The sequence below is a fragment of the Rudanella lutea DSM 19387 genome, assembly GCF_000383955.1.
In the GTDB taxonomy this organism is placed as follows: domain Bacteria; phylum Bacteroidota; class Bacteroidia; order Cytophagales; family Spirosomataceae; genus Rudanella; species Rudanella lutea.
This window is the reverse complement of the sequence record NZ_KB913013.1, coordinates 2,057,007-2,114,411: the sequence shown is the minus strand read 5'-3', so window position 1 is coordinate 2,114,411 and position 57,405 is coordinate 2,057,007. Positions and strand designations below refer to the sequence as shown.

Here is a 57,405-nt window from a genome sequence, read left to right as displayed (position 1 = left end):
CCTGACGAATTACTGGAACAAAGCCAATGTAGAACGACGGTTGGCCTACGTCCGGCAGACGGCTTACCCGGCGCCTAAAAACCCGGACCAGTTTATCCGCGAAACCCGCCGGTTACTGCGTAAGCAACCCCAACTTCATCAGGAGCGTATGAAACTGGCGCGGGTGCTGTACCTCAATCGGGATATGGCCAACGCCCGCTACCACCTGTACCGGCTCGATAAGGCCCGCCCACAGTTCGGGCCCGACGAGGTAGCCGCCTACCGCGCTATTTTGGGCGAGCCCGATTCGCTATACACTAATCGCTCCAGCGAATACCATAATGTGGTGTTTCCGCTGATGGATGCACTTGGTATTGATGAACTGGGGGCGATGGACAGCCAACGACACGACCTTGCCTGGCAGGCCGCCTGGGACCGCGTCGACACGCTTTACCGGGCCTGGACCGACCACCTGACCGACAGTACCTCGACGGAGGCCCGCCGGTTTACCGCGCTGATGAATCGCGTTCGTACCTTATTGCAGGCTGAGAGCCAGGCCGAAAAGGCGGGTCAGTCAACCTGGTTTTTCAACTCACCTGCGGGCGATGAAATGCTCAATATCGTGAATTTCTACGGGGCACACCGCCTGTTTGGCGCTACGGGCTTTCCGCAAAAAGAGGTCGAGGCCATGCTGGCCCAGTGGCAAAATCGAAACGACGATATGGTGCGCAATACCGTAGAACGGGCCCGGCAGAGGGGTGCCAAACGCGTAGTTGTTTTCGTCGGGGCCAATCACCGCAAAATCATGGTCGATGGGTTCCGGGCCACCCCCGGCGTCACCGTGGTCGAATTAAATTCTTTGTGAAGCGTGCAACCCGCCCGCATCCCTTTTGCATCTGGAACGTAAAACGGGTTCGGAGCTTTTCCTGAACCCCTAAACAATCGCCTGAAAAACCATGAAACCATTCCTTCTCTTCTGCGCTGCCGCCCTTACTTCGCTCACGACTGCGACCGCCCAAACCGCCCATACGTCGCCTAGCGAAGCGCCCTACAAACCCCGCATCATCAAAGATTTTGGTTTTTATATCGGTATCAACGGCGTGAGTGGTGCCGGAGCCGATGCCTTTCAGCTACGTCCGCTCGGGTCGCGGTTTGTGGCCCTGTCGTGGCGTCGGCAACTGCCCCTGAGCAACCGGCCCGATGGCCCCCGCATTGGTGTCGGGCCCGAAATTGCCTGGAACAACTTCATGTTCGAGCGGGATCAGCGGCTGGTATCAACCGTAAACCCGGCAACGGGTCGGCAGGAGTCGGTGCTGGTGGGCGATAACCGCGATCTGAAACGGACTAAACTGACCACGTTTCAGGGTAATATTCCGGTACTGCTCATGTTTGGCCCGTCTGATCGAGTAACCTTTGGGGTAGGAGCGTACGCCGGTATCCGGCTCGACAGCTATACGAAAGTAAAACCCGACGGTGGTGAGACTACCCGTAATCACGGCGGATACAACACCACCTCGCTACGGTGGGGACTCACGGCCGAAGCCGCCTGGGGCGAAGACACCGGCCTGTTTGTCCGCTACGAACCATCTACCATGCTTTTCCGCGATGGCCAGGGACCCAAAGTAAACGTTTGGTCGGTTGGTATCCGGTTGTAAGCGGGTGCAGCCTCCCCAATTGAAGCGCAATCAGCTTCAATTGGGGAGGAAAACGTAACAACTCAACGACCATTACCCAGTAATCAGAGTAGTTCTATAGATATTTCGAAGTCGTATTCTACCGTTCAGCACGAATTTTTATCAGTTCGTGCAACTTTCTGTTTCGGGCGCGCATCTCTGTAGTGACCTTTACGTCCATCAGCCGCACTTCTGACGTAATCCGAGCCCCCAAAAATCCCCAAATCCGCTTATCCACCCGATCCGACCGCTTGTGTAAGAAAAGGTACTTTGTAATGCCAGCTACCTACCTTTGCATTGTACTTCTTGCTTGAACAGGACAACAACAGCAATAATCGTCATGAAATCCGTTACACTTTCCCTTCTGCTTTTGCTCCTCAGCGCCTGTATAGTCGCTTTCGGACAATCGCCAACCAAACACACCATCAACGGTCAGGTAAAAACTGCCGCTGGCCAGCCGCTTGAGTTCGTAACCATGCTGCTGGTACAAGCATCTGACTCGACCAAACTCGTAAAGGGAGCTATCAGTGATGCCAAGGGCGCGTACACCTTCGAAAACGTAACGCCGGGTCAGTACCGGATCGGGGCGCAGCAGGTGGGTTTTGCCAAAACGTATAGTAAACCGTTCGCTGTCGACGCCACGCAGTCGTCGGTGGCTGGCCCTGAGCTGACCCTCGCCGAGGAGTCGAAAAACCTGAGCGAAGTAAAGGTGGTTGCCAAGAAGCCGTTCATCGAGCAGCAGGTCGACCGGACGGTGGTTAACGTGGAAAACAGCATCGTATCGAGCGGCAACACGGCCCTAGAGGTGCTCGAAAAGGCGCCCGGTGTCACCATTGACCGCCAGAATGATCAGATTCAGCTGAAAGGAAAGGCGGGCGTTATTGTGATGATCGACGGTAAGCAGACCTACCTCTCGGTACAGGAAGTATCAAACCTGCTGAAAAACACGCCGAGCGATAACATCGAGAAAATCGAGATTATCACGAACCCCGGTTCTAAATACGATGCGTCGGGCAATTCGGGTATTATCAACATCAAGATGAAGCGCGACAAGAATTTCGGAACAAACGGCACGGCGATTCTGGGCGCGGGTGTAGGTCGGTTCGAGAAAACCAACGCCAGCATCAACCTCAACCACCGTCAGGGCAAAATGACCTCGTTTGGTAGCGTGAACGCCCGGTACGGCCGCTCGTTTCAGATGAACGACATCAGCCGCGTGATTCCGTTGCAGGGGCAAACGTCGTACTTCGACCAAAATTCGTACCGGGTCAACTTCTCACGCAACGTCAATTTCCGGGCGGGCTTTGATTACAACCTGACGCGCAAAAGCACCGTTGGCGCTGTTCTGACGGGTTTCTCGAACCTTTGGGCGCAACCCAACGGCATCAATACGAGCTATATCAGCAACGCCAACCGTGAGGTAACCCTGGTGCCGACTACCAACATCCGGTCGGAAAATCGCTGGAACAACATCACCGGTAACGTCAACTACAAGTATGATTTCAACGGGAAAGGGCGTGAACTGACCGCCGACGCCGACTACTCACGCTTCAACGCTGACAACCTCAACGATATGACCACCCGGTTTTACAATGCCGCCGGGGCGGAGGTGCAGGGAGCGCAGCGGTTTCGTAACCCGATGATGGCCGAAATCAATATCTGGGCCGCTAAAGCCGATTACGTACACCCGACGAAGAAAGGCAAAATCGAAGCCGGGGTGAAAAGCAGCCTTGTTAGTACCGACAACGATATGCGCTACTTCGACATTATCGACAACCGCGAGGTGGTGAATACCAACCAGACCAACCGGTTCCAGTACAACGAAAACATCAACGCGGCTTACACCAACTTTGCGACCAGGCTGAACAAGAAAACGAACCTGCAGGCAGGCCTTCGGATGGAGCATACGCACTCAGAAGGTAAGTCGGTGACGCTGAACCAAACGGTTACCCGCGATTATGTCAACCTGTTCCCAACGGTACACGTATCGCGGCAGCTCGACACCAACCACGTCCTGAACGTATCGTACAGCCGCCGAATTGACCGGCCGAGCTACCAGGACCTGAACCCGTTTAAGTTCTACCTCGACAAGTACACGTATCAGGAGGGTAACCCCTACCTGCGCCCGCAGCTGACGCACTCGGTTGAGATGACCCACGTGTACAAGAGCGCGTTCTCGACTACGCTTGGCTACAGCCGCACCAACGACGTGATTTTCCGCGAGGTGCCCGGCCAAAACCCCGCCGACTCGACCACGTTTGTGATGACCCAGAACATGCGCTTGCAGCAGAACGTAAACCTGACCCTGAGCTTCCCGGTTCAGGTGCGGAAGTGGTGGATGATGCAGAACAACATCACGGCGCTGTACAACAACATCGACGCCGAGTACCGGGGCGCGAACCTGAACGTGAAAGTGTTGACGTACAACCTCTACACCTCGAACAACTTCACCCTCGGTAAAGGCTTCAGTGCCGAACTGGCAGGCTGGTTCAATTCAGCAGGGGTGTACGGTATCATCAAAACCCAGCCGATGGGCGCATTCAGCCTTGGGGTGCAGAAGCGGGTACTCGACGGAAAAGGTACGCTCCGGGTCAACGTAAACGACCCCTTCTGGATTAACAAATTCCGGGGCTCGGCGCAGTATCAGGACATCAACCTCAAAATGCAGTCGCGGTGGGAGAGCCGTCAGGTACGGGCTACGTTTACCTACCGATTTGGCAACCAGAACGTAAAAGCGGCTCGTCAGCGGCAGTCGGCCACCTCGGCAGAACAAAACCGCGTACAGAGCAACAACTAAAATATCAGGCGTGCGTGAGTCGGTTACCCGACCGGCTCACCACCCAACCGATTCATTGAACAGGATTGACTTTAGGTTAAGAATACAAGTAGAAAGCCGCCCTCGATTTGAAGAGCGGCTTTTTTGTGTACTGGCGTTAGATAAGTTCATGATGACAGGTTGGCTAAAAAAAGTTTTTGACAGGATTACAGGATAATCAGGATTTATTCAAGCCCAAAAAATCTTGTCTATCCTGTAATCCTCCGGGCCGCCGGGCGGTCAGAAAAAGAAACCTGTTCTACACCCTTCTCGATCAAATGGTGCCCGGAACGGCTTTTTCGTAGTATCTTGTGTTTTGATTTGTATGAAACGCCTGCTAACACTCCTTTTCATCGGCTTGCCGTACTGGGTCAGCGCCCAGTCAGACGAGTATGACCCGTATCGTCTGTACACGCCGACTCAGTTGCAGGAAGACCTCGCCGTGTTGCAGCGGGCCTTTGTGCAGCTGCATCCGGGTCTGTACCGGTACACCTCGCCCGATAGTCTTAATCTGGCGTATCGGCAGGCCGTAGCCCAGATCGACCGGTCGATGCACGACGTTGAGTTTGGGTTGTTGCTGCGTCCGTACATCGGGCGGGTGCGGTGCGCCCACACAGGGCTGTCTATCTCTAAAGAGCGCCAGCGGTACCTGCGCCAACTCCGGCAGCCTCCGCTACCGCTGTCGCTGCTGGTGCGGGGCGACAAGCTGTTTGTGGCCACGCAACCCATGCAGGCCACGGGTGTGTCGGCTTTTGAAGAAATTGCCGCCCTCGACGGCCGCCCGGCTACCGAACTGATCCGTCAGTTTCGGCCTATGGTTTGGGGCGACGGCTACACCCAAACTGCCAGCGACGGCATGTTGTCGATGCTGATGCCGGCCTTGTACCGGGCGGCTTACGGGTATCAGGATACCCTCACCGTTCAACTCACCGACTCGACCGGCCGTTTGCGCAAAGTGGCCCTGCCCACGCGGGGTGTCTCGGCCCGTCGGTTGGCCCGCTATGCCAAAGCCGATACCGTTCGGCGGCAACGGTCGGCCCTGCCTACCCGCACGGTTCTTAACCGACGCGGCATTCGCCTGTCGGTGGTGCGCGAAGATTCGGCCATTGCCGTGCTCAAAATTGACCGGTTTGCCGATGGTCCCATGCGCCGAGCGTTTGCGGCCGCTTTCAAGGAAATAAAACGCCGGGAAATTCGGCAACTGATTGTCGATGTCCGCGGCAATCTCGGGGGCAGTGCCCAAACCTGCCGCGATCTGGTGCGGTACGTAGCTACGCAGCCGTTTGTGTTCTGGGATTCAACAGTGGCCAACGCCCGTACGGCCCGTATTCCGGGGGTTAAAACCTGGCTCAGCAGCCCGTTTGCGTACATCGATCTGCGGTTTCGGCTCCGGCGCGACGACCACGGCAATCTCCAGTTACCCACGTACCGCAAAACCGTTCGACCCTACGAAAATCGGCGGTTTACGGGGCCGGTTTATATCCTGACGGACGGACTCTCGTTTTCGGCAGGATCTATTTTCCCGGCTTTGGCCCGGCAATACAACCCCAACGTCCGGATTGTCGGGCGCGAAACGGGGGGCGGGGCCTACGGGTGCAATGCCGGTCAAAGCATTTTTGTGCAGTTGCCCAATACCCGAATGGTGGTCAAAATACCGGCATACAGGATTCGGCTTCCCTTGCCCGGCCGCGATCAGGGCCGGGGCGTTATGCCCGACTATCCCGTTGCTTACTCGCTCGACGATCTGCGGCAGGGCCGCGACCGCGATCTCGAAACGGCCCGGCAACTCATGTCGCGCGACCGGGCAACGTCCAATGCCTTGTCTAACTCCCGGTAAGAATGGGCTGTAATGCAGTAATACATTGTTTACTTTGCTCCAATCAAGGACCAAGTATTCTGTGGGTTGTGTCTCCAACTAATACATGTAGGCTGTTACTCATTATTTGGCTAAGTGTGTATGCAAGCGCACGTTCCATTAAATTTTTGTGAATGAACTCTAAGCACTTTAGTAGTTGCTTTTGGGTTACCGTTTACTAACTCATAAGTAATCGATTTTTGAATTTCTTGTACATTTGTAGCGGACTAAACAACCCCGCTGGCGGACTAAACAACCACAAATTATGTTTGCCAAGCGTTCATTTACCCATTTGATGGGGAACTTACTGATGCTGACCCTTATTGGGATCACTATCCTCTCTTGCGAACTGCATCTCGAAACGGTCGATAGTAGGGGAAATATCAACCCCGAAGACCGTTATGTTACGATGAGCGGCCTCCGCGTTAGAATTCCAGCCAATGTTTCACAGGATATTTTTGGTCAAAAGTTTGATAAATACATGGCTTATTTTGACCAACACGTTTTGAGCAAAACGGATCCGGGAGGGCGGGTAGCTGCTCAGGATAAAGCCGACTGGGGTCTACTTACCTTAGATGAAATCCTTCAGGAAATTCGAAGAATAGCTGCAAAGTACCCCGATTTGCGCCAACGGCCCCTGAAATCGAGCGACCTTGCCCGTATCCGTAAGGATTTTCCGGATTTAAAGAACGAAGAAGATATAGATAAGTATGGTCAAGTCGTTTACGATTACTATTCAGACCTAATTAAGATCGAAATTGCTCCTGAACTGGCCAAAAAGATGAAGGCGAGAAAGGGGGCACGAATGGCACTGGAATTTGGAGAACCTAATGACTTTGAAAACGCTTTAACGGCCTGGAACCCAACATCAGGCTGGAGCGTATCAGTGGCTCGGACCGATGCAACTAATATGGTCGATGCTCTTTTTGGGCCTAATGGTAACGGAGATAGGCATAATGCAAATGCCTTTAAACATGCAGTCTGGAATGCTATGGGGGTGCAGGAGATCATTACCCGGCGAGGAAATAAATGGGTAGCTTTGGATAAAATGCGGCAGTTTGCTACTGCTCACGAACTGAAAAACATCAACTGCCAAAGTTGTCCAACGCAAACTTTTAACGGCAGTTTCTTCAATGATTTAGGTACCTACTTTGCATGGAATTTTGATAGTTGGTTTGTTAGTGGCAGTTTGCCAACATCAGGATCAGAGGGAGACGATGCTGCTATGGATTTGCATAATAATTTAGTTGGACGAACTTATATGTATCAGATGGTACGAACAGGTTTGTTCGGAATAGTTACGTATAACCCCAGCGATGACGCTATTCGTGACTATTTTAAATCCTACGTTTGTTTTCATCTGCGCCAACAGTACGCAAGTGGTACTTTAAGTTATTACAATGGTAATTTGGGCAGTCTTGGAGGGATGAACTACCACAATGACACAAGTAGCTTTTTAATCGCATTACCAACTTCCAATCCTGATGGGAGTGCTTATATAGGTCGAACGGCTGATGTTTCAATCAACTGTAATTAGGTATAGCGCATGAAGAAATTTCTCGCACTCGCTTTGTATTGGGCAATAATTATTGCCTGTGCAGGATGTAAGAACCCAGGTGTGGCCACTCAGGTTTCTTATGCAGAAGTTATACTCTCCGATTTCTCTAAAGTTGAAACGTACGAACTTACTGCACCAAAGAAGGAAGGCCCTTCAACGGCTGTACTCTTGAAAATAACAGGGAATATTACGCAGGAAGTAACGTTTAAGTTTTACGAAAAGGCCCCATCAGGTTCAAACGTACTGATCTTTACCAGAGTGTTTCCAAAAGGGAGCTATGATGGTAATACCGACTATCGGTCGGATTATTACAACAATAAAAATGTCATCATGGAAATTAGGCCCACTATACCCATGACAGGTAGTCTCAAAATCAAATGGGGTATTGTTTGAGTTTTGTAAAAACGCACTACCTTTTTGCACGCATTCTTCGTAAAGCCCCTACCTCTGGAGTAGGGGCTTTTGTTTTAATTAATACACCACTCAGGGCTGCGTGATACGTAAATTGCATCCGGTTTTTGGTTTTGTGGACATACTGTTGACCGTCGCGCACAGAACCGAACCCCGAATCTATACACCCTATATGTGGTATCACCTCACTAATCCCGACCTGATTGATTCGCCTGCCCTGCTCGTACATGCCGGGACCGTGGCCGACAATATTCAGAAGACGATTCACATAGCCGCTGCGGGTGGGTCCGAAGGGGGAGCGGCCCGGCTGCGCCCACACGTGAAAACGCACAAAATGCGCGCCGTAACCGATCAGTTACTGGCCGCTGGCATCCGGCAGTTTAAATGTGCGACGCTCAAAGAAGCCCGGATGCTGGCCGAAGCGGGTGCTCTCGATATTTTGCTGGCCTATCCCGTGGTTGGGCCCAAAGCCGAAGGACTCCGTCAACTGGCCGACGCGTTTCCGACGGTTCGGTGGGCCTGCCTGACCGATTCAGAAGCGGGGGCGCGGCACCTCTCGGCGGTGTTTGCCGATGCCCCGCGCCCGGTTGATGTCTGGATTGATCTGAACGTAGGCATGGGCCGTACCGGTATCGACCCGGTGGTCGCACCCGTTTTGGCCAACCTCATAGGTCAGTTGCCGGGCGTACAGGTAGCGGGTCTGCACGCGTACGATGGCCACATCCGCGATACGGACTTTGCCGTACGCTGTACCCGCGCCGATGCGTCGTTTGCACTGGCGAAAGCGGTGCAGCAACAGATTGTAGAAGCACAGGGCGTTGAATTACCCATTGTGGTGGGCGGTACACCCAGTTTTCCGGCCCACGCCCGGCGCACCGACCCCACCATGCAGCTGAGCCCCGGCACGTTTGTATTCTGGGATGCCGGGTACGGACAGGCTTTGCCCGATTTGCCCTACGAGGTAGCGGCCGTGCTGCTCACGCGTGTGATTTCGGTTATCGACGACCAAACCCTGTGCATCGACCTCGGTCATAAATCGGTAGCGGCCGAAAACCCGTTTCCGAGGGTGCTCTTCCCCGACCACCCCGATGCCGAGCCGATTGGCCAAAGCGAAGAGCATCTGGTGGTGCGGGTATCCAATGCCCGCGCGCACCAACCCGGCGACGTATGGTACGGGATTCCGATCCATATTTGCCCGACCGTGAATCTGTACGATGCCGTGCAGGTAGTTGAGCACGGGCAGGTGGTTGATGAATGGCCCGTAACAGCCCGCGGCCACTAAATAGTGGGCAGTAGGCAGCGAAAAAGTAGGCAGTGAACAGTAGGGAAAGCTGACGTAAGAATTTATTAACTGCCAACTGCCAACTGCCAACTATGTTTACAATAGACGCCCACCTCGACATCTCGCTCAATGCTATTGAATGGAATCGTGATTATCGGTATCCGGTAGCCGCCATTCGGGCGTCGGAGCAGGGGATGGACGACAAAATTGATCGGGGCCGCGGGGTGGTGTCACTGCCCGAATTGCGCCGGGGTGGCATTGGGCTTGTCGTAGCTACGCAGATTGCCCGGTTCAACGGAACAGACTACACCGCAGCCTCATCGACACTCACGGGTGCCATGCGACCCGGAGCAGGCTGGAGCTCACCCGAGCAGGCCTGGGCCATGACACAGGCGCAACGGGCCTGGTACGAAGCGATGGAAGACGACGATTCGGCCGGGTTTCCGCAAATGCGCCAAATTCGCGACCGGGCCGGGCTGGAGGCCCATCTGGCACTCTGGCAGGATACGTCGATCCCGAATGAACAAAAGCCGGTGGGCTATATTCTGAGTCTTGAAGGGGCCGATTCGCTGGTGCGGTTGTCGTATCTGGAACGGGCCTATGGGTACGGATTGCGGGCATTGGGCCCGGCGCATTACGGACCCGGCCGCTACGCACCGGGTACGGGTATGAGTGGCCCGCTGACGGCCCTTGGCCGAGACTTGCTCCGCGAAATGGACAACCTGAATATGGTACTCGACGTAACCCACCTGACCGACGAGGGCTTCGACGAGGCTCTGGCGTTGTACAAGGGCCGGGTGTGGGCGAGCCACCATAACTGCCGGGCGTTGGTGCCGCATCAGCGTCAGCTTACCGATGAGCAGATTCGGCGGCTGGTTGAGCGCGACGCCGTGATTGGCGGGTGTCTGGATGCCTGGATGATGAAACCCGGCCTTACGCAGCGGCAAAGCAACCCCGCCGATTTTGGGGTGTACCTCGACACGCTGATCGACCATTACGATCACATTTGCCAGTTGGCTGGTAACGCCCGGCATATTGCCATCGGCTCCGACCTCGACGGTACGTTTGGCACCGAGCAATCGCCTGTTGATCTGGATACCATTGCCGACCTGGCCCGGCTGCCGGAGCTATTAGCCCGGCGTGGTTTTTCGCCCGCCGACATCGACGGGGTCATGTACGGCAACTGGCTGCGGTTTCTGCGCGAAGCGTGGGCGTAAATCAGAAGGTAACTTTGTGGTAGATGTCCTTCATTGACAGTTCTACATCACCCAGTTTGATAATGTCCTCCAGCGAATCGTAATCATCGTTGAGCCAATGATGCACGTCGCCGTTTTTGGTGTAAACCGAAACGTACGGCAAATATTGCTCTACGTAAATGATGTACTGAACCGATGGGAGTTGCTTGTAGCAACGGAGTTTCAGGTTACGGTCCTGTTTCTGGGTCGAGTCGGAAAAGACCTCTACCAGAATATACGGGTTTTTTATGCCCGCTTCCTGCCCTTTTCGGGGATACAGGTCGCTGGGGGCGTTCATAACTACCAAATCGGGCTTGACGGCCATTTGACAGGGCTCCACATACACCGTTCGGTTGCTACCCATAACCCGGATATCCGGGTAGTCGTAATAAATTGATCGTAGTGTGCCTGCCAGATTGGCGACGATGAGTTCGTGAAAGTCGGTTGCCATTTTTATTCGAGCGCGGAGGTGGCCGTCCAGATATTCAATATCGTATTCCATTGGCGAATGCTCTTCGCCAATTTCGGACGCCACCTCCCAATACTCGTCCAGTGAGACAGGTAGCAAAACCTCGGCTTCGGTTTGAAGCCGTTCCACGATTTGTCCAGACAGACTGAGCGTTGCATTAACCATACTGACGCTATTTTTTTATCAAGTTAGGACAAAAGGCGTGAAAAGGCAACCTCAGTTGAACCCCATAGCCTGCCGCACGCGCTCGATGGTTTGGCGGGCTACCGCACGGGCTTTTTCTTCGCCAGCCCGCAGTTCCTTCTCCAGTTCATCGGGGTTTTCCATGTAAAAACTGAACCGCTCGCGCTCGGTGGCGTAGGTGCTCAGGATTAGCTCGTACAGCTCCTTTTTGGCGTGCCCGTATCCATAGCCACCCTTTTCATAGTTCTGGCGCATTTGGGCCGTTTGCTCCTCAGACGCAATGAGGCTGTATAGCTGAAACGTGATGTCGGTATCGGGGTTTTTGGGTTCTTCCAGCGGGGTCGAGTCCGACTTGATCTTCTTGATAACCTTGTACAGATCGTTTGCTGGCTGGAAAATGTCGATGTAGTTACCGTACGACTTGCTCATCTTGGCCCCGTCGATGCCCGGAATCGTCATGATTCGCTCGTCGATACGGGCTTCGGGCAAGACAAACACATCCTGTGTTGGGTCGCCGTTGTTGTAAGCCCGATTCACGGCCGAAGCAATATCGCGGGTCATTTCGAGGTGTTGCCGCTGATCTTTCCCGACGGGCACCAGATTGGCGTCGTAGAGCAAAATGTCGGCGGCCTGCAATACCGGATACGTAAACAGACCCGCGTTCACGACGGAGGTGCCCAGCTTATCGGCCTTGTCTTTGTACGAGGTCGCATTCTGGAGCATCGGCATGGGCGTGAAGCAGTTCAGATACCACGCCAGTTCGGTATGCTCGGGCACCCTTGACTGCCGCCAGAGAGTGTTATGTTGGGTGTCGTACCCGAAGGCGAGCCACGTAGCCGCAATAGCCCGCACGTATTCCCGGCGGGTTTCGCCTTCTTTGAGGGTGGTGAGCGAGTGCAGGTCGGCAATGAACAGAAACGACTCGTTGCCCGGTTCCTGCGATAGTTTGATGGCGGGGACAATGGCCCCCAGAATGTTACCCAGATGCGGCCGGCCGCTGGATTGGATACCTGTTAGGATTCTCATTTTTTAAGGAGATAGGAGTGAGGAGTGAGGAGTGAGGAGTTACTGACGCATCTGAAATGCTTGCGTCAGCAACTCCTCACTCCTCACTCCTCACTCCTCACAACTATTTTCCTTGTGCCCCCACAACGGCGATAGCCACCATGTTGACGATTTCGCGCTCCGACGAGCCCAGCTGCAATACGTGTACCGGTTTGCGGATACCCAGCAGAATGGGGCCAATGGCGTCGGCACCACCTACTTCCGACATCAGGTTGTAGGCAATATTGCTGGCCGACAGGTTGGGGAAAATGAGCGTGTTGGCCCCTTCCTCAATCAGCTTGCTGAACGGATGGTTCTGCTTCAGCAACTCCGTGTTGAAGGCCAGGTGGGCCTGAATTTCTCCGTCCACAATCATGTCGGGGTTGCGCTGATGCAGCATCTCGACGGCCCGGTTCATTTTTTCGGCGTCTTCGCCTTTGGCACTGCCAAAGTTAGAGTACGTAACCAGCGCAATGCGGGGCTTAATGTTAAACTGCTCCACGGCTTTGGCGGTCAGCTCCGTGATTTCGACAATCTCCTCAGCCGTTGGGTTGAAGTTCACCGTCGTGTCGGAGAAGAACAGCGGCCCCCGTTTGGTGAGCAGAATGTACATACCGGCTACCTTTTTTACGCCCGGCTCGCGCCCAATCACCTGAAGGGCCGGCCGGATCGTGTCGGGGTAGTTGCGGGTCAGACCCGAAATAAGGGCATCGGCTTCGCCCGACTCCACCATCATGGCCCCGAAGTAATTCCGGTAATACATCAGCTTGCGGGCTTCACGGGCGTTGACTCCCTTGCGCTGACGACGCTCGAAATACAAATCGGCAAACTTCTGGATCAGGGCATCCTGCTCGGGGGCGCGTGGGTCCAGAATCGGCGTATCTCCGAGGTCGATGTTGTTTTGCTCAATCATCTGCCGAATCATGGCCGTTTCACCCAACAGAATGGGGTAGGCAATGCCCTCGTCGCGTACTTGCTGAGCCGCCTTGAGCACTTTCAGGTTTTCGGCATCGGCAAATACCACCCGCTTGGGGTTCGACTTGGCCTTGTTGATGATCACCCGCGAGATCCGGTTGTCCTGTCCCAGTCGGCGGGCCAGTTGGCTTTCGTAGGCTTCCCAGTCGGTAATTGGCTCTTTGGCCACACCCGATTCCATAGCCGCGCGGGCTACCGCCGGAGCTACCGTACTGAGCAGGCGTGGGTCTACGGGTTTCGGGATGATGTACGTCCGGCCAAACATCAGATTGTCGGTGCTGTAGGCCATGTTGACCAGATCGGGCACCGGCTTTTTCGCCAGATCGGCCAGGGCCAGCGTGGCCGCCAGTTTCATGGCTTCGTTGATCTCGGTAGCCCGCACGTCGAGGGCACCCCGGAAAATGTACGGGAAACCGAGTACGTTGTTTACCTGGTTGGGGTAGTCCGAGCGGCCGGTCGCCATGATGATGTCGGGCCGGGCGGCCAGCGCTTCTTCGTAGCTGATTTCGGGCGTGGGGTTGGCCATGGCAAACACAATCGGGTTCGCGGCCATGCTCTGCACCATCGCCTGACTCACTACGTTGCCTTTCGACAGACCAATGAATACGTCGGCACCCACGAAGGCTTCTTCCAGCGAGTGCAAATCGCGTGAGGTGGCAAACAGAGCCTTGCGCTCGTCGAGGTCGGTGCGGTCGGCGCGGATCGGGCCTTTTGAGTCGCACATCACAATGTTCTGCACATTCGCCCCGAGGGCCACGTACAGTTTGGTACACGAGATGGCCGACGCCCCCGCGCCATTGACCACGATTTTGACTTCGTCGATCTTTTTACCCACAATTTCGAGGGCGTTCAACAGGGCGGCTCCTGAGATAATAGCCGTACCGTGCTGATCGTCGTGCATGACCGGAATGTTCAGCTCTTTCTTCAGCCGTTCTTCAATTTCGAAGCATTCCGGGGCCTTGATATCTTCGAGGTTAACACCGCCGAAAGTGGGCTCCAGAATCTTGACGGTCCGCACAAATTCGTCGACGTCTTTGGTGTTCAACTCAATATCGAACACGTCAATATCCGCGTAGATTTTAAACAGCAGGCCCTTTCCTTCCATAACCGGCTTGCCGGCTTCGGGGCCAATATCACCCAGGCCGAGTACCGCGGTTCCGTTTGAAATCACGGCTACCAGGTTGCCTTTGGTGGTGTATTTGTACACATCTTCGGGGTTGGCGGCAATAGCCAGGCAGGGTTCAGCCACACCGGGCGAGTATGCGAGGGTCAGGTCGCGCTGGGTGCTGTATTCTTTTGATGGAATGACCTCCAGCTTGCCGGGCCGGCCTTTTGCGTGGTATTCGAGGGCGTCTTCGCGCCGTATCTTTTGTTGCATATGATCGGTTTCTGAGGGGTCTTGTTAAGAGTGCGAAGGTACGGAAGTACGGCGAAATGGTCGTGAAAGTCTTTATTTTTGTCCCATGCGATTGTCTATTTTGTGTCTGTTAACAGGCGTTCTGGCTGCTTGTGAATCGGCTCCGTCTACGCACTCCTACGCGCCTGGTATCGAGACGGCCGCTACCCCCGACGCCTTTGCCGCGCCCCCGTCGTCGGTGTCTGTAGCGGCTCCGGCGGGCATGGTACTGGTGCCCGGTGGCGTTACCCAGATCGGGTCGGCCGAAGGTTTAGACGCCGAAAAACCGGTTATCTGGGCCCGAATCGCTCCGTTTTTTATCGACGCATCGCCCGTAACGGTGGCTCAGTTTCGTGCTTTTGTGCAGGCAACGGGTTATAAGACCCAGGCTGAGACCTTTGGCGATGGTGGCGTATTCAGCGAAGAAAACCGGGGCTGGACACTCGTGAAAGGCGCGTGCTGGCACCACCCGCAGGGCCCCGACGCCCCCCCGGCCCCCGACAACCACCCGGTAACGCAGGTATCGTGGAATGATGCCAATGCCTACGCAATCTGGGCCAAAAAGCGGCTCCCCTCCGAGCTGGAGTGGGAACACGCAGCCCGCAACGGCCGCAACGATCAAACGCTGTACCCGTTTGGCAACGACCTCGTGGAAAACGGAAAGCCCCGTGCCAACACCTGGAATGGCATTTTCCCCGAGAAAAACGCTAATACCGATGGGTTCAGGACGACGTCGCCCGTGGGCTATTTCGGCAAAACGCCCCTGGGCCTTACCGATATGACCGGCAACGTGTGGGAGTGGTGCGCCGACTGGCGGATGAATTACGGGGATCTGGTGGCCGGAAAACCCGCCCCCACTACCGGCGACGAAAAAGCCATGCGGGGCGGTTCGTTTCTGTGCGAGCCAAGCTGGTGCCACGGCTACCGGGTATCGGGCCGGTCGTTTAGCACGCCCGAAACGGGTCTGATGCACGTTGGCTTTCGGTGCGTACGCTCAGTGCAGTAGGTTGACTTTTGTTTGATAACTTCCCAAACACGAAAAGCGGGCAATTGCCCGCTTTTCGTGTTTGGAGAATGTCTTATTTCGATAGATCCTCGACCGAGAACCGCTCAATGAATGGCTCCAGAAAGTCAGTGTTCGACGGCATGTCCAGATAGTGCTTAATGCTATTCACCTGCCAGGTAGTAAACCAGCCTTTGAGGGTAGGTACGCAGGTAATATCGACAAAGTGCGAGTCCAGATAATACAGGCTCCGCATCTCGGTGTTGCTGGTAACAGTTGTCAGAAGCGTCCCTTCTTTGTACGTGAGGCTCAGTTGCTCCTGTATATCCATCGATTGAAAGTCGGTCGTCAGCATTGTAGTAAGCGGATTCTATGATGAAGTTTCTTTTGTGTCTGTTTCGAGACTGCCTACAAAAGCTGTCTCCCTGTGGTTTTGTTAACGCATATTTACAGAAAAAAGATTGAAGTATTTGCAAGTTTTTACAGAGAAATATTCAAAATAACTTATAACTATTTATTTAGTTGTGATAATTGACCTTCAAAAGGCCGGTTTTTGCAGAAATAGGCTATAAAAATAAGAAAACGACAAGGAGTTAAATTTTTCTAATCTTAGCCAGTGGAACGGCTAAACGCAGGGACAGAAAGCCTGATGAACCGACCTCGTTAGGGTCTGAATAATCCGGCCACATTGTCCGAAAAAAGAAGGGACGACCGCCCGGCGATCGTCCCTTGTGATTCTGTTACGGAGAAGTAAAATTCTTATCGGTTAATCAGTAGCCGGTTAGTTAGCTTCCGGCGGCCCGTTTCCACCGCAACAATGTAGGTACCGGCTGGTAGCTCGCGTACGCTTATGCGGTAGGTGTTGGTCTGTAATCGCTCGACGGGTACGAAAAGCGGCCGGCCTGTCATGTCCACTACCTGAACTGACTGTACACCGCCCGGCCCAAACAGCTCCGACTCGATCAGCACATCGTCGACGGCTGGGTTGGGGTACAAACCGAACGTGACGAGTGGCTCTTCGTTGGCGGCCACAATCTGACGGAACATCGGAGCGGGCTCAAAATTCCGGAGCAGTACACTGTTGGCCGTAGCCGTGGTTTCGCCGAGCCAATCGGTGAGGAGGGCCGAATACACCTGCCGGAAATCCATCTGCATCTTAATCGAGTTACCTTCCAGATCGGTTAGCGACGGGTTCTTACCTACAAACTGGGTTTTGATGCCTTCGCCCGCAAAAACAAAAACGGGTGCAGCTATACCGTGGTCGGTGCCCCGCGCACTATTCGACCCGGCCCGGCGGCCAAACTCCGAAAAAGTCATACCGGCCACCCGTTTGTCGATGCCCATCATCTTGAGGTCGGTCATAAACGCCCGGATACCATCGGATACCATCTTGAGCAGGTTGGCGTGTGCCCCGATGCTCGTGTCGGTGGCATCGGTCTGGGTCGCGTGCGTGTCGAACCCACCGATGGAAACATAATACACCTTGGTCCGTAAACCGCCGTGGATCAGCCGGGCCACAATCTTGAGCTGATCGGCCAGCGAGTTGCTCGTGGGGTAAGTGGCCATGTTTTTGCCCTTGCCAGCAGCCGCTTTGATTTGCCCGGCATACTGTACCGACGATACCTGTTGCTGCCGGATAAAGGCAATGCTTCGTCCGGCGGGGGTATTGGCCGTTGCGCCGGGGTCAATGGCGGCTTTATCGCCCACGAGTGTGGCAAACGTATCGGGGTTCTGAATGGCAATCGCCATCGACTGCGAGGGTCCCAGCAACGAGGTCGACGTGATGTAGCTGATCTGTACGGCGAGCGGATCGGGCATGGCCGTGCTGGGGTATTTGTCGGGATAACCCGGAAACTCGGTGTCGAGGTACCGCCCAAGCCAGCCTGTGGTGAGGGTTTGGTTACTGTTGGCCGCCGTAAACCAGATGTCGCTGGCCCGGAAGTGCGACTGCGAGGGTGAGGGGTACGAAACCGAGTGCACAATCGACATTTTTCCCTCGTTAAACAGGTCGCGCATACCGGTCATGGCCGGGTGCAGGCCCGTTGTAAGGGTATTGGTGAGCCGCAGTACTTTATCTTCTTTGATGGCAATATTGCTCCGAAGGTTATTGTAGGCGCTCATCTGGTCGAGCGGAATCACGGTATTGAGGCCGTCGTTGCCGCCGTTGAGCTGTACCAACACCAGCACCCGGTCGTTGGCGTCGGCCACCGAAGCGAGCGCATCGAGGAACGCCGTTTGACCGTAAGCGCGGGCGCTGTACCCACCGAGTACAACCGGAGTCATGGCTCCGGCAGCAGCGTATTGTATAAAATCGCGACGTTTCATGTTTTCAGGGAACAACGAACAGTGAGCAACGAACAGTGAACAGCGAACAGTGAGCAGTGAACAATGAACAACGAACAGATGGTTGTCAGTGTAAGCTATTGTAGATCGTTACCTGCTCGTTGTTGGTTGTTCATTGTTGGTTGTCAGTTGTCACCTGCTCGTTGTTGGTTGTTAGTTGATAGTTGTTCATTGTTTAGGACATTTGGAACTCGGCCATGCGGTACATGAACAGAAAGAGGTTGTCGAGTTTGATCTTGACACTCATGCGCTTGGCGTTGGTAGGGCTCTGCGCATAATCATTCCATTCGGCAGGCCATTCGTAGCGCGGCAAGCCCGGCACCAGCACCTGATCAATCAGGAAATCTTTCTGCGATTGGGCCAGGGGGACGGCAAAGACCAGATCGGTCAGCTCGTCCATCATCTGCACGGGGTCGCCGGGGTTGCTCAGGGCTCTGACTACTTCAACCGAGTCGAGGCCATACGTAACGTTGTTGTAGCGAATTTGCCCCCGTATGAACTGATCGGTAAACAGCGAGCGCAACGCCAGCGTGTTGGCACTGATCCAGATGCGGTCGAGGCCGGTATCGTAGTAAGGCGGGTAGCCGAATACGGTCGGTTGTTCGTACACGTCCATCTGTTGCTCGCGGGCGCGGGTCCGCAGGTAGTCGCCCAACTGATTGAACGCGGTAGTGCCGTGTTCGGGCGTTTTGAGGCCCGCAAACCGAAACTGCCCCACCAGCAATTCGAGTGGCGACCGGATGATGGCTCCCCGAACGCTTTCGTCGTAGAAATGGTCGCTCGTAAACAGGGTTGTGAGTACGGGTTTGAGTTCGTATTTGTTGTCTCGGTAAATTTTGGCCAGGGGCTCAATAACGTTTGTTTCGACGGCTGGGGTAATCTCGGTGCAGACAAAAAAGCGGTACAGTTTACGAACCAGAAACCGGGCCGTTTCGGGTTGCCGCAGAATCATGTCGACCATGTCGGCCAGTTCTTCGTCGCCTGCGGTGTTCCCGGTACGACCTTTGACCACGTAGTTGCCGTACGCGGCCGAAAACTGTTTGTTGCCCGTATCGTGCTGATTGGACCGAAACGCAACCGTGATGTCGGCACTGGTTGTACTGCGGAAACCCGTATCGGCCCAGCCGGTGAGCACGCGGGTGGCCGCTTTCACGTCGTCTTCGGTGTATTGCCCCCCAAGTCCGATTGTAAACAGCTCCTGTAATTCACGCCCGTAATTTTCGTTGGGCTTGTTGGCTACGTTGACATTGCCGTTGAGGTACCGCAACATGGCCGGGTCTTTGGTCATGTCGATCACAAACTGCCGGAAATTGCCCATCGCATACTGCCGAATGAGCACCAGCTGCCGGTACAGGTAGCGGGCATCCGACACGGTGGCGTAGGTCGACACGAAATGGTTCTGCCAGAACAGGGTCAGCTTTTCGCGGGCCGAGGCTCCTTCGTTGATCATCAGGCCCAGCCACCAATTTTTAAGGGCTGTTTGGTGGGCCGTTTGCAGGTCGTTGTTAAACGGCAGATCGACAAAGGTTTTCCCCGTCGTGGTGTCGATGGGGGGCGTGGGCGTAGGCTGATCGGCCAGCAGCAGGGCGACGGCTGCTGCGGGTTTAAGACCCGTAAACTGCCGGAGTTGAGCCGCCGTTGGGCCAAAGGTAGCCCGTCGGAGCAGATGGGCTGCCTGTGTCCTCGTCAGCGATTGAGTGTAAGTAGATAACCAGGGCATAGAATTGCACTAAAACGCGATCAATTTAGATTGACAGCAAGATAGGCAAAACCGTTGCGTCTAAATGACTATAAATCAGTAAGTTAACATTTACAAATAGGCATGCATTGATATGTGTGCCCTGTAAGTGAATGGTTGTTTGGTAAGCGCCGACAAAGTGCGTAAATCTGACGTGCGGGTAGGGAAGGGAGTCGGTTATTCCCAGATCACGACTTCGTCGCGTTCGTACCAATGCTCCGGGTGCGGGCCGTAATGAGCCTCTACCACGTTGCGTTTGGTTTTCATGGTGGGGGTGAGCATGTTGTTGTCGACCGTCCAGGTATCACGGACCACCACCACTTTTTTGACCCGCTCGTACGCGTGCAGTCGGGGGTTCAGGGTATTCATAGTGGCCGACAAACTCTCGGTTACCTGCTCACGGTTGACCGAGCGACCCAGCTCCGACAAGACCACCAGCGCAACCGGCTGGGGGAGGTGCTGCCCGGCCACGCAGATTTGCTCAATGAGGTTGTTGTCCGAAAAGCCAAACTCAATTTGGGCGGGGGCCACGTACTCGCCCTTGGTGGTTTTGTACATCTCTTTCACCCGGCCCGTAATTTTCAGGAAGCCTTCGGCGTCTACTTCGCCCACATCGCCGGTGTAGAGCCAGCCATCGCGCAGGGTTTGGGCGGTCAGTTCAGGTTCGCGGTAGTAGCCGAGCATGTTCCAGGGCGAGCGCATGGCGATTTCGCCCGTTACGGGGTCGATTTTAACCTCGACGCCGGGATAAAGTTTGCCCACGGTGCCGTCTTTTACCTGATTGGGTGGCATCATAGACACGGCCCCCAGATTTTCGGTCATGCCGTAGGCTTCCTGAATCACGATCCCCAGCGCGCGGAACCACCGGATAAGCGACGTAGGCATGGGGGCGGCCCCGGTCAGAATCAGTTTGGCCTCGTTGAGGCCCAGCCCCTCCCGAATTTTTTTCCTGACCAGACCCGATACAATCGGGATGCGGAGCAGAAGGTCAAGTTTCTTTTGTGGCATTTTAGCCAGAATCCCGAGCTGAAACTTTGTCCAGATGCGCGGCACGGCCAGAAAGTGCGTGGGCCGGGCGGCCGCCAGATTCCGGGCAAACGAGTCGAGGGTCTCGGCAAAATAGATGGTGCCCCCGGTCATGAGGCAGGTGGCCTCCACCAGATTCCGCTCAGCAATGTGGCATAGGGGCAGGTACGAAAAAAACCGGGTTTCGGGGAGGTCGTGCCGCAGCATGGGCTTGGTTTTCTCGATGGCCTCGGCCATAGCCCGGTACTGCATCATTACGCCCTTGGGGTTGCCCGTGGTGCCGGAGGTATAGATAATGGTAAACAGGTCGTCGGGGGCGGGCCGGAATGTACCGCTCATGGGCTGATACCGGTCCAGGATGTCATTCCACTGCACCAGATCGGGGTCGGTGGGGCCGTAATCGGGAAACTGAATGCCGATCACATCGGCGGAGACGCCTGCTTTGGTTGCGGGCCAGTCGTCGAGTTTACCGACAAACAGGACCGGGCAACCGCTGTGTTGCATTACCTGCCGGAGCTGATCGGCGGTGAGGGTGGCATAAAACGGCACTGAAACGTGGCCGCTGATCATGATGGCCAGATCAGTGATAATCCAGTGCGCGCAGTTTTTGGAGATCAAACCAATGGGGCTCCCCGGCGGCAACCCCAGCGACTGTAGGTAGGTCGCCAGAATCCGGGCCTGCCGACCGGCTTCGGCCCAGCTAAAATCGGTAAACGTATCGCCTACCGGTTGCCGCAGAAAGATAGCGTCGGGGCGGGTTTGCTCGTACTGATAAAATGCATCAACAAGCGTGATAGTAGCCGGGGCGGTGATTGATTCGGTTTTCATACAAGAAGGCTGTTGTAATTTTATACGATAAAACTATATTTTTCTTATAAAAGCAAGCGCTTTGTTTCCTTTACTACTTCACAATCAGGGCTTTTGTGGGGTTTAGTTGTCGGGGCTCTGGATACTGGACAAAATGTACAATCAATCGATTGACTTAGCCAATTGAACGCGGATGACACGGATTAAGCAGATGTACACTGATGAATATATCCGTGAAAATCTGTCCAATCCGTGTCATCCGCGTGCCAATTCTTTCGCACTGAACAAATGCCCAGGACTGAGCTTGGGGGGTGAGGACCAGTCCAGCGGCCTATAAAACCGAAAGGGTGGCCGGTTCGAATCCAGCCACCCTTGTATGAGGTTCAATCGTTGTATGTGCCCTGACTTATTTACCGAACAGCTTATTCCAGAAGCCTTTCGCCTTTTCTTTCACTTCTTCAACCTGCTCAGCGGCTTCGGCCTTTATTTCGTCAAGCTTCTGGCTGGCGGCTTCGAGTTGCTCGGCGGCTTCGGCTTTAATTTCGCTCAGTTTCTCACCGGCTTCTTCTTTCAGCTCGGTCAGTTTTTCAGAGGCCTCGGCTTGCAGTTCGGCGGCTTCGGCCTTTAGCTCGTCGAACTTCTCCGACGCTTCGGCGCCAACTTCGGCCAATTTCTCCGATGCCTGAGCGGCCACACCCGATGCCGCCGTTTGCAGATCGGCCAGCTTTTCGGATGCCTGCGTTTTGATACCTTCCACGTCGACGCTACCCGCTAATTCGGAAATCTTTGCGGTGGCTTCGTCTTTCAACTCGGTCAGTTTGGCCGTTGCTGCCTCGATTTGCTCCCCGGCGGCCGCTTTGAGTTCGTCAACTTTTTCGCTTGCCTGATCGCCTAAACTTTTGGTTTGCTCGCTCATTGGTTTGTACGGATTACGTAGTGATTTGTGAATGAGCGGGTAATTAGAGAAAAAACTGAGCCCTTTGCAAATGAAGTAACCCCTAATTGTGTTGTTACAGTACTATGAGACATCTGGCACTTACCCTGCTGAGCCTGGCCTTGCTGACCGGCTGCGGGCAGAAATCAAACACCACCACCCAGTCTGACGTAAAAGATACTACCCCGGCCCCCCTGCCCGAACTCAAGCCGGGCGAGGCCGTTGCTACCTTTGCCGGGGGCTGCTTTTGGTGTATCGAAGAAGAGTTTGAGCAGCTGAAAGGCGTTCGGGAGGTGATCTCAGGCTATGCGGGGGGCGACCTGGAAAACCCGACCTACGAACAGGTAGGCACCGACCAAACGGGCCATGCTGAAGCCGTGCAGATTTACTACGATCCAAAGGTGATTCCGTACGATACCCTGCTGACGGCCTTTTTTGCCGGACACGACCCCACCACCCCCGACCGGCAGGGGCCTGATATTGGCAAGCAGTACCGGTCTATGGCGTTTTATCGCACACCCGACGAGAAAGCCCGGATCGAGGCCACAATTGGGCGGGTAAACGCATCGGGCCATTTCGACAATCCGGTGGTAACGCAGGTGGTTCCGTTCAAGGCGTTTTATGCGGCCGAGGTCTACCATCAGGGCTACTACCGCGCTCACCCCGAAAACCCGTACGTCGAAAACGTATCCAAACCCAAAGTAGAGAAGTTTCAGAAAGCCATGAAAGCGTGGCTCAAGGAAGGTTTATAGCGGTCGGCGCTCCGGTTTATAGTTTATAGTTTGTGGTTTGCCAACGCTCCATAAACCACAAACCATAAACCAGCTCACCCACCTAACCGGCGCATAATCAGGCTGTCGACCAGGGTGTAGAGGCCAACGGGCTTCAGGGTGCGCCAGTTTTCGATGGCCAGCGTACCGCCAAAATTAATGTAGTAATCGAGGTGGTATTTTTTCCACTCGCGCTCCACAAACTCCGGGAAGTTGAGGCCTACAATCCAGCCATCTTCCACGTCTTCAAACCACTCCTCGTAGTACGAATCGTCGGAGCCGTGGAAGTTCAGCACGTTTTCGCCGATCAGAACAAAGTGGTTGATCCCCTCTTTCACGAGGGGGTCAACCACTTGCCGTTTCAGAAACATGATGTCGTTGTGGAGCGTGTCGTTCCACTCGCCAAACAGTTCGATAATGACGTAACGCCGGTCGTAGTCGGCAAACAAAATCTTGCAATAGAGCGTTTCGGAGCCGATTTCGTCCCAAAGCGGATGAATGTAGTACCCGTATATGTTATTCTCGTACTGGGTCATGTTGTACTCCCGCTCATGAAACGGCGACCGCTCGTCGTCGGCCGATACGTAGTACTTCTCCCAGCCGTAGTAGGGTTCAATGTCCTGCATACAAAGCTTCGTAAAACCGTCTAACGAATTGCGTAGCCTCTCTGTTACCAAATCGGCCCCGAAAAATAGCCTGCCGACTTAGGCCTCGGCCCGGAGCACTTCGAGCGGGGGGCGCACCAGCACGGCCCGGCTGTTGAAAAGCCCAATAAGCACCGTCAGCACCGTCACCACGGCCAATACCGCCAACAACGGTAGCAGGTCGGGGCGGAACGGGGTTTCGAACACGAAGTACGCCAGCCCCCAGGTGGCCCCGAGTGCCAGAATCACACCCGACAAAGCCGCCAGCAAGCCCAGCATGAGGTATTCAATGGCCTGAATACGGAGAATCTGGCGTCGGCTGGCTCCGAGTGTGCGTAGCAGTACGCTCTCCTGCATACGCTGGTAACGGCTGATAATGACCGAACTGGCCAGGACCAGCAGGCCCGTCAGGATACTGAACAGGGCCATGAACTGAATCACAAACGAAACCTTTTGCAGGATCTCATCGACCGTGCGTAGAATCAGGCCAAGGTCGATGGCCGACACGTTGGGAAACCCACTCACCAGCTCGCGCTGAAACGCGGCCGACTGTTCGGTATTGCTCACACGGGTCATGAGTACCTGAAACTGCGGGGCCTGTTCGAGCACACCGCCGGGAAACACAATCAGAAAGTTGGTTTGTACCCGGTTCCAGTCGACCTCGCGGGTGCCGCTCACAACCGTAGCCATGGGTGCTCCCTGCACGTTAAACGTAAGCGTGTCGCCGAGCTTCAGTTTCATGCGGCTCAGGTAGTCTTTCTCAACGGTGATGCGCGGCATATCGCCCGTGTTAGCCTGCACGGTGCCTGCCGTCAGTTTTTCGGAGTCGATGAGCGAGTCGCGGTACGTAACACGGTACTCGCGGGTGAGCGCCCACTCTGGGATTTTGGCGGAGGTGTCGGCCTGAATAGCCTCGACCGAACGCCCGTTGATACTCGCCAGGCGCATCGTCACTACCGGAACCGCCTGCACCACCGGCAGCTTATACCGATCCACCAAAGCCCGTACTCCGGCTTTTTGCTCGTTCTGAATATCAAACAAAACCATGTTGGGCCGCCCGGAGCCGCCTTCGCCCCCCGAAAAAGCCACCCGGTCGAGCAGCAGGTTTTGGGTGAGTGTGAGGGTAGCAATCAAAAATGCACCCAGCCCGATGGACGTAATCAGAATCACCGTTTGGTTGTTGGGGCGGTACAGACTGGCGAGGCTTTGCCGCCACACAAAGCTCCAGTGCCGGGGGAAAAACCGCCGAACCGCGTTGATGAGTAACAGGCCCAGCCCGGTCAGAATCCCGAAGGCCGCCAACAGCCCGCCCGTGAAGCCAACGGCTATTTTCCAGTCGCGGGTTTGCCAGTACGAGAACGCTATCACAAACAGCACAATCAGGCCGTAGACCGCCCAGCGGAACGGGTCACGCCCGGCGGTATCGTCTTCGTATGAGGCCCGTAGCGTGCGTAGGGGCGACACGTTGCGGATGGTCAGCAGAGGCAATAGGGCAAACAAAACCGCCACCAGCAAGCCTACGCCCACGCCCTGCGCCACCGCCGACCACGATATGGCCGTTTCGACCGTGACGGGCAGAAAACCGGCAAACACACGCGGCAACAAAAGCTGCACCAGCGAGCCGGCCAACGCGCCCACAATGGCTCCTACAAGACCCATAAGGGCCGTTTGGATCAGGAAAATGAGAAAGGCCTGCCGCCCGCTGGCCCCGAGGGTGCGGAGTACAGCTACCGATGCTACTTTTTCCTTCACGTACAGATGCACGGCACTCGCCACGCCCACGCAACCGAGCAGCAGGGCGACAAAGGCCACCAGATTCAGAAACCGGGTGAGGTCGGCAAAGGAACGGCCGGTTTGCTGTTTGCGGCTCTCGACGGTGTCCTGATTGATGCCCACTTTGTCGAACCGGGCTTCGTTGGCTTTGACGAAAGCGGCCACGTCCTGCCCCTTCGCAAACTGGTAATAGTAGCGGTGCTGAATGCGGCTGCCCCGTTGCATGAGGCCCGTTGTAGCCAGCGATTGGGCCGACACAAAAACCGTGGGTGCTACCGACGTGGTTACGGCCGACTGACCGGGCGTTTTGAGCACCCGACCCGCAATAAAGTACAACTGCGTGCCGAGCCTCACCGAATCGCCGGGTTTGGCCCCGAACTGAATCAAGAGGGCATCGTCGACAAGGGCCACGCGTTCGTTGCGGGCCGCAGCCTGCCGAAACTGCTCCACCGCCGACCGGGGCTGCACCTCCCACTCGCCATAGTACGGAAACGGTCCGTCGAGACCTTTAACCTGCGCCAGCCGTACCCCACCCGTGCGCGGGAAAAGCGTCATCGACGCAAACGACACCTCGTAGGTTCGGTTTTTGCCGATTTTTTTGAGATAGTTTTCGGTTGGTTTCGGAATTGCCTTGGCGTACGACAGCACGAGGTCGGCCCCGAGGAGCTCGCGGGCTTGCGCGTCGATGCTGCGGGCGAGGTTATCGCCAAACGAATTGAGGCCCACCAGAGCCGATATGCCCAGCACAATGGCCGACATAAATAGCAGTAACCGTTGGCGGCTCCGGCGGCTATCGCGCCAGGCCATTCGGAAGAGAAAGTTCATAAATAAAGAGCGAAAGAGTGAATGGGTGAAAGCGCGGTCTGGTCATTTGCCGTCCTGCGGACCGGTCATTCACTCAATACTTTTTCGTCGGCTACCACCGTGCCGCCCCGCATTTTCAGGATACGGCCCGTGCGTTGAGCGAGTTCAAGATCGTGGGTGACGAGTACGAGCGTGGTGCCGGCCTCGCGGTTGAGGTCGAACAGCAGGGCTTCGACAGTATCGCCTGTGTCGGTGTCGAGATTGCCGGTAGGCTCGTCGGCAAACAGGATTTTGGGTCGGTTAGCAAAGGCCCGCGCGAGCGACACCCGCTGCTGCTCTCCGCCCGACAGTTGGGTAGGGTAGTGGTGGCTCCGTTTGGCAAGGCCCACCCGGTCGAGCAGATCAAGGGCTGTTTTTTCGACGTTACGCGCGCCCTGTAACTCCATCGGGACCATCACGTTTTCGAGGGCGGTGAGAGTAGGCAGCAGCTGAAAGTTCTGGAAAATAAACCCCACGTGCCTATTACGAACGGCCGCCCGTTGATCTTCGCCTAGGTTGTCGAGCCGGATTTCGTTCAGGTACACACTGCCCGATGTGGCCCGGTCGAGGCCGGCACAAAGGCCGAGCAGGGTGGTTTTGCCGCTGCCCGAAGGCCCAACAATCGAAAACGTGTCGCCCGCCTGAATCTCGAACGAAACGTTGTGCAATACGGTCAGCGGACCGCTGCCGCTGGAGTAAGTCTTGGTGAGATTTTCGACGCGCAGAATGCTCATAAGAATCGATAGGGAGCCCGGTCGGTTGCCGGGAATAAAAACCGAACATTGTTTTAAACTAATTCTCTCCCTGAGTGGGTTATAAAATGACAAACGGCTCGATTCTTATTTGTATGCGTACACCCATCCGAACGCTCCTGACCACACTCACTGCCAGTACCCTGCTCATGTTAACTATGGGATGCTCGGGCAACGGCGACCAAAAAAAAGAAACTAACCCGCCAACGTCGGCGTCGGCCACGGCTGCCCAAAGCACCACAACGGCCGGGGCGGCTGCGTCGAAAAAAACGATTCTGTTCTACGGTAACAGCCTCACGGCGGGCTACGGCCTCGACCCCGCGCAGGCGTTTCCGGCCCTGATCGGCAAACGCATCGACTCGCTGGGGCTGGGCTACAAAGTGGTGAACGCCGGGCTGAGTGGCGAAACCACAGCGGGCGGCAAAAGTCGGATTGGCTGGGTGTTGCGGCAGCCGGTGGATGTATTTGTGCTCGAACTGGGGGGCAATGACGGCCTGCGCGGCATTGACCTGGGCTCGACCCGGCAAAACCTGCAAGCCATTATCGACACCGTCCGGACCAAATACCCCGATTGCAAAATTGTGCTCGCCGGTATGCAGGTGCCGCCCAACCTTGGGGCGCAGTACACCCGCGATTTTCGGGCGATTTATGGTCAATTGGCCGACAAAAACAAGCTGCCTATTATTCCGTTTCTGCTCGAAGGCGTGGGCGGAGTGCCCCGTCTGAACCTGCCCGACGGGATTCACCCCACGGCCGAAGGGCACCGCATTGTGGCCGAAACCGTGTGGAAAACCCTCAAAGACGTTTTGTGAGGCAGCCTTGCCGAGTGGCAGTTAAACTACCGGGCGGGGCTCACTCGTACGTAAACGGGTTGCCAGAGGGAATGTAACGCACCGAAACACCCGGCACCTGCGGTTTCAGCCAGTTGACAAACCAGACCATTCCGGCGGCTTCGCTCATGATGTGTCCCAGCACCACCAGCGACACCCGTTGCCCCTGTCGGCGGGCGTCGCGGGTGTATTCGGGTGTTTCCCATTCGTTGGCTTCTCCGCACAGAATCACGTCGGGCCGGTATTTTTCGACCGCCAAGATGTGACTGCGCCCGCCCGATGCTCCCGGCATCAGCAACACCCGCTGGCATACCTGATTGCGGTCGCCAACAAGCCGAACCGTTTTGATGTCGAGCTTTTGTTTCACATGGCCAATCAGGGTGTGAAGCGGAGTTGGTGGCATCACGAGTAGCGGCTCGGCGTCGGCCTGGCTATACTGATTCCAGCCGAGCACATCGAGCATCCCCTTGCGGATACCGTCGGGGCGGTGTGCATGCCAGTAATCGTGAAAGCGCCATACCGCGATCTTGTGTTTGTCCAGCAATGCCTGCTTATGCCGAAGCACGGGGCTGTCGCTGAGCCAATCGGTCTCGTCGGCGTGGTTGTAAAACGTCGGCTCGTGGGCAATGATGAAATTGGCCCCGGCGGCAATGGCTTGCTCAATCACTTCGATGGTGGTAAACATGGTCGAAATGATGCCCGTAACCGGTTGGTCGGGACTGCCCGACTTGAGTGTATCAACGGTTTTGGGGAAGGGTGCTCCCGGAATGGTTTTCAGAATTAACGCCATCACCTGACCCACCGTAAGCGGGGCCAATGCCGGTGGGGTGGCCCCGACCCGGAAAGGGATTTGGAGGAGGCTGGCGGCTCCCATTGTTTGGGCGAGGCTCGCGATAAATTGGCGACGGTTGGCCATGTTCAAATAGAAAAAGGTTTAGGTAACGTCGGTTGCGTAGTGAAGCAGAACTAGAGTGTGTGGACAATTAGGATAAACTTACCCAATCCTACGATCTTTGTGGCATGAGACGCTATGAGATCACCGAGCAGGAATGGACTAAAATCACCCCTCTTCTACCAGGACAGGCAGGCTCAGCAGGCCGAAAAGCACTCGATAACCGCTTGTTTATCAACGCCGTGCTCTGGATTGCCCGCTCGGGTGCGCCTTGGCGCGACTTGCCTGAACGCTTCGGCAATTGGAACAGCAACTACCGACGATTTCGGCGCTGGGCTCAGGCTGGGGTGTGGAAACAGGTCTTTGATGCCCTGCAAGAGCCCGACCTGGATTGGGTAATGATTGACTCGACAACGGTGCGAGCTCATCAACAGGCTGCTGGGCAAAAAAAAGTAGTCTCCAGCAACAAGCATTAGGCCGCTCACGGGGCGGCTTGACCACAAAAATTCATGCTCTGGTGGATGCCTTAGGCAATCCTATCCGCATTGAGTTAAGTCCTGGCCATGCGGGTGATGCGCCTTGCGCAGCCACCTTACTGGCTGACTGTGAGGCTTTTGCTGTGATTGCCGATAAGGCTTATGATGCCGATTGGTTGCTGGAAGGGTTGGCCCACAACGGTTGTGACGCGATCATTCCCTCCAAAGTGAATCGGGTGGAGCAGCGGGTAATCGATGAGAATTTGTACGCTGATCGCAACAAGATTGAACGCTATTTTAACCGCTTGAAACAGTATCGCCGGGTAGCAACTCGCTACGAAAAAACAGCCAGCAGCTTCTTGGCGATGGTTCATCTGGCTTCAAGTATGATTTTGTTGCTCTGATTGTCCACACACTCTAGTTTGAACGTTAGGCTTTCATCCCGACGACAGGGCCAACGTCTTTTGCCCCATCGGGGCTACCTGCCAATAGTTCAGATCATATGCCGAACCGGTTTTAACCTGTCAGGGGTTTTTCGATGACAAAATTTAACTGAATGAACAATGTAAAATGTATAATGGGCTTGTCTGTTGATAGTCAGCTCTCTCATGGTACATTCTACACTGTTCATTCTACATTCAATTAACGACCAAATGCCCGGCTATACTCGTCGGGTTTGAAACCTAAGGCCACAATCTGGCCGTCGGCTTCGATCAGTGGTCGACGAATAACCGAAGGCTTCTCCATCATCAGGGCAATAGCGGCTTCAGTATCGGTCGGTTTATCGGTGTCGGGCAGTTTTTTCCAGGTCGTACCCGCCCGGTTTACGAGTTCTTCCCAGCTTTTCTGGCTCAGCCACCGCTCCAGCGTTGCCCGGTCGATACCCGCTTTTTTATAGTCGTGAAATGTGTACGCAACACCTTGTTCGGCCAGCCAGGTGCGGGCTTTTTTTACGGTGTCGCAATTCGGAATAGCGTATAGTGTGTACATGGTTGTACGTGAATGGATCATAAAACTACAGCGACAAAAGTCGGTATCGGGGAGTAAAAGAAAAAACTGTTGATCCTTACGCTTAAAACCCCTTCGCCCGACTATGAGATTGACTGTGTGGATGCTTGCCCTCGGCCTGGCGCTCGGCGGGTGGCCCAGAGCCCTTGCCCAACGGGCGGGGCAGTTGCGGGTGGTGGTGCGCGATGCCGCTACGGGCAAGCCTACGCCGGTGCGCGTGCGGCTCACGCGGGCGGGTGGTGGCCCGGTGCCGGTGGTGCCGCCTGAAGTGGTGGCGGTGCAATACGGCCTGTGGGACCATGCCGATGGGTATGCCTTTCAGCCCGACAGCTCGTTTTATGTTTCGGGGGCTTTTAGTCTTACGCTCGCGCCCGGCACCTACGACCTGAGCCTCTCAAAAGGCAACGAATACGTACACCAAACCCACCGGCTGCATATCCGGTCGGGGCAGGTGCTGCGCCAAACCTACGCCCTCAAACGCTGGATTCACATGGCCGCCCGTAACTGGTACTCGGCCGACGACCATATCCATATCCGGCGGTCGCCCCGCGAAAACCCGCTGTTGCTCGACTGGATTCGGGCCGAAGATGTGAATGTGGGCGTGTTGCTCAAAATGGGCGATTTCTGGGAGACCTACTATCCGCAGTACGCTTTTGGCGAGAAAGGTATGTACCAGCAGGGGCCGTTTTTACTGATGTCCGGTCAGGAAGACCCCCGTACGCCCGAACTCGGCCACGCCCTGGGTTTTGGGGCATCGGGGTCGGTGCGCTACCGGCAGGATTACTACCTCTACGATCGGGTGTTCGATGAGCTGCACCGGCGCGGTGGTCTTACGGGCTATGCGCATCAGGCCGAGTCGTTTCATGGTTACCGGGGGCTCACCCTCGACGGGCTGCGGGGTAAAGTCGATTTGCTCGAAATTCTTCAGTATTGCGTGTCGGCCGATCCGCTCCGTACCGAACATTATTACCACCTGCTCGACCTCGGCATTCCGCTCACGGCTACGGCGGGCTCCGATTTTCCGTGGTGTGGCCACGACCATGACCACGGCCCGCCCGAACACTCGGCCCGGATTGGCAATGCCCGTTTTTACACCTACATCAACGGCCCGCTCACTCCGGCGGCCTGGCAGGCGGGTGTAGCGGCTGGTCATACGTTTGTCACGAGTGGCCCTATTCTGGATTTGCAGGTTAATAGCGTAGCTAAGCAGGGCACGTCCCGACCCGGCGATCGGGTGGCGGTGAAAAAGGGGAGTACGCTTACCATTCGGGCTGAGGCTCTGGGCGAGGCTACACAGGAGCCGCTAACGGCCCTCGAACTGGTGGCCCATGGCCGGGTACTGGCGCGCGTGACCCCGCAACAATCGGGGCAGTCGACGGCCCGGTTGGTGGTGCAGCTCGAGCTGCCCGATGTGCAGCAGGGGCTATGGATTGCGGCCCGTTGCTACGGCGGGCCACGATCGGCTGCTCACACTACACCCGTGTACGTGAGCGTGGATGGGGGCGGGTTTCACAACCCCGAAACGGCACAGGCGTACCTGACCAAAAGTGAGGCTTACCTCCGTGAGTTGGAGGCCGAGCTCGACACCCATCGCGATAACCCCGAGTTTCGGGCCTGGTACTACAAACAACCCCTCAAAACCCGAATTGAAGAAACCCGGCAGGTTATTGCTGACTTACGGAAACGGTTGGTGAAGCCTTGATAAACCGTTTGGGAAGGGTGTAGGACAAGTTCTTTGTGATAAGCTCGACGAAGATTTCTTCGACCGCCCGGCGGCCCGGAGGATTACAGGATGTACAGGATTTTCTTCCCAAAAAATAATCCTGTACATCCTGTAATCCTGTCCAAAAAAACTTGTCCTACACCGTTTGGGAAGAACTTCATGGAAAAGAAATATTTTTTGCCTGTTTTTATAATTATTCAAATAAATATACGGGTCGTAATTAATAGATTTGGGTCATACAGGGGTTTCCGGTTCAAAGGATTAAACTTTTGCAAAACCCCTCCCGTTTCTTTACAGAGTGCCGGACCGCCTGTGGTGCCGGCCTAAGCGATTGATCAGAAGCCAAATAGATATGGCGGGTCAACCGTTCATCCAAACGATATAAGAACTAATGGAACTGACTCAACGATATAATCATACCCGCCTGACCCCGAACACGGTTGGGCACCGTCTGTCGACATTTGTAGCCAAAAATAAAGCGGTTTTCGAAGCGTTCAGCCGCATGGGGTCACCTTTTGGCGGCAGTGTGGCACCCGCTCAGGTAAGTGGCTCCGCGATGGCATCCGAATCGGTAACCACCCCGGCCGGGCGCGTCACCGGCGAGCCGCTGGTGCATCTGCAACGTCAGCTCGATCAGTTGAGCCGCACAGTTGCCCAATTGAATAGACAGCTTGAGCATCTTCAACGCATCACCGCGCACCAACCGGGCGAGACTGGCCGGCCGGCTAAACTAATCGGTATAAACCGGTTCCGGGCCCTGCGCGCTCAGTCGTAACGTTGTTTGCGAATTAGGTTATTGCGGAAGTGTGGACTGGGGCGGTTAATTTGCGCGCCAAACTGTCTGCGCGTTCCCGCTATGCCTACGCTTTTACACACCGGTACCTCCCAAACTCACCCGATTCGCCGGGTACAGGCTGGCCCTTTCACGGCTCTGTACGAAAACGGCTTTTTACGGTACGTGAAACTCGGCGACGATGAGGTGGTCAGGATGCTGTATTTCGCCCTGCGCGATGCCCGCTGGAATACCCTCGACTGGCAATTGACCGACGAACAGGTAGAAATCGGGGCGCAATCGTTTCGAATTTCGTACACGGGAGGGAGCTTCGAGGGAGCCACCGAAATCATCCGTTGGCAGGCGCAGCTTACCGGCGATGCGAGCGGCCGTATTCAGTTTGAGCTTGCTGGCGAGGTGCTGGTGCCGTTCTGGCGTAACCGGGCTGGTTTGTGTGTGCTGCACCCCCTGGCCGAAACCGTGGGCCGTCCGGCGGTTATCCAAACCCCCGATGGCCGTAGCGTAGAGGGTGTTTTTCCCGAAACCATCACTTTACAACAGCCCTTTCAGGACATTGCCGCCCTGCGCTGGACGTTGCCGCACCAGGATGTGGTTCAGCTATCTTTTGCGGGCGATGTGTTCGAAACGGAAGACCAACGTAACTGGGGCGATGCCTCATTCAAAACGTACTGTACGCCCGTGCATTTGCCCATGCCGGTACAGATTATGCCCGGCGACCGGATTAGCCAACGCGTAACGCTCGAACTGGTAAACAACCCCGTCGAAGGGGCAGTAGCCCCGCCGAAATCACTTCGGCTCGTGCGGCCCGACGGCCCTGAGAATCCATTGCCGGCTATTGGCCTGTGTCAGGCACTTGATACGCCTAAGCTCAAAACCGACGAGGTAACCCAACTTCGGCGCATGGCTCCCGACCATCTGCGAATCGAACTGAATTTTGGTCGGCCCGACTGGTCGGAGTGGTTTACGGTGGGGCTGAGTGAAGCGAAAAAGTTACAAGCCAGGGTGTTGCTGGCTATTTCGTTTACGGATAACTACCCCGCCGAGCTCGATTACCTGCAACAGGCTGTATCGTGGCTGGGTGTGCAGGCCTGGGCGATCGAGGTATTTAGCCTGACCCACCCGGCTACCCCCGACGGGTTGCTAACGGCCGTTGCCGAACCTCTGCGGGCCCTGTTTCCGGGTGCATTGTTGGGAGCGGGTACTACCGGCCCCTTCGTCGACCTGCAAGGCGCTACGTTTACAGCCGGGCAGATCGATTATCTGGTGTGTTCGCTCAACCCGCAAATGCACCTGACCGGCGACTGGACCGTTATTGAAAACAAAGATGCCCATGCCGATACCGTACAGTCGATGCGGGCCCTGCTACCGTCGACCCCGATTCATGTAGGGCCGGTTTCGTTGCGCCAACGGTTGTCGGGTGTACCCACCGACTTCGATACCGATTGGCCCGCCGATATTGACCATCGGCAACCGTCGTTGCTGGCGGCTGGCTGGCTGGTAGGTAGTCTGGCGTCGCTGACGAGTGCCGGGGTCGCTCGCGTCACGTATTTCGATACCAAAGGCGGGCGGGGGGTAATTCAGGGCCTCGATGCACCCTTGTTCCCCGACCGGTTCAATGCCGAGCCGGGCGATGTATTTCCGGTGGGGCTGGTGTTACAGCTACTCGCCGACTGGCAGGGGGCCGTAGCCAAACCCATTGCGTTTCGGGACCCGGTGCAGGGCAGTGCTCTCTGGCTCACCAAGCACGACCGGCACCTGCTGGTGCTGGCCAATCACAGTGCAGAGCCGCAAACCGTTGACCTGAGTGCGTGGCCTGTAACACCCGCCGAGGTGTGCGTGCTCGACGAAATCACGGCTCCGGCCGCCATCAAATCCGGGGCCTTACCAGCGGTTGTTCCGTTTGGTCAGACCGCCATCACACTGAATCCGTTTGCCGTCATAGCCCTGACGAGTGCCTGAGTTGGGCTCGTTTGCTTTATAACTATCTCATCAACAATGCACTACGAAAATACCCTCTCATTTGCTCAGTCGCTTGATGCGCAAGACCCGCTCCGCTCGTACCGCGACCGGTTTCATATCCCGCAACGTAACGGGCAAGACCTCATTTACCTCTGCGGCAACTCACTTGGGTTGCAACCCAAAGCCGCCCGGCTGGCCTTGGATGGAGAATTAAACACCTGGCAGCACCTCGGTGTAGAGGGTTGGTTCGATAGCCTTGAGGAAGGCGTGCCATCGTGGCTGAGTTACCACCAACGTTGTCAGGAGCCACTGGCCCAGATTGTGGGGGCTCAACCATTGGAAGTTTGCCCCATGAACGCCCTGACGGTGAACCTGCACCTGCTGATGGCGTCATTTTACCGGCCGCAGGGCGCCAAAACGCAGATTTTGACCATTGCCGGTGACTTTCCGTCGGATCAGTACGCGCTCGAAACGCACATCCGCTCGCGGGGGCTCAATCCCGACTCTGTCTTAATCGAAGTAAAACCCGGCGAGGATGGTCTGATTGAAACGCAAACCATCTGCGAGGCTATAGCAACCCATGTCGACTCGCTCGCACTGGTGCTGATGAGTGGCCTTAACTACTATACCGGGCAGGTGTACGATATGGCGGCAATTACGCAGGTGGCCCACGCGCACAATCTGCTGGTGGGCTTCGATTTGGCCCACGCCATCGGTAATGTACCGGTGCAGTTGCACGATTGGGGCGTCGATTTTGCTACCTGGTGTTCGTACAAATACCTCAATGGAGGCCCCGGCGCGGTTTCGGGTGTGTTTGTGCACGAGCGTCATCATACGGCCGATGTGCCCCGGCTGGCTGGCTGGTGGGGCTACGACGAAGCGAACCGGTTCAAAATGACCAAGGGGTTTGTGCCGATGCCCGGCGCGGCTGGCTGGCAACTTAGTACGCCCAACATTATGGGGTTAGCCCTGCACAAGGCGGCTATCGACATTACGGCCGAAGCGGGTATGGCAGCACTGCGGCAGAAGAGCGAGCAGCTAACGGGTTATCTGGCCTACGTGCTCCAACCGTTTGGGGAGGCTATTCAGGTGCTCACGCCCGCCGACCCTGCCGGGCGAGGGTGTCAGCTATCACTCCTCGTGAAGCAGGAGGGTAAAGCTCTGTTCAATTACCTGACCGAGTCGGGGATTATCGGAGATTGGCGCGAACCCGATTGTATTCGGCTGGCACCTACACCGCTGTACAACTCATTTAGTGATGTGTGGCAGGTGGGCGAGGCCCTACGCAGCTTCTTCGCCGGGCGACGCATCGCCGAGCGACGTATCGCCGGAAGCTGATTGGTTAAGGTTGGCGAGTCGCTCCTTGTGAAACAGATACGCTCCGTGGAAAATATTAGCCAGGGCGGTTTCGATGCGCGCCCAACCTTCTTCGGTATCAACATTAATGCCCATTACCTCTTTATGCTGGTGGGCATACAAGGTTAGCAGAGTCAGGCCGCTGACAATGACCGCCGGAAAGCCGCGTCCGTCTTTGTTGCCGATCATCGAAGCCAGTTCGTCGATAATTTTTTTTAGCCGCTCTTCGCGTTCGAGTACCACCGGGTTACGTTCGTCATGGGTGTTGTACAGGTCGGCTTTCAGGAATTCTTGGGCTACTACATTGGTTCGGAGTTCCCGAAACTCATTCAGGATGTATTCCAGGCACACTTGAAAAACACCTTCAAGTGGAAGGGTTTTTAGGTGCTCAACGTCGAGGGTAGGGGCGGCAATTTGGGGTTGTTCCTGTTTATAATAGGCTGCCAAGAGCCCTTCGAGCCCGCCGAAATAGCGATATATAAGTACTTTATTTACCTCTGCCTGTTGCGCTATTTTGTTTATTTTAAGCTGATCGAAGCCCTGCTCGCGAAGTATTTCACCGACAGCCTTAATCAACTTTTGTTCCTGGTTTATCCTATCCCTCGGCATTTTTCCCTGTGGCGTGTTGTCTACTTTTAACTACAAAGTAACCATAATTAGAAAAAATAGTCAATGGGCTGGTCACCAATTGTCGCTAAATGGTTAATCGTTCATAAATAAAATATTTCGCTTAAGTCCCTCAAGCTTAGTACGTTTAACCGCCGATCGGCGGAATAACTCCTGGAATACTTCCTCAGTAATTTCTACCCAATCCTGGCGGCTCATCTCCAGAAGAGATTGTTTGGGTGACAATGCGGGTGTTTGGTGTGGGCGGGCAAACCGGTTCCAGGGGCACACATCCTGACACACATCGCAGCCAAAGATCCAGTTGTCGAATTTCCCTTGCATGTCGGTGGGCAAGGCATCTTTCAGTTCAATGGTAAAATACGAAATACACTTGCTGCCATCCACTACGTACGGTTCGGTGATGGCCTCGGTGGGGCAGGCATCCATACAGCGTGTACAGGTCCCGCAATAATCGGCAATAGGGCCGTCGGGGATCAGGTCGAGGTCCAGAATCAGCTCGCCGATGAAAAAGAAACTGCCCATCTGCCGGTTGATCAGGTTCGAATGTTTGCCTACCCAACCCACACCCGATTGCCGTGCCCAGGCTTTGTCCATAACCGGGGCCGAATCGACAAATACGCGCCCCCCTACCTCGCCGATCTCCTCCTGAATAAACGACAGGAAATCTTTTAGCTTATCTTTTATGACGAAGTGGTAGTCTTCTCCGTAAGCATATTTCGAGATTTTCAGGTCGTCGTCGCCTTCGGGTAGCCGCTGCTCGGGGTAATAGTTGAGCAAAACAGTTACCACCGAGCGGGCGCCTTCGACAAGTTTGCGGGGGTCGAGCCGCTTGTCGAAATGGTTGGCCATGTAGGCCATCTGTCCGTGGTAATTCCGATTAAGCCAGGTTTCGAGCCGGGGGGCTTCGGCTTCCAGAAACCCCGCCTTCGACACTCCGCAGAAGTCGAACCCCAGCCGGGCGGCCTCGGCTTTGATCAGGTTGGTATGGTGTTCAATGACAGACATGAAGAGGCCCTTGTGCAAAAACGAAAAAACAGTTGGTACGTACCAAGCTAAACACCAACCGCCCGGCAAAAAATCCGATTGACACAGGTACCGCGACAAACTCGGACAACTTGGCAGATTTGTGGGGTTTGGCAACGCTTTTGCGCCTACTTTTACACCTGAATTATGACATACTAAGTGCGTTACAGCATGGAAAATAAAGACATTTTGGACGACGAACAACAGCAGACCAACCCACAAACTGACAGTACCGATCAAGAAACCCTCACCACCGACGAGGCCGTGATCGTAAACGGTGGAACAGCGGAAGGAGAGGAGCAGGCCGCTACCGAATCGGCCGAAGACAAGACGTACAAGGAGTTGGTCGAACTGAAAGATAAATACCTACGTCTGTATGCCGACTTTGAGAACTTCCGTCGGCGCACGGCTAAGGAGAAAATGGAACTGATTGCCAACGCCAACGAAGGCATGCTGGTGGCATTACTGCCGGTTGTCGACGATTTTGAGCGGGCTATGCAGGCCATCGACAAGGCCGATGATGTGGCTGCTGTGAAAGAAGGTGTCAGCCTGATTTACCATAAATTAAGCCGCACACTCGAAAGCAAAGGCCTGAAACCGATGGTGGCCAAGGGCGAAGTGTTCAACGCAGACCTGCACGAGTCGATCACCCAGTTTCCGGCTCCGAGCGACGATCTGAAAGGCAAAGTGATCGACGAAACCGAGCGGGGCTATTATCTCAACGACAAAGTAATCCGGTTTGCAAAGGTGATCGTAGGAAGTTAATAGCGAAAGAGTGAAAGAGCGAATGAGTGGAGAGGTAATGAGAAATCACTACCAGACAAAGCCCACCCATTCACTCTTTCGCTCTTTCACTCTTTAAAATTATGGCGACGAAACGAGATTATTACGAAATATTAGGCGTTGAAAAAGGCGCATCGGCGGAAGATATCAAGAAGGCCTATCGGAAGATGGCCATCAAATATCACCCGGACAAAAACCCGGACGACCCCTCGGCCGAAGAGAAATTCAAGGAGGCCGCCGAAGCCTACGATGTACTGAGCGATGCCAACAAGCGGGCGCGCTACGATCAGTTTGGCCATGCCGGACTCGGTGGTGCTGCCAGTGGTGGTGGTTACGGACCGGGCGGGCCGTCGATGGAAGATATTTTCAGCCAGTTTGGCGACATCTTTGGTGAGGAGTCTCCGTTTGGTAGCTTCTTCAACCGGGGTGGTGGCGGTTCGCGGCAGCGCGTTCGGCGCGGGTCCGACCTGCGTATTAAGCTGAAGCTGAACCTACAGGAAGTAGCCAACGGGGTCGAGAAAAAGATCAAGGTAAAGCGCCACGTTTCGTGTACCACCTGCGGAGGCAATGGTTCGAAAAACGGGACAGCCGTTCAGACCTGTTCGTCGTGTAACGGTACGGGTCAGGTTCGGAAGGTGGTGAATACCATGCTCGGACAGATGGTATCGACCAGCACATGCCCTACCTGTAATGGTGAGGGCAAAATTGTAACCGACCGCTGCGACGCCTGCTTTGGCGAAGGCCGGGTGCTCGAAGAAGACGTAATCCCGATCAAGATTCCGGCGGGTGTAGCCGAGGGGATTCAGCTCTCGGTAGGCGGTAAGGGCAACGTACCTCCGCGCGGGGGTGTAGCCGGCGACCTGCTCATTGTGGTTGAAGAAGAGGAAGACGTTGACCTCAAGCGCGACGGCAGCAACGTGGTGTACGATCTGTACGTTACGTTCCCTGATGCGGCTTTGGGTACGAGTGTGGAGGTGCCAACCATCGACGGGCGCGCCCGGATTACGCTCGAACCGGGTACGCAAAGCGGCAAAATTCTCCGCCTGAAAGGAAAAGGTATTAAAGAGTTAAACGGCTACGGCCGGGGCGACCAACTGATTCACGTAAACGTTTGGACTCCCCGCACCATTTCGTCGGAAGAGCGGGCTGTGCTCGAAAAACTGCGCGCATCGCCCAATTTCCAGCCCAAGCCGAACAAAAACGAGAAAGGCTTCTTCGAGAAAATGAAGGACTTCTTTCACGGGTGAAAATCGTTTTTAGCCCAATGGATATACAAGAAAGCCGTCAGGTCCCAGACCTGACGGCTTTTTTAATGAAAATACGAAGGGAAATGGAGATTCGTGAGGGAGATGGATAGACATGACATCTCGTTTAGAGAGATGTCATGTCTATCCATCTCCCTACCCCACGCTTTTCTGCTACAGCCCTTTGCGGGTTAATTCCTTGCGGACCTTTTCGGCCGCGGCCAGGTCGGTGAGGGTTACGCCCAGGCGTTTGCGTAGGGTGGGCGAGGTGGTCAGCATCTCGCTCGCGATCTGAATGAGCAGGGCAGCCGTAGCCGTACCGTTGGCCTTATGACGGCGGGCCGGAACTGCCGAAGGCGCATTGTACGTAGTGGTAGTCAGCAGTTCTAGCGATTTCATTGAGCGTTGTATGGGTTGTTTCTGTTCTGCTAATAGAACAAAAAAACGGCCATTTTAGCTCATTTAAGCCTACTTTTGATGGCAAAAAGTAAACAATTCACCCCTCCCTTTCAAGGGCTGATTTAAGGTATGCCCGTCATCAAAACACCCCTGCCGACGCGGTGCCGACAGGGGTGTTTTGGTGCGTTTAAGGGGTGATCTCGTTAGCCGCCGTAAGCCGAGTAGTGCTTCTCGAGCAGCGCTTCGTACTTCTGGGCGAGGGCGTCCTGCTTGGCTTCTTTGCAGGCTTCTACAATCGAGTTAAGGCTGTACAGATCCGACCGAACATCACCAAACTGCCGTCCCGACGTTTTGTTGTAGGTAAGGTTCTGATCAATGCGGGTCACCATCGTATCGGCAATTTCGAGGGCCTTCTTGGTGTCGCCTACGTTGAAGTACAGCTGCACGAAGTTCGACGAAATCTGGTCGAAGGGAATGGTGCTGTCGGGGATGACGCTGAGCGAGTAGTCGAGTACCTTTTTGGCTTCGGCTTTCTTACCTTCCCGAATCAACTGATCGGCCAACCGGAAAAACGCGATCCGGGCTGTCAGTACCGGCGACCCCTTGTAGGTTTCGTCGTAGTAAGTGTTCGGGTTGTTCATCTCGCGCCAAAACGACCGCTTCATCAGGTTATTGGCCGCAATATCGGTGTTCACAAAGCCATCCGAAGCCCCATCGACCCGCACCGGCATCAGGCGGTACGCGTAGCCCTCTACCTGCATGTGATCTTTCAGGTTGAGGTAGTTGTCAGAGGCCAGTGTAGATGAGAAATAGATAGGCCGCTGCCAGTTGTTCGTCGCAATGATGTCGAGCATAATCAGGTCAGGCTTGTACAGGTCGCGCTTGCCAATGGTCCATTGGAGCGTATCGCCTACGAGCGGGCGCAGCAGCGAAGGAACAAAGTTGGCTTTGTCGACAGCCGCCTTGTCGATGGGCAGGAACAGCACCGACGAGGGCAGAATACTCGTCATTTCGCCGGTGGTGAGCGGCACCCGAACAGCCTGGCTACCCTGCTTCACGAGGTTGATGTACTGTTTCAGGTCGATACCGTCTTTTACGGCGCTCATCTCGTAGAACGGAATCACGTCGTTTTCGCCTTTGTTGAACTGATCGAACTCAAGCGAAATCGGGAGGGCCTCCGACTCGTAGGTTTTGCGTTTCATCTGCTGAATGTACCACTCGGTACCCAGCAGGCTCAGGTTACACACCCGCACATCGCGCCGGAAACCTTCAACTTCCTGTGCGTACCAGAGCGGGAAGGTGTCGTTGTCGCCCCCGGTGAACAGAATGGCGTTGGGTGCGCATGAGTTGAGCAGGTTTTTTGCAAAATCAACCGAGTGGTACCGGTTCGAGCGGTCGTGGTTGTCCCAGCTTTTGGCACCCATCATCACCGGCACGAGCAGGCTCAGGCCCACAATCGCCCCGTTGCGGGTCATGTCCGACTTGAGGTATTGCCGCAGCCCCTCGGCCAGAGCCATCACGCCCAAACCAATCCAGATGGCGAAGAAATAGTACGAAGCCACGTAGATGTAGTCGCGCTCGCGGGGCTCAGAGGGCGGTGAGTTGAGGAACACCTGCAACGCAATACCCGTGAACAGGAACAGCAGCCCAACAATCAGAAAATCGCGCCGGTTGCGGTAGTATTGGAATACAATGCCAAACAGACCCAACAAAAACGGCAGCATGTAGAAATTGTCGCGGGCTTTGTTGGTCTTGAGTAGTTCGGGGGCTCCTTCGTCCGTCGACCAGGGCAGCAGATAACCGGCCCCTTCCTGATCCGACTCGCGACCCGAGAAGTTCCACATCAGGTACCGCCAGTACATGTGCCCCAGCTGGTAGTTGAAGAAAAACTCCAGGTTATCGCCAAAAGTCGGTTTCTGCCCTTCGGCCAGGCCGAGCATTTGCCGATACAGCTGTGGGTGGTTTTGCTGTGAGCTGTACACCCGTGGAAACAGCATCTCGTCGCCGGGCTCATACACGTACTTGGGTGAGTTGCCGTATTCTACGTACTTGTTGCCTTCTTTTTTGTAGAGCGGGTCGCCGGGTTTCTGGTCCACCGGTCGCGAGGTAAACACCGGCCCGTAGGTGAGCGAACGGCTACCGTATTGTTCGCGCTTGAGGTACGAGATAAAGTTGAGGGCGTCGCTCGGGTCGTTTTCGTTGATGGGCGGGTTAAAATCCGACCGCACCAGTACCTGAATGTACGAGATGTAGCCCACCAGCACAAACGCCAGACCCAGCAGGGCCGTGTTGAGGTACACCCGTTTGTTCTTGTTCGACCAGAAGAGGGCGTAAATCAGGGCCGCAAAGAACAGCACCGCAAACACCGTCATACCCGTGCTGAACGGCATGCCCAGCGTATTGACAAAGAATTTTTCGAGGACGAATGCCGCGCTCGGCAGACCCGGAATAATGCCCGCGTTGATGATGCCCAGCACCGCAAACCCGATGATGAAGGCAATGGCACCTCCTTTGAACGTGGGTCGGGCGGTTTTCTTAAAGTAATAAATGAGGGCTAGGGCGGGCAGGGTTACGAGGTTGAGCAAGTGAACCCCGATAGACAGGCCAATCAGGTAGGCAATGAAGATAAGCCAGCGGTTAGCCGCGGCTTCGTCCTGAATACGCTCCCAGCGGAAGGCAGCCCACACCACAATAGCCGTGAAAAACGACGACATCCCGTACACCTCGGCCTCAACGGCGGAGAACCAGAACGTGTCGGAGAACGTGTACACCAGCGCACCCACTACGGCCGAACCCACCACGAGCAATGAGTCGGCGGTGTTGTATTCCGATTCGGGCTTGCCAATCAGTTTCTGGGCGAGCATCGAGATGGTCCAGCACAGAAACAGAATGGTGAAGGCCGAAGCCAGTACCGAAACCATGTTGACCCAGAAGGCCACCTGCGTGACATCGCCCCCGGCCAGTAAGGAAAAAATACGGCCGATGAGCAGGAAGAACGGCGCGCCCGGTGGGTGCGGAACCTGAAGTTTGTAGGCACAGGCAATAAATTCACCACAATCCCAGAAGCTGGCGGTGCGTTCGACCGTGAGGCTGTAGGTTAGCAACGCAACCGCGAAGGTGGCCCAGCCCGCAATGGTGTTCAAGCGTCGGAATGACTGCATGATTCGTGTAAGGCGTTAAACTTGAGATGGTTAAAGACTGGTTGAACTTGCCCAATGACTCCGTATCCGCCGAAACGAAACGGGACAATGGCAGAAGAAAGCCAGTCTGACACCGGTATTGATTGGTCAAAATTACTAAAATTGACTCCGACAACCGGAAAGGGGCTGTTAAAAATCGTTAAGGTAGGTGGAGAGGGTGCGCGTGAATGCCCTCGCGATTCGGATGGGTTTGGTGGTATCGCCAAAAAAAGGGAAATTTGACTAAAAGCAAATGAAGATGAGCGTACAGGTTATTCACGACAGCAAAGGGAATCCGGCGGGTGTTTTTATACCTATGCGCGACTGGAATCAACTCAAAAAGAAATATACCGATTTATCTTCTTACGAAATAGAAGAGCTGAGTCGCGAACAGCTAATTTCGGAATTGAAAGAAGCTATTCTTGAACTTAAGGCGGTTGAGCAGGGAGCAAAGCAAGCGAGGCCTTTAGCCAATCTGCTTAATGAGTTATGAGATTCTTACCTTGTCCGTTTTTGATAAACAGATCAAGCGGCTGGCCAAAAAGTATCCATCTATCAAATCGGACCTTATTCGCTTGGGGGAGGAACTCAAGGAAAACCCTACGCTTGGTCAAGCTTTAGGGAGTAATCTCTATAAAGTCCGGCTCAAAATCACGTCAAAGAAAACGGGTAAAGCAGGAGGAGCTCGTGTAATTACATACGTGAAGGTGGTAAACGAGACCGTGATCCTGTCATACATTTATGATAAATCGGAGCGAAGCACGGTTTCTGGTGACGAATTGGATGATTTGCTGGCATTGTTGGAAAGTTAAACAGGCATGTCTCCCGACTCTATAATCGCTCACCTGGCTGCCCTGCAATCGCATACCGATTCGCGATTCTCGCCCGGTCTGTTTCCTGCATACCGGGTGCAACCGCAATGGTTAGGCTACCGCCGGGCCGATAACAATGTGTTTCTGACGGCCTGTACCCTATTTACGTTGCAGGGGATTCGAGACCGGGTTTCGGCTGAAAGCGGACAGTTGATCGATCAGATAGTGGTTCGGGCTACGAATGCGTATCCCGCCTTTCAAAACAAAGACGGGCTGGATACGTACAACTTCTGGCCCACGCGCCCGTCTCGGCATTTCCCCAACGGGCGGCTGCTCCACCGGTTCGACCATTTTCGTATTCCCGACGATATCGACGATACAGCGATGGTGTTTCTGACCCATTCACCCTCGCCCGATACCTTACTTTGGCTAAAAGACAAACTGACCCAACACGCCAACGGCACCCGGCTCCATATTCAGAATACGTTTGCCGAGTACCGGCACCTGCGCGCTTACTCGACCTGGTTCGGCAAAAACATGCCCATCGACTTCGATGCCTGCGCGCTGAGCAACCTGTTGTATTTGATTTTCCGGTACGATTTACCCCGTAATGAGCACGACACCGACAGCCTGACCCTACTGGCCAATATGGTACGTTTGGGCCAGTACGTAACCCAGCCGTTTCGCTGTGCCCCGCACTACGCCCGAACGCCCTTGATTTTGTATCATCTGGTCCGGCTACTCGTTGCCTTTCGCCCGGCCGAACTGGAAGCCGTGCAGCCTCAGCTCCTGGCCGATGCCCGTGCTCAACTCGTTCGGGCTACCCACCCGATGGACAGGGTCATTCTGTCGACCACCCTGCGTCGGCTTGGCGATAACCCGCCCCCGCTCGACCTGACCCAGATCGAACAGTCGTTCGAAACGTTTCATTTCTTCATTGCCGGGATGCTTACCGCCTACGAGCACCCACTCCTGAACCGATGGGCAGGCAGTCCGTTTGTGCAGATGCGCTGGGTTTGCGAAGCGCATTGCTGGGCACTGGTGGCGGAGTATTGGATAGAAGGGGAGGAAATGGAGTAAAGGAGAAGGGAAAAGGGAAAAGGGAGAAAGGAGAATTCGCTTGGATCTGTTTTATCCGGTTCGATCTGTGTACCAATCAATTCTGTTTGGAAACGGATAGCCGGAGCCGATTCACGCTGTAAATGATAGACTCTGAATCTCGAACTCCTCATTTCCGCGTGGGCTGCGGAGGGTAATGGTGTCGCCAACGCGTTTGCCTTGCATACTGCGAGCCAAAGGAGCCGTGAAGGCAATGCGCCCCTGCGTAGCGTCGGCCTCATCGACCCCCACAATGGTCAACTGGCGCGTCGTAGCCGATCCCGTCCGGCTTGTCAGCGTTACGGTTGCGCCAAACCGAACTACCGGATCGTCGACGTGGTCGTGCGGATGAACCACGGTGGCACTCGCTATGCGGCTGTTGAGTGCCGCTATTTTGCCGTTGGTGAGCGCCAATTGGCGGGTTCGCTCGGTTTCGTCGGGCTCGTCCGTTTGCAGCCGCAACCGCTCGGCTTCCAGATCGGCCAACTCGGTGCGGAGTAGTGATAGCCCCCGGGGTGTCACGTAATTGGTAACGCCGGGTGGCAACGGAGCCCGGGCCGGAATCACAACGGGGTCGTCGGCGGTTTCGTTTTTGAGGAAGGCGCGGCTCATCGGAAAGACAAAGGAAAAAAGGGGTGATGTCTGCTTTTATCCCTAAAAACCCCGTACCCGACCGGTTGTTGCAGAAATCGATGGTACGCCCGCAACCCGTCGGGGAACGTTACCGGACCTCAGTTGGTCCTGTTTTAGTCCAGTTCCCTATCTTTGTCACATGACCTCTCAACCCTCTCCAATCCGTGTCCTCGTGGTGGGCTGCGGCAATATGGGCGCGTCGCACGCGCAGGCTTACCAGCTTCTCGACGGCTTCGAAATTTGCGGTATCGTTTCGACCGGTAAGAGCAAGCATGTTCTGAACGAAAAACTCGGCGGTGGCTACCCGCTCTTCGACGATTACGCCACGGCCCTCGCCGAAACCCGCCCCGATGCGGTTTGTATCTCCACCTACCCCGATACCCACGAGCAGTTTGCCATTATGGCGCTCGAAGCCGGTTGTCACGTCTTTATCGAAAAACCCCTGGCCGACACCGTCGAAGGAGCTGAGCGCGTGGTCGAAGCGGCCTTGAAAGCCGACCGGAAGGTGGTTGTCGGGTATATTCTGCGGGTGCATCCCTCGTGGGAGCGGTTCGTGCAGGAAGCCCAGCAGTTGGGCAAGCCGCTCGTGATGCGCATGAACCTGAATCAGCAGAGCCACGGCTACATGTGGACCGTGCACCGCAACCTGATGAAATCGCTCAGCCCAATTGTGGATTGTGGCGTTCACTACATTGATGTGATGTGCCAGATGACCCGCTCGAAACCCGTTTGGGTGAGTGCCATCGGCGCCCGGCTGACTAACGATATTCCGGCCGACAACTACAATTACGGCCAACTGCAAATCCGGTTTGACGATGGATCGGTGGGCTGGTACGAAGCCGGTTGGGGCCCCATGATGAGCGAAACGGCTTTTTTTGTGAAAGATGTGATCGGGCCGAACGGCTGCGTGTCTATCGTGGCTAAAAACGCGGGCGCTGTTGGTAACTCCGACAATGTGGACGCCCACACCAAAACCGAATCACTGCGGGTACACCGCGCGGAGATCGACGCCAACGACGAGTTTACCCAACCCGACGAGTGGATCGACCTGACCGACGAACCCGACCATCAGGAGCTTTGCAACCGCGAGCAGCGGTATTTCCTCAAGTCGATTCGGGAGAACCTCGACCTGACCGATCACCTGGCCGATGCCGTTAACTCACTGCGCATTGCCTTCGCCTGCGACGAGAGCGTACGCACGGGCGAGGTAGTGCGGTTGTAAGATGCGTTGCCCGGTAAACCCGTTCAGTTGCACGCTTTTCGGGTAAACACCTTCCTGTTATGAACGAGCGTCGACCCGACCGGCGGGCTTTTGTCAAATCCGTTGCCCTGGGAATGCCACTTTTGGGCGGCTCGCCCGCTGCAGATACCCAGCGGGCGAGCCGTATTGACCCTGCCCGGCGCGGGCCGTTGAAGATCAGTTGTAATCTGTATTCGTTCAACGAGCCGCTGACCCGAAAATCGATGACGCTCGACGATGTGCTGGCTTTTTGCTCCGACGTGGGGTTTGATGCCGTCGACCCGACGGGCTATTATTTTCCGGGGTATCCGGCTGCCCCGCCCGATAGCTATATCTACGCGCTCAAACGAAAGGCGTTTCGGCTGGGCCTGGACATCAGCGGCACGGGTGTTCGCAATGATTTCTCGCTGGCTGACCCCATTCATCGAAAAGAGGAGATTGACCTGGTGAAAACCTGGATCGACGTAGCCGCTAAACTGGATGCACCTATTCTGCGTATCTTTTCGGGGCTACGGGTTCAGCCGGAACTGATGCGCGAGGAGGTGACCGAGTACATGCTGGAAGCTATTGACGAGTGCGTAGCGTACGGGGCCAAACGGGGGGTGATGCTTGGCCTGCAAAATCATGCCGACTTCATCGAAACAGCCGATCACATGCTGGAGCTTCTGAATCGCATCAACTCCGACTGGTTTGCGGCTAACCTGGACATTGGCAGCTTCCGTACGGGTGACCCATACGCTCAGATTGCGCAGGTGGCTCCCCAGGCGGCTACCTGGCAAATCAAGGAGAAGTTGTTTGTGAATGGGAAAGAGACTGAAACCGACCTGGGCAAGATTATGCAAATTGTGCGGCAGTCGGGGTATCGGGGGTATCTGCCCATTGAAACGCTCGGCAAAGGCGACCCGCGCCAGAAAGTACCCGTATTTTACGAAAAGGTCCGTACGGCCCTGCTGGCTTCGTAGAGCCGGGGGTGAGACAAGTTCATTACGGCAGGCTTGCCAAAAAAGAAACTTGTCTTACACTAATCCCAAACAACCATGACCTCAACGCCCAACATTTCGGTATTTATCGCTACCAGCCTCGACGGATTCATTGCCCGGACCGATGGAGCTATCGACTGGCTGACTCATCCTGATTATCAGATCGATGGTGAAGACTTCGGCTATCAGTCGTTTATGGATTCGGTGGATATGATCGTCATGGGCCGGAATACCTACGAAACGGTGCTCGGTTTTGGGGGCGAGTGGCCGTACCGGGGCAAACGCATGGTGATTCTGAGCAGCAAACAACCCGCCATCCCGCCCGCACTGGCGCACGAGGTGGAGGTAACGCACCTGCCCCCGGCCGAGCTGGTGGCGCAATTAAGCGAGCGCGGTGTTCGGCAGGTGTACCTCGACGGTGGCCTCACCATTCAGGGGTTTCTGGCGGCCGGGCTGGTGCATGAGCTGACCATTACCCGCATCCCGGTGCTGCTGGGCGAGGGTATTCCGCTCTTCGGGGCCACCGGGCACGACATAGCCCTGCACCATACCGAAACCCGCACCTTCCCGAACGGCTTTGTACAGAGCCGGTACACGGTCCGAACCGCCTAGAGTAGCGGTTATTTTCCCATCCAGACTTTAAAATCGCTTACTTTTTCGCGGCTCACAATGGCCTCCTTGTCAAACGCGGGTCTGAGCGTGAGGGCCAGCCGGTTGCCGAAGTAGGGCTGAATTTGCTCCACGGCATTGTGCGTTACGATTAATCCCCGGTTGACCCGGAAAAACTGACCCGGATCGAGCGAATCGGCCAGCTCGTCGAGCGTGTAATCGACCAGAAACTTCTGGTTCGAGCGGGTTTTGAAAAAGCTGAACCGCTCGTCGGTGTAGAAGTACAGAATATCACCGACCTCCACCGACAGGAGTTTCTGCCCCTGCTTTACCAGAAATCGCTTGCGGTACTCCCGGCCCGCCGGATTGCCCTGACCCTGTAGCTCGCGCAGGAGTTTTTCGATGTTGAACGCAGGCGTGTCGGTGGGGGCATCGGGGCGGCCATTGAGGGGCATTAGGTCGCGGAGTTTTTTCAGGCTTCGCTGGAGATCTTCGCGCTGAATCGGCTTGAGCAGGTAATCAATGCTGTTGACCTTGAAGGCTTGCAGGGCGTATTCATCGTACGAAGTCGTGAAAATGACCCGGCTGCGAATATCGACCTGCTCAAAAATCTCGAAACTCTGCCCGTCGGCCAGTTCAATATCCATGAAAATCAGGTCGGGGGCGGGGTGGTTCTGCAACCAGTTGACTGAGTCTTCGATGCTCGACGTAACGCCCTGAATGGCCAGCGTAGGGTCGACCTCCTGCACCAGCTTGCGGAGTTTGCGAACGGCTAAATCTTCGTCTTCAACAATCAGTACGTTCATGATAATGTTGGGGTTAAAAGCGGTAGATGGACAGAAAAGAATCCGTCGGTTTCGTCGACAACAACGCCCGGTGCCGTAGTACCGGGAGCGCCCTGACGTTGAGCCAGCAGGCGGTATTTAGCGGTTATGTTGCTCAGCCCGACCTGATTGCTCAGGACACGGGTGGTTTTGGGTTGCCGGTTGTTACGCACCAGCAAGCGGCCTTCGCCCTCCGACCGAATCTCGATTACCAGCGGTTTATTGGGGTGAATGACGTTGTGTTTCACGGCGTTTTCAACCAGCATCTGCAACGTCAGTGGAGGAAGCAGGCAGGCCAGGTCGGCCTCAGGGAGCGTTACGTCGAGCCGAATACCAGCCCCGTAGCGGGTTTTGAGCAGGTGAAAATACGACTGGATAAACGCCATTTCGGCCGCCAGTGTAGTCAGGTCGCCGTCGGTTTCGTCGTCGGTGCGCCGGTTGGTTTGGAGCAGGTAGCGGTACACCTTGGCCATCTCATCCACAAATTGCTCGGCGCGTTCGGGTTCGTCGGCAATGAGCGACGAGAGCGAGTTCAGGGTATTGAACAAAAAGTGGGGGTTCACCTGATTCTTGAGGCTTTCGTACTGGCTCTGCAAGGTCACTTTTTTGAGCTGCTCTTTCTGGAGCATGTTTTCCCGCCATTTGTTGAGCGAATACATGCTCTCAAACGTCCCGACCGAAATTACGTTGATCATTACGTTGAAAAGCAAAATTCGGGCGGTGGTCCCCGGCTGGGTTGAGTACCCAAACAGATGCCAGTGGTCGTAGGCCCACAAGGCCAGCAGAATCACGGCCGGTGTAATGGTCATAAATGCCAGCAGGAGTAGGCCCAGCCGTTGGCCGGTTTGGCCGAGTTCGGCGTAGCGCCGGGCAATGCGTTGGGTAATCAGGTCCAAAATCATCTGGCACCCGAGCCCAATCAGGGCGTTGAGCAGTGTAGCCCCCAGAAAGGTAGGCAGGTGATGCAGGTAGCGCGGCCCCAGGAGCAGGTACGTAATCAGCGGAATGAACCACGGGAACACCAGCAGCAACTGCCACTTGAGCTGCTTGGTGGGTCGGTACCGCCAGGTACGGGTCAACGAGGTTACAAACGACGACATACGCGCTAATTTCAGGGGCGGAGTTTACTGGGCTCTGATCAATGGCAAATTACGAAGGCCAGTTGGGCCTCACACGGAATGCATGACTCAACTGCCTGTTTTGGTGACTGGGTTGGGATAAAAGCCCGCAGAAATGGGCAGGAGCGGTAGGTAAATTCGGCACTCTGCCGGGCCGAGTTCGCGCTGGGGGGCGGCCCCACCCACCGATTCATACTGCTTCAGCACATCGGCAAAGCCCGGCAGCTGCGTATCCACCCGGACACTACGGGGCTGGCAGTTGTGCCGGAGACCGATTCTGTCGGCATCCACAAACTCGATTTGAATCTGCAACGGCCGCGACGCCATGAGCGTGTTGTGCTGAATAATATCGTCGATCAGGAGTTGCAGGGTTAGCGGGGGGAGGCCACGCTCGGCCGGGCCGGTTTGCGGGGGCAAATCGACCCGAAGGGCTTTGCCGTAGCGCACATGGAGCAGCTGCACATACGACCGGATAAACCGGAGTTCTGCCTCAACAGCCACCAGGGGCGTTTTGTTGGCCTGCAACATATACCGGTAAACTTTGGAAAGTTCGTCGACAAACTCTTCGGCCTGCTGGGGTTCATCGGTAATCAGGGCCGACACCGAGTTGAGGCTGTTAAACAGAAAGTGGGGGTTAATGCGCGATTTGAGCGTGCTCAGGGCTAGTTTTAGGTGTTCCTGTTCCAGATTCTGCCGGTCGAGCTGATTAGTTTGCCACTGCATAAATGCGTACGCACTTTCAATGAGCCCCGAGGCCACAATGCTCGACACAAACACAAAGCTGTACACCCAGATGTTGGTTTCGGGATCGTAGCGAAAGGCCAGAAACCGCGTTGCGTCGAGTCCACGCAGGGTCAGTTCGGCCAGGCTGATATTGACGAGGCTGAAGGCCAGCGTCATCCAGACCACCCGTTGTACACTCTGATCGGCCTCTGGGTAGGCCCGAATGACCCGTTTGAGCAGGTATGTATCGGCCGTGTTGGCCAGCACCGACAAAACCAGAATCAGGGCGTTGCTGCTCACAAACGCTTCCCAGCCCGACAAAATAATCTCCCCGAAAATGAGGTAGGTCACAATAGGAACGAACCACGGCAGCATAAACAGATAGATGTAGCGCCGTAGATTGTCCTGCCGGAGTTGGGTGTACAGTTGAACCAGACGGGTGAGCAAACGGGGCATGGCGTTCCGGTGGGGTCAAACAGCCCCTTATTCAAAGGTACCCGGCCTGAAGTAGGTACCCGTGCCAACCCGCTCCGAATTGTGAAACAGAATGCATGAATTGCCTGAAAAAGCGGATGAACTGTAAAATCGTCCTCAGGGCCAGCTCAACGTGTGAACACCTGCCCCCCGAAAAATGTCTATTAACTGGCGGGTATTGCTTCAACCCGTTTGCATGTATGACTCTTTCCAATTCCTGCCGCTACGCCCTGCTGCTGGCTCTCGGCCTGCTGGCTGGTCAATCCGGCTACGGGCAGCGCCTGCTCGACCATCAGTCTATTGGCTGGTATGTGTACAATGGTGCCTATAAACTCAACCCGAAATGGAGCCTGCGGACCGAGTACCAATGGCGCCGGATCGACCTGATTCGGACCTGGCAGCAGTCGCTCGCCCGGTTGGGGGCATCGTACAAGGCCTCTGACCGGATTACGTTTGGCGGGGGATACACCTACTTTGTCACGTTTCCGTTTGGGCAGTATCCGCAGGCCGACCGGGGCGTGCCGTACCCCGAACACCGGCTTCACGCCGATGTGTCGCTCGATGAAACCTACGGACGGCTGAACCTGACGCACCGGTTTCGGCTGGAGCAACGCTGGCTGGCTGGCCAAACTGATCCCAACCCGCGCCGGATTACGGGCTGGGAGTTTCAGAACCGGATACGCTACCAGATAGCTGCCGACCTGCCGCTGCACGGCACCACAGTCGATAATCGGGAGTTTTATCTCAACTTTTTCGATGAGGTGTTTATTGGTTTTGGCCGAAACGTGGGACAAAACATATTCAACCAGAACCGGCTGTCGGCCGGGTTGGGCTATCAGGTCTCTGATGCCCTGCAAATCGAACTAAATTTCCTCAATCAGGTACTCCAACATGCCGACCTCGACCCCGTTTCGGGTCGACCCGTGTTCGAAATCAACAACGGCTTTCGGCTCAATCTCAACCATACACTTGATTTTGGTCAGTAGCGGCCAGATTGACGTTTCGGACCGAAAAAACGGGGTTGCCCCTACCGTTCCGACAGCAAAGGCAACCCCGTTTGATTGTATAGCCCGGCCTGCCGCCGGGCCGATCCCTTAAAACTGGGCCACGTTGCCCTGCGCGTTGCCGCTGAAGGTGTTGAGCGTACCGGCATCGCTGTTGAGTTCGGCGTTGGGCGTGTGGGCAATACCATAGCCACCGCTGTTGGTAATGCGGCAGTTCTTGATGGTTAGTTTGGCCCCGGCTCCGAACACCCCCACGGCCGCCCGCTTGCCCGAGGCCATTACCGAGCTGCCAGCCCCGCTGATGTCGACCTGTTCGAGGGTATTCAGGTTGCTCACCGAGTAAATCATGATGCCTTTCCAGTGCCCTGATCCGGTGGCCGAACCCGTAAACGTTATGCGCTGGTCGGGGGTACCTTTGGCCGAAATGTAGCCGTCGCGGTTTACGTTGATGATGGCATCGCGGGCCGGTTCGACCGTAACACCCGGTTTCAGTATCCAGCCGGCCTCAACCGCCAGATTCCCCAGTAGTCGGTACGGTGTTTTGTCGGCCAAAGCGACCCAGGTCAGGTCGGCAGTGCCCCGGATAGCCGACGCCAGCACCTCCACCACGTTGCGGGTGTTGCCGCCGGTAAAGGTTGAGGCTGCGTCGAGCAGGGCCGCGTTGTAGGCATCAATAATAACGCCCGCTTCGGTGTTGTTGCGGAAGCTATTGCGGGCAAAACTGCGCAGCACCGACCCTTCCTGCACATACAGGCCGTAGCCGTCGGTATCGTTTAGTTGGCAGTTGGCCAGGGCCATCAGGGCCTTGTTAGGGCCGAATAGCGAAAGCCCCGCTTTAGTTGAACTAAGGAGCCCCCGGCTGCCGGCATACTGAATCTGAACAAACGCCAGTTTATTGGCCGTACTGGGCGAATAATTGGCAATGCCCGCCCAGAAGCCCCTCTCTGGTTTCACACCCGTAAACCGAATCGGACTATCGGCGGTGCCCTCGGCAATCAGCGTTCCCTCGTACTTAAGATTTATCGCCGTGTTGCGTTCAAAAGCGACCGTTACGCCGGGGTCGATACTCAGCTCGGCCGAAATAGCCAGATCCCGCGACACAATGTAGTCGGGTTGGGACGGGTCAATCAAACGATCTTTCAGACGGGTTTGGGTCTTTACCTCACTGCTGAGTGTAAGCGGCCCGGTTTGTTCGGCCCGGACCACCACACGGTCCTGGCTTTTAGTTGCCCCGCTCGACACGGTTAGTTCGAGTTCGTATTCGCCCACAATATCGGGGGTGAAGGTGGCTTTGGGCGTGGAGGCTCCTCCGAGCGTGAGGGTGCTGCGCTGTGGCTTACGAACCACCGCCCATTGGTAAGCGAGTGTGCCTGAGCCGGTAGAGGCTGAGCCGTCGAGGGCGACGGCCTGTTCGGGCAATACGGCCTGATCGGCCCCGGCGCGGGCCGTGAGCGACGTTGGGGTAGGAGCGACTTCGGGCTCTTTTTTACAGCTACTCAGCGTAGCGACCGAAAGGGCCAACAAGGTGGCAAAAAGGGAAGGGCGTTGCATGGTTGTTGTTTACTGTTTGTTTGAACGAGGTACTCACCGGCGGTTGTGCCGACACCCCAAAATTGGGCGCCCGCCCCCCGTTTTCGGAACTGCACACCGCCTGAATTGCGGACCCGAGCCCCCGAACTGAAAGAAGCCCCAACTGAACTGTACCCTGAGCCGCGTAGGCCGGGCCACGTAGGCCGGGCGTCGCTACGTTGGGTCGTACAGAGGCCAATCTACGAGGAAATTAAAAAGGTGTTAACCGTTCAAAAGGTTCTTTAGGCCATTGGTACAATTCACGGCCTATTTCGTTCAATTCGCACCGAATTTTGAGCAGTCAATTCAGCCCGTAGAGTAGGTGCGGGCAGAGCTGGCTTATATTCGACTATTCTATCCCCTTCCTCTGCTCTTTGTGTTGTGAAACGCCCCCAATTCTTTTCGACTTACGAATGGTGGTACCACCTAGCCATGATGCCGGTGCTGCTTCCGGTCGGTAACTGGCTGCTAATCGGGCCCCGTTATCTGGCCGATGCGCGCACGTTTGCCGTTGGTACGGGTCTTATCTTCATTCTGTACTGGTTTGCGGTGATTACGCTCACGCTGGTGATCCGGCGGATCATCACCCGTTACCCGTGTCTGAGTCAAACCCGGTTACGCTTGCTCAGTATGTTGCTGGCAGTAGGTGCCCTGACGGTCGTTTTGGCCGTTTTCGATGTGTGGGTGTACAGCCTCGTCCCCATTACGGGGGTGCGGTTCGACCTGGACACGATACGGCCTGTCTGGTGGCTGGGGGCTTTGTTTGATGTCTTGCTCTGCACGGCGCTGGGGTTATTTTACTCGTTTGAGCAGTGGCGGCTGAACCAAACTGAAACCGAGCGACTGCAGCAGGCGGCCCTCCAGCACAAACTCGATGCGTTGAAAGGGCAGGTAAACCCGCATTTTCTGTTCAACAGCCTCAGCTCGGTATCGGCTCTGATTGGCGAAGACCCCCGGCAGGCAGAACGCTTTGTCGACGATCTTGCACGGGTGTACCGGTACATGTTGCAGGCCGGTTCGCAACCCGTCGTTCCGCTCTCCGCCGAACTCGATTTTATCCGAACATACGCCGAGCTGCTGCATACCCGGTATGGCCGGAGCCTGTGTATCATCGTACCCAACTCGCCCGCCAAAACCGACAGTCAGTTACCCGCCCTGAGCTTACAAACGCTTATCGACAACGCCATCCGACACAACGCCATGTTGCCCGGTAGTCCGCTCGTGATTCGGATAGAGGTAGAGGCAGACGGAGCCTTGCGGGTGGTCAATAACCGACAGCACCGTACCCGGACCGTAGCGATGGATCGGGATGGTCTATCGACCTTGATTGCCAAGTACCAGATGGTAAGCCGGGCAGATGTGACCGTCGAAGAAACCAACAACCGCTTCAGTGTAACGCTGCCGCTACTGACACCGGTAACTGTTTAAGGGAGTCATGTAGCGTGGCTACAGGTTCTTTGCTTTCCCTTAGCCCAAAGAGATGAACGGAGATAACTCCTTGATCAATAATTAATGATTTGGCTTATAAGTGCTAGGACAAAATGTATAGTGAAGAATGACTAATTAATTAGCTGATAATCAGCAGGGTAATCTATTGGCTATTGTGCATTATTCATAGTACATTCACTTAGGTGCCCAGCATAGTGGTGCATCTAAACATTCATGGCTGGTCTGGTAAGCCACCCCCTCCTTGAATTAAGGAGGGGGTGGTCGACGGCCAATGCCAGAAGGCCCCGGACTAATAGCCGTTCTCAATTATGCCGCCGGGTAAGGGCCAGTAGTACCAACGCCAATCCACATAGCGTGCTTTCGATCAGCATCCATTGGTAGCCAAAGTCGCCCAAAGGTCCTTCAGTTAGTTGGGTAATCAACCGCGACAGCGCGTATAGCCCACACAAAACAGCGACAAAAATCAGCCCTTGCCGGGGTTGCTGGGCGGCCAGATACACGAGCCAGAGCGTAATGGTCAGCCCGGCTCCACCATACACACCCCGGATCGAACTGTAGGCGTCAGGATTAGGCAAGTGTACACCCACCAGACTCATTACATCCTGCGGATTGGCGAAGGCCATAGCTGCTACCGACGCTATACCGAAGGCCGTAAGGCCGATGAGCAGACGAGTGCAAATAAGTAGGATAGAGCGTTGTTGATACGCGTTTGGGCGGTTTGTTGACAAAAAAGAAAGCATGGTACATACCAGTTAGTGAACAGCGTAAAGTTGGCTATACGCACAACGCCCCAACAGCCCTATGTACCTGAAATGCAAAACATACCGGTTCAATTGTGTAAAATACACGTATAGCGGGTAGGGTAATTTGCGCCCGACCGGCAGCGCAGACGAAACAATCGGGCCGGGCTACGTGATTTGACCCGCAACGGCTATCTTTGAAAAAGTGGTGAGTTTCTGAACAACCCCGCCTTTATCTTATTGAAAAAACCAAGTCAACTGATGGAAAACAGCGATAAGCAGTCGACCAATCCGAACAACCTATCCACGAATGCCCGTGGCGAAGCTACCCG

51 protein-coding genes (2 of these 51 running past the window's edge) are annotated in these 57,405 nt (G+C 55.4%); 28 read left to right on the top strand and 23 right to left on the bottom strand.

Annotation, left to right across the window (positions count from 1 at the left end; all coding sequences use genetic code 11):
• The 8 genes from RUDLU_RS0108790 to RUDLU_RS0108755 form a co-directional block, all read left to right on the top strand.
• Window positions 1-844: the 3' portion of a DUF5694 domain-containing protein gene (locus RUDLU_RS0108790; RefSeq protein WP_245581645.1), read on the top strand. The gene continues 206 nt to the left of window position 1, outside the view; 844 of the gene's 1,050 nt are visible here — the last part of the coding sequence; the start codon falls outside the window, past its left edge; its stop codon occupies window positions 842-844.
• A gap of 91 nt (window positions 845-935) precedes the next feature.
• Window positions 936-1,634 carry a porin family protein gene (locus tag RUDLU_RS0108785; protein ID WP_019988001.1) on the top strand — a complete coding sequence of 233 codons (699 nt, stop codon included), beginning with the start codon at window positions 936-938 and terminating at the stop codon, window positions 1,632-1,634.
• 358 nt (window positions 1,635-1,992) lie between these two features.
• Window positions 1,993-4,449, top strand: a complete 2,457-nt coding sequence (locus tag RUDLU_RS0108780) for a TonB-dependent receptor (RefSeq protein ID WP_027302893.1) — start codon at window positions 1,993-1,995, stop codon at window positions 4,447-4,449.
• A gap of 343 nt (window positions 4,450-4,792) precedes the next feature.
• Window positions 4,793-6,304 (top strand): S41 family peptidase, encoded by a 1,512-nt coding sequence (locus tag RUDLU_RS0108775; RefSeq protein ID WP_019987999.1) that lies wholly within the window; start codon window positions 4,793-4,795, stop codon window positions 6,302-6,304.
• A gap of 283 nt (window positions 6,305-6,587) precedes the next feature.
• Window positions 6,588-7,859 (top strand): DUF6973 domain-containing protein, encoded by a 1,272-nt coding sequence (locus RUDLU_RS0108770; RefSeq protein ID WP_019987998.1) that lies wholly within the window; start codon window positions 6,588-6,590, stop codon window positions 7,857-7,859.
• 9 nt (window positions 7,860-7,868) lie between these two features.
• Entirely contained in the window at window positions 7,869-8,273 is a 405-nt protein-coding gene (locus tag RUDLU_RS0108765; RefSeq protein WP_019987997.1) for a hypothetical protein, read from the top strand.
• Window positions 8,274-8,463: 190 nt separating this feature from the next.
• A complete protein-coding gene (locus RUDLU_RS0108760) occupies window positions 8,464-9,573 on the top strand; it encodes a D-TA family PLP-dependent enzyme (protein WP_019987996.1) in 1,110 nt (369 codons plus the stop codon).
• Between the two features lie 92 nt (window positions 9,574-9,665).
• Complete coding sequence (locus RUDLU_RS0108755) at window positions 9,666-10,790, top strand: dipeptidase (protein WP_019987995.1); 1,125 nt, start codon at window positions 9,666-9,668, stop codon at window positions 10,788-10,790.
• 1 nt (window position 10,791) lies between these two features.
• On the opposite strand, the gene RUDLU_RS0108750 is transcribed toward RUDLU_RS0108755, so the two are convergent.
• From RUDLU_RS0108750 to RUDLU_RS0108740, 3 genes are all read right to left on the bottom strand, one after another.
• Window positions 10,792-11,406, bottom strand: coding sequence for a Uma2 family endonuclease (locus tag RUDLU_RS0108750; RefSeq protein ID WP_245581644.1), 615 nt, complete (start codon window positions 11,404-11,406; stop codon window positions 10,792-10,794).
• Between the two features lie 87 nt (window positions 11,407-11,493).
• On the bottom strand, window positions 11,494-12,486 hold the full coding sequence (gene trpS / locus RUDLU_RS0108745; protein WP_019987993.1) for a tryptophan--tRNA ligase: 993 nt from the start codon (window positions 12,484-12,486) through the stop codon (window positions 11,494-11,496).
• A 103-nt stretch (window positions 12,487-12,589) separates the two neighbouring features.
• On the bottom strand, window positions 12,590-14,857 hold the full coding sequence (locus RUDLU_RS0108740) for an NADP-dependent malic enzyme (RefSeq protein ID WP_019987992.1): 2,268 nt from the start codon (window positions 14,855-14,857) through the stop codon (window positions 12,590-12,592).
• Window positions 14,858-14,942: 85 nt separating this feature from the next.
• Here RUDLU_RS0108740 and RUDLU_RS0108735 point away from each other — a divergent pair, with 85 nt between their 5' ends.
• Window positions 14,943-15,881, top strand: coding sequence for a formylglycine-generating enzyme family protein (locus tag RUDLU_RS0108735; RefSeq protein WP_019987991.1), 939 nt, complete (start codon window positions 14,943-14,945; stop codon window positions 15,879-15,881).
• Between the two features lie 73 nt (window positions 15,882-15,954).
• On the opposite strand, the gene RUDLU_RS0108730 is transcribed toward RUDLU_RS0108735, so the two are convergent.
• From RUDLU_RS0108730 to RUDLU_RS0108710, 5 genes are all read right to left on the bottom strand, one after another.
• Window positions 15,955-16,233 carry a hypothetical protein gene (locus RUDLU_RS0108730; protein WP_019987990.1) on the bottom strand — a complete coding sequence of 93 codons (279 nt, stop codon included), beginning with the start codon at window positions 16,231-16,233 and terminating at the stop codon, window positions 15,955-15,957.
• Window positions 16,234-16,637: 404 nt separating this feature from the next.
• A complete protein-coding gene (locus RUDLU_RS0108725; protein WP_027302892.1) occupies window positions 16,638-18,203 on the bottom strand; it encodes a DUF1501 domain-containing protein in 1,566 nt (521 codons plus the stop codon).
• 193 nt (window positions 18,204-18,396) lie between these two features.
• On the bottom strand, window positions 18,397-19,941 hold the full coding sequence (locus tag RUDLU_RS0108720; protein WP_019987988.1) for a DUF1800 domain-containing protein: 1,545 nt from the start codon (window positions 19,939-19,941) through the stop codon (window positions 18,397-18,399).
• A gap of 195 nt (window positions 19,942-20,136) precedes the next feature.
• Window positions 20,137-21,813, bottom strand: a complete 1,677-nt coding sequence (locus RUDLU_RS0108715) for an AMP-binding protein (RefSeq protein ID WP_019987987.1) — start codon at window positions 21,811-21,813, stop codon at window positions 20,137-20,139.
• Window positions 21,814-22,198: 385 nt separating this feature from the next.
• Complete coding sequence (locus tag RUDLU_RS0108710; protein WP_019987986.1) at window positions 22,199-22,708, bottom strand: hypothetical protein; 510 nt, start codon at window positions 22,706-22,708, stop codon at window positions 22,199-22,201.
• 104 nt (window positions 22,709-22,812) lie between these two features.
• Here RUDLU_RS0108710 and msrA point away from each other — a divergent pair, with 104 nt between their 5' ends.
• The gene (gene msrA, locus RUDLU_RS0108705) at window positions 22,813-23,478 is read left to right on the top strand and encodes a peptide-methionine (S)-S-oxide reductase MsrA (protein WP_019987985.1); all 666 of its coding nucleotides are present in this window, start codon (window positions 22,813-22,815) and stop codon (window positions 23,476-23,478) included.
• A 74-nt stretch (window positions 23,479-23,552) separates the two neighbouring features.
• On the opposite strand, the gene RUDLU_RS0108700 is transcribed toward msrA, so the two are convergent.
• The 3 genes from RUDLU_RS0108700 to RUDLU_RS0108690 all read right to left on the bottom strand — a co-directional run bounded on the left by RUDLU_RS0108700 (window position 23,553) and on the right by RUDLU_RS0108690 (window position 27,490).
• Entirely contained in the window at window positions 23,553-24,122 is a 570-nt protein-coding gene (locus RUDLU_RS0108700) for a hypothetical protein (protein ID WP_019987984.1), read from the bottom strand.
• Between the two features lie 78 nt (window positions 24,123-24,200).
• On the bottom strand, window positions 24,201-26,738 hold the full coding sequence (locus tag RUDLU_RS0108695) for an ABC transporter permease (protein WP_019987983.1): 2,538 nt from the start codon (window positions 26,736-26,738) through the stop codon (window positions 24,201-24,203).
• Between the two features lie 65 nt (window positions 26,739-26,803).
• Window positions 26,804-27,490: an ABC transporter ATP-binding protein gene (locus RUDLU_RS0108690; RefSeq protein ID WP_019987982.1), complete on the bottom strand. Its 687-nt coding sequence runs from the start codon at window positions 27,488-27,490 to the stop codon at window positions 26,804-26,806.
• Between the two features lie 113 nt (window positions 27,491-27,603).
• Here RUDLU_RS0108690 and RUDLU_RS0108685 point away from each other — a divergent pair, with 113 nt between their 5' ends.
• On the top strand, window positions 27,604-28,320 hold the full coding sequence (locus tag RUDLU_RS0108685) for an arylesterase (RefSeq protein ID WP_019987981.1): 717 nt from the start codon (window positions 27,604-27,606) through the stop codon (window positions 28,318-28,320).
• A gap of 40 nt (window positions 28,321-28,360) precedes the next feature.
• Here RUDLU_RS0108685 and RUDLU_RS0108680 read toward each other — a convergent pair whose 3' ends face one another.
• A complete protein-coding gene (locus RUDLU_RS0108680; RefSeq protein WP_019987980.1) occupies window positions 28,361-29,254 on the bottom strand; it encodes a Nif3-like dinuclear metal center hexameric protein in 894 nt (297 codons plus the stop codon).
• Between the two features lie 104 nt (window positions 29,255-29,358).
• Here RUDLU_RS0108680 and RUDLU_RS29230 point away from each other — a divergent pair.
• A protein-coding gene (locus RUDLU_RS29230; protein WP_152127412.1) for an IS5 family transposase occupies window positions 29,359-30,110 on the top strand; the annotation gives its coding sequence in 2 pieces (ribosomal slippage) (window positions 29,359-29,695 and window positions 29,695-30,110; 753 coding nt in all).
• A gap of 238 nt (window positions 30,111-30,348) precedes the next feature.
• On the opposite strand, the gene RUDLU_RS0108665 is transcribed toward RUDLU_RS29230, so the two are convergent.
• Window positions 30,349-30,696 carry an ArsC family reductase gene (locus RUDLU_RS0108665; RefSeq protein ID WP_019987979.1) on the bottom strand — a complete coding sequence of 116 codons (348 nt, stop codon included), beginning with the start codon at window positions 30,694-30,696 and terminating at the stop codon, window positions 30,349-30,351.
• A 103-nt stretch (window positions 30,697-30,799) separates the two neighbouring features.
• On the opposite strand from RUDLU_RS0108665, the gene RUDLU_RS0108660 reads away from it, so the two are divergent.
• The 4 genes from RUDLU_RS0108660 to kynU all read left to right on the top strand — a co-directional run bounded on the left by RUDLU_RS0108660 (window position 30,800) and on the right by kynU (window position 36,527).
• Window positions 30,800-32,416, top strand: coding sequence for a CehA/McbA family metallohydrolase (locus RUDLU_RS0108660; RefSeq protein WP_169578033.1), 1,617 nt, complete (start codon window positions 30,800-30,802; stop codon window positions 32,414-32,416).
• Between the two features lie 412 nt (window positions 32,417-32,828).
• Window positions 32,829-33,212: a hypothetical protein gene (locus RUDLU_RS0108655; RefSeq protein WP_019987977.1), complete on the top strand. Its 384-nt coding sequence runs from the start codon at window positions 32,829-32,831 to the stop codon at window positions 33,210-33,212.
• Window positions 33,213-33,293: 81 nt separating this feature from the next.
• Complete coding sequence (locus RUDLU_RS0108650; protein ID WP_019987976.1) at window positions 33,294-35,189, top strand: D-apionate lactonase family protein; 1,896 nt, start codon at window positions 33,294-33,296, stop codon at window positions 35,187-35,189.
• Between the two features lie 36 nt (window positions 35,190-35,225).
• A complete protein-coding gene (gene kynU / locus RUDLU_RS0108645) occupies window positions 35,226-36,527 on the top strand; it encodes a kynureninase (protein ID WP_019987975.1) in 1,302 nt (433 codons plus the stop codon).
• Here kynU and RUDLU_RS0108640 read toward each other — a convergent pair.
• Window positions 36,471-37,121 (bottom strand): TetR/AcrR family transcriptional regulator, encoded by a 651-nt coding sequence (locus RUDLU_RS0108640; RefSeq protein WP_019987974.1) that lies wholly within the window; start codon window positions 37,119-37,121, stop codon window positions 36,471-36,473. The two genes, kynU and RUDLU_RS0108640, sit on opposite strands and share 57 nt — an antisense overlap.
• 126 nt (window positions 37,122-37,247) lie before the next feature.
• A complete protein-coding gene (gene queG / locus RUDLU_RS0108635) occupies window positions 37,248-38,177 on the bottom strand; it encodes a tRNA epoxyqueuosine(34) reductase QueG (protein ID WP_027302890.1) in 930 nt (309 codons plus the stop codon).
• Between the two features lie 189 nt (window positions 38,178-38,366).
• Here queG and RUDLU_RS0108630 point away from each other — a divergent pair, with 189 nt between their 5' ends.
• Window positions 38,367-38,960, top strand: coding sequence for a nucleotide exchange factor GrpE (locus tag RUDLU_RS0108630; protein ID WP_019987972.1), 594 nt, complete (start codon window positions 38,367-38,369; stop codon window positions 38,958-38,960).
• A 101-nt stretch (window positions 38,961-39,061) separates the two neighbouring features.
• Window positions 39,062-40,225: a molecular chaperone DnaJ gene (gene dnaJ, locus RUDLU_RS0108625; protein ID WP_019987971.1), complete on the top strand. Its 1,164-nt coding sequence runs from the start codon at window positions 39,062-39,064 to the stop codon at window positions 40,223-40,225.
• Window positions 40,226-40,396: 171 nt separating this feature from the next.
• Here the strand turns inward: dnaJ and RUDLU_RS0108620 are convergent, their stop codons facing one another.
• Both RUDLU_RS0108620 and RUDLU_RS0108615 read right to left on the bottom strand, forming a co-directional pair.
• Window positions 40,397-40,621, bottom strand: a complete 225-nt coding sequence (locus RUDLU_RS0108620; RefSeq protein ID WP_019987970.1) for a hypothetical protein — start codon at window positions 40,619-40,621, stop codon at window positions 40,397-40,399.
• 203 nt (window positions 40,622-40,824) lie between these two features.
• Window positions 40,825-43,782, bottom strand: coding sequence for a glycosyltransferase family 117 protein (locus RUDLU_RS0108615; protein ID WP_019987969.1), 2,958 nt, complete (start codon window positions 43,780-43,782; stop codon window positions 40,825-40,827).
• A gap of 87 nt (window positions 43,783-43,869) precedes the next feature.
• Between RUDLU_RS0108615 and RUDLU_RS27165 the strand changes: the two genes are divergently transcribed.
• The 4 genes from RUDLU_RS27165 to RUDLU_RS0108595 are packed head-to-tail and all read left to right on the top strand — an operon-like array spanning window position 43,870 to window position 45,692.
• On the top strand, window positions 43,870-44,043 hold the full coding sequence (locus RUDLU_RS27165) for a hypothetical protein (protein WP_019987968.1): 174 nt from the start codon (window positions 43,870-43,872) through the stop codon (window positions 44,041-44,043).
• 16 nt (window positions 44,044-44,059) lie between these two features.
• On the top strand, window positions 44,060-44,293 hold the full coding sequence (locus RUDLU_RS0108605; protein WP_157580127.1) for a hypothetical protein: 234 nt from the start codon (window positions 44,060-44,062) through the stop codon (window positions 44,291-44,293).
• Window positions 44,283-44,612 carry a type II toxin-antitoxin system RelE/ParE family toxin gene (locus RUDLU_RS0108600; RefSeq protein WP_019987966.1) on the top strand — a complete coding sequence of 110 codons (330 nt, stop codon included), beginning with the start codon at window positions 44,283-44,285 and terminating at the stop codon, window positions 44,610-44,612. Before RUDLU_RS0108605 ends, RUDLU_RS0108600 begins: the two co-directional genes overlap by 11 nt.
• A 6-nt stretch (window positions 44,613-44,618) precedes the next feature.
• Window positions 44,619-45,692, top strand: coding sequence for a hypothetical protein (locus tag RUDLU_RS0108595; protein WP_019987965.1), 1,074 nt, complete (start codon window positions 44,619-44,621; stop codon window positions 45,690-45,692).
• A gap of 111 nt (window positions 45,693-45,803) precedes the next feature.
• Here the strand turns inward: RUDLU_RS0108595 and RUDLU_RS0108590 are convergent, their stop codons facing one another.
• Window positions 45,804-46,322 (bottom strand): GreA/GreB family elongation factor, encoded by a 519-nt coding sequence (locus tag RUDLU_RS0108590; protein WP_019987964.1) that lies wholly within the window; start codon window positions 46,320-46,322, stop codon window positions 45,804-45,806.
• A gap of 160 nt (window positions 46,323-46,482) precedes the next feature.
• Here RUDLU_RS0108590 and RUDLU_RS0108585 point away from each other — a divergent pair, with 160 nt between their 5' ends.
• The 3 genes from RUDLU_RS0108585 (at window position 46,483) to RUDLU_RS0108575 (ending at window position 49,175) form a co-directional block, all read left to right on the top strand.
• Window positions 46,483-47,565, top strand: coding sequence for a Gfo/Idh/MocA family protein (locus RUDLU_RS0108585; protein WP_027302889.1), 1,083 nt, complete (start codon window positions 46,483-46,485; stop codon window positions 47,563-47,565).
• A 59-nt stretch (window positions 47,566-47,624) separates the two neighbouring features.
• Window positions 47,625-48,545, top strand: coding sequence for a sugar phosphate isomerase/epimerase family protein (locus tag RUDLU_RS0108580; protein ID WP_019987962.1), 921 nt, complete (start codon window positions 47,625-47,627; stop codon window positions 48,543-48,545).
• A 75-nt stretch (window positions 48,546-48,620) separates the two neighbouring features.
• Window positions 48,621-49,175 carry a dihydrofolate reductase family protein gene (locus RUDLU_RS0108575; protein WP_019987961.1) on the top strand — a complete coding sequence of 185 codons (555 nt, stop codon included), beginning with the start codon at window positions 48,621-48,623 and terminating at the stop codon, window positions 49,173-49,175.
• Between the two features lie 8 nt (window positions 49,176-49,183).
• Here the strand turns inward: RUDLU_RS0108575 and RUDLU_RS0108570 are convergent, their stop codons facing one another.
• The 3 genes from RUDLU_RS0108570 to RUDLU_RS0108560 all read right to left on the bottom strand — a co-directional run bounded on the left by RUDLU_RS0108570 (window position 49,184) and on the right by RUDLU_RS0108560 (window position 52,293).
• A complete protein-coding gene (locus tag RUDLU_RS0108570; protein WP_019987960.1) occupies window positions 49,184-49,978 on the bottom strand; it encodes a LytR/AlgR family response regulator transcription factor in 795 nt (264 codons plus the stop codon).
• The gene (locus RUDLU_RS0108565; RefSeq protein ID WP_019987959.1) at window positions 49,975-51,096 is read right to left on the bottom strand and encodes a sensor histidine kinase; all 1,122 of its coding nucleotides are present in this window, start codon (window positions 51,094-51,096) and stop codon (window positions 49,975-49,977) included. Before RUDLU_RS0108565 ends, RUDLU_RS0108570 begins: the two co-directional genes overlap by 4 nt.
• A gap of 87 nt (window positions 51,097-51,183) precedes the next feature.
• Complete coding sequence (locus RUDLU_RS0108560; protein ID WP_019987958.1) at window positions 51,184-52,293, bottom strand: sensor histidine kinase; 1,110 nt, start codon at window positions 52,291-52,293, stop codon at window positions 51,184-51,186.
• 218 nt (window positions 52,294-52,511) lie between these two features.
• Between RUDLU_RS0108560 and RUDLU_RS0108555 the strand changes: the two genes are divergently transcribed.
• Entirely contained in the window at window positions 52,512-53,297 is a 786-nt protein-coding gene (locus RUDLU_RS0108555) for a DUF2490 domain-containing protein (RefSeq protein ID WP_019987957.1), read from the top strand.
• Between the two features lie 108 nt (window positions 53,298-53,405).
• On the opposite strand, the gene RUDLU_RS0108550 is transcribed toward RUDLU_RS0108555, so the two are convergent.
• On the bottom strand, window positions 53,406-54,866 hold the full coding sequence (locus RUDLU_RS0108550; RefSeq protein WP_019987956.1) for a right-handed parallel beta-helix repeat-containing protein: 1,461 nt from the start codon (window positions 54,864-54,866) through the stop codon (window positions 53,406-53,408).
• Between the two features lie 399 nt (window positions 54,867-55,265).
• On the opposite strand from RUDLU_RS0108550, the gene RUDLU_RS0108545 reads away from it, so the two are divergent.
• Entirely contained in the window at window positions 55,266-56,312 is a 1,047-nt protein-coding gene (locus RUDLU_RS0108545) for a sensor histidine kinase (RefSeq protein ID WP_245581643.1), read from the top strand.
• A 323-nt stretch (window positions 56,313-56,635) separates the two neighbouring features.
• Here RUDLU_RS0108545 and RUDLU_RS0108540 read toward each other — a convergent pair whose 3' ends face one another.
• Window positions 56,636-57,073, bottom strand: a complete 438-nt coding sequence (locus RUDLU_RS0108540) for a DUF4345 domain-containing protein (RefSeq protein WP_052316742.1) — start codon at window positions 57,071-57,073, stop codon at window positions 56,636-56,638.
• A gap of 261 nt (window positions 57,074-57,334) precedes the next feature.
• Here RUDLU_RS0108540 and RUDLU_RS0108535 point away from each other — a divergent pair, with 261 nt between their 5' ends.
• On the top strand, window positions 57,335-57,405 hold the 5' end (the start) of the coding sequence (locus tag RUDLU_RS0108535; RefSeq protein ID WP_019987953.1) for a Gfo/Idh/MocA family protein. It continues 1,378 nt past the right edge of the window; 71 of the gene's 1,449 nt are visible here — the first part of the coding sequence; the start codon lies at window positions 57,335-57,337; its stop codon lies off the right edge, out of view.

Excerpts from the sequence above, each read along its gene's own strand:
- RUDLU_RS0108785 (WP_019988001.1), top strand. The coding sequence starts at position 936 with ATGAAACCATTCCTTCTCTTCTGCGCTGCCGCCCTTACTTCGCTCACG.
- RUDLU_RS0108780 (WP_027302893.1), top strand. The coding sequence starts at position 1,993 with ATGAAATCCGTTACACTTTCCCTTCTGCTTTTGCTCCTCAGCGCCTGT.
- RUDLU_RS0108775 (WP_019987999.1), top strand. The coding sequence starts at position 4,793 with ATGAAACGCCTGCTAACACTCCTTTTCATCGGCTTGCCGTACTGGGTC.
- RUDLU_RS0108770 (WP_019987998.1), top strand. The coding sequence starts at position 6,588 with ATGTTTGCCAAGCGTTCATTTACCCATTTGATGGGGAACTTACTGATG.
- RUDLU_RS0108765 (WP_019987997.1), top strand. The coding sequence starts at position 7,869 with ATGAAGAAATTTCTCGCACTCGCTTTGTATTGGGCAATAATTATTGCC.
- RUDLU_RS0108760 (WP_019987996.1), top strand. The coding sequence starts at position 8,464 with ATGTGGTATCACCTCACTAATCCCGACCTGATTGATTCGCCTGCCCTG.
- RUDLU_RS0108755 (WP_019987995.1), top strand. The coding sequence starts at position 9,666 with ATGTTTACAATAGACGCCCACCTCGACATCTCGCTCAATGCTATTGAA.
- trpS (WP_019987993.1), bottom strand. The coding sequence starts at position 12,486 with ATGAGAATCCTAACAGGTATCCAATCCAGCGGCCGGCCGCATCTGGGT.
- RUDLU_RS0108740 (WP_019987992.1), bottom strand. The coding sequence starts at position 14,857 with ATGCAACAAAAGATACGGCGCGAAGACGCCCTCGAATACCACGCAAAA.
- RUDLU_RS0108735 (WP_019987991.1), top strand. The coding sequence starts at position 14,943 with ATGCGATTGTCTATTTTGTGTCTGTTAACAGGCGTTCTGGCTGCTTGT.
- RUDLU_RS0108730 (WP_019987990.1), bottom strand. The coding sequence starts at position 16,233 with ATGCTGACGACCGACTTTCAATCGATGGATATACAGGAGCAACTGAGC.
- RUDLU_RS0108725 (WP_027302892.1), bottom strand. The coding sequence starts at position 18,203 with ATGAAACGTCGCGATTTTATACAATACGCTGCTGCCGGAGCCATGACT.
- RUDLU_RS0108720 (WP_019987988.1), bottom strand. The coding sequence starts at position 19,941 with ATGCCCTGGTTATCTACTTACACTCAATCGCTGACGAGGACACAGGCA.
- RUDLU_RS0108715 (WP_019987987.1), bottom strand. The coding sequence starts at position 21,813 with ATGAAAACCGAATCAATCACCGCCCCGGCTACTATCACGCTTGTTGAT.
- RUDLU_RS0108710 (WP_019987986.1), bottom strand. The coding sequence starts at position 22,708 with ATGAGCGAGCAAACCAAAAGTTTAGGCGATCAGGCAAGCGAAAAAGTT.
- msrA (WP_019987985.1), top strand. The coding sequence starts at position 22,813 with ATGAGACATCTGGCACTTACCCTGCTGAGCCTGGCCTTGCTGACCGGC.
- RUDLU_RS0108700 (WP_019987984.1), bottom strand. The coding sequence starts at position 24,122 with ATGCAGGACATTGAACCCTACTACGGCTGGGAGAAGTACTACGTATCG.
- RUDLU_RS0108695 (WP_019987983.1), bottom strand. The coding sequence starts at position 26,738 with ATGAACTTTCTCTTCCGAATGGCCTGGCGCGATAGCCGCCGGAGCCGC.
- RUDLU_RS0108690 (WP_019987982.1), bottom strand. The coding sequence starts at position 27,490 with ATGAGCATTCTGCGCGTCGAAAATCTCACCAAGACTTACTCCAGCGGC.
- RUDLU_RS0108685 (WP_019987981.1), top strand. The coding sequence starts at position 27,604 with ATGCGTACACCCATCCGAACGCTCCTGACCACACTCACTGCCAGTACC.
- RUDLU_RS0108680 (WP_019987980.1), bottom strand. The coding sequence starts at position 29,254 with ATGGCCAACCGTCGCCAATTTATCGCGAGCCTCGCCCAAACAATGGGA.
- RUDLU_RS0108665 (WP_019987979.1), bottom strand. The coding sequence starts at position 30,696 with ATGTACACACTATACGCTATTCCGAATTGCGACACCGTAAAAAAAGCC.
- RUDLU_RS0108660 (WP_169578033.1), top strand. The coding sequence starts at position 30,800 with ATGAGATTGACTGTGTGGATGCTTGCCCTCGGCCTGGCGCTCGGCGGG.
- RUDLU_RS0108655 (WP_019987977.1), top strand. The coding sequence starts at position 32,829 with ATGGAACTGACTCAACGATATAATCATACCCGCCTGACCCCGAACACG.
- RUDLU_RS0108650 (WP_019987976.1), top strand. The coding sequence starts at position 33,294 with ATGCCTACGCTTTTACACACCGGTACCTCCCAAACTCACCCGATTCGC.
- kynU (WP_019987975.1), top strand. The coding sequence starts at position 35,226 with ATGCACTACGAAAATACCCTCTCATTTGCTCAGTCGCTTGATGCGCAA.
- queG (WP_027302890.1), bottom strand. The coding sequence starts at position 38,177 with ATGTCTGTCATTGAACACCATACCAACCTGATCAAAGCCGAGGCCGCC.
- RUDLU_RS0108630 (WP_019987972.1), top strand. The coding sequence starts at position 38,367 with ATGGAAAATAAAGACATTTTGGACGACGAACAACAGCAGACCAACCCA.
- dnaJ (WP_019987971.1), top strand. The coding sequence starts at position 39,062 with ATGGCGACGAAACGAGATTATTACGAAATATTAGGCGTTGAAAAAGGC.
- RUDLU_RS0108620 (WP_019987970.1), bottom strand. The coding sequence starts at position 40,621 with ATGAAATCGCTAGAACTGCTGACTACCACTACGTACAATGCGCCTTCG.
- RUDLU_RS0108615 (WP_019987969.1), bottom strand. The coding sequence starts at position 43,782 with ATGCAGTCATTCCGACGCTTGAACACCATTGCGGGCTGGGCCACCTTC.
- RUDLU_RS27165 (WP_019987968.1), top strand. The coding sequence starts at position 43,870 with ATGGCAGAAGAAAGCCAGTCTGACACCGGTATTGATTGGTCAAAATTA.
- RUDLU_RS0108605 (WP_157580127.1), top strand. The coding sequence starts at position 44,060 with ATGAGCGTACAGGTTATTCACGACAGCAAAGGGAATCCGGCGGGTGTT.
- RUDLU_RS0108600 (WP_019987966.1), top strand. The coding sequence starts at position 44,283 with ATGAGTTATGAGATTCTTACCTTGTCCGTTTTTGATAAACAGATCAAG.
- RUDLU_RS0108595 (WP_019987965.1), top strand. The coding sequence starts at position 44,619 with ATGTCTCCCGACTCTATAATCGCTCACCTGGCTGCCCTGCAATCGCAT.
- RUDLU_RS0108590 (WP_019987964.1), bottom strand. The coding sequence starts at position 46,322 with ATGAGCCGCGCCTTCCTCAAAAACGAAACCGCCGACGACCCCGTTGTG.
- RUDLU_RS0108585 (WP_027302889.1), top strand. The coding sequence starts at position 46,483 with ATGACCTCTCAACCCTCTCCAATCCGTGTCCTCGTGGTGGGCTGCGGC.
- RUDLU_RS0108580 (WP_019987962.1), top strand. The coding sequence starts at position 47,625 with ATGAACGAGCGTCGACCCGACCGGCGGGCTTTTGTCAAATCCGTTGCC.
- RUDLU_RS0108575 (WP_019987961.1), top strand. The coding sequence starts at position 48,621 with ATGACCTCAACGCCCAACATTTCGGTATTTATCGCTACCAGCCTCGAC.
- RUDLU_RS0108570 (WP_019987960.1), bottom strand. The coding sequence starts at position 49,978 with ATGAACGTACTGATTGTTGAAGACGAAGATTTAGCCGTTCGCAAACTC.
- RUDLU_RS0108565 (WP_019987959.1), bottom strand. The coding sequence starts at position 51,096 with ATGTCGTCGTTTGTAACCTCGTTGACCCGTACCTGGCGGTACCGACCC.
- RUDLU_RS0108560 (WP_019987958.1), bottom strand. The coding sequence starts at position 52,293 with ATGCCCCGTTTGCTCACCCGTCTGGTTCAACTGTACACCCAACTCCGG.
- RUDLU_RS0108555 (WP_019987957.1), top strand. The coding sequence starts at position 52,512 with ATGACTCTTTCCAATTCCTGCCGCTACGCCCTGCTGCTGGCTCTCGGC.
- RUDLU_RS0108550 (WP_019987956.1), bottom strand. The coding sequence starts at position 54,866 with ATGCAACGCCCTTCCCTTTTTGCCACCTTGTTGGCCCTTTCGGTCGCT.
- RUDLU_RS0108540 (WP_052316742.1), bottom strand. The coding sequence starts at position 57,073 with ATGCTTTCTTTTTTGTCAACAAACCGCCCAAACGCGTATCAACAACGC.